This is a genomic window from Corynebacterium sp. HMSC078A10 (assembly GCF_001811565.1).
In the GTDB taxonomy this organism is placed as follows: Bacteria; Actinomycetota; Actinomycetes; order Mycobacteriales; family Mycobacteriaceae; genus Corynebacterium; species Corynebacterium hesseae.
Genome location: NZ_KV805178.1, coordinates 1 through 53109, shown reverse-complemented (window position 1 = coordinate 53109; position 53109 = coordinate 1). Strand labels below are relative to the sequence as shown.

General features: G+C 59.1%; 43 protein-coding genes, 2 tRNA genes and 1 pseudogene. 29 read left to right on the top strand and 17 right to left on the bottom strand.

Annotated elements, in window-relative coordinates:
* Together HMPREF2808_RS00220 and HMPREF2808_RS00215 are read right to left on the bottom strand one after the other, a co-directional pair.
* A pseudogene (locus HMPREF2808_RS00220) lies at positions 1–437 on the bottom strand (HNH endonuclease); the annotation flags it as partial.
* 228 nt (positions 438–665) lie between these two features.
* Positions 666–989: a hypothetical protein gene (locus tag HMPREF2808_RS00215; RefSeq protein ID WP_070524461.1), complete on the bottom strand. Its 324-nt coding sequence runs from the start codon at positions 987–989 to the stop codon at positions 666–668.
* 48 nt (positions 990–1037) lie between these two features.
* On the opposite strand from HMPREF2808_RS00215, the gene HMPREF2808_RS00210 reads away from it, so the two are divergent.
* The 6 genes from HMPREF2808_RS00210 (at position 1038) to HMPREF2808_RS00185 (ending at position 9376) form a co-directional block, all read left to right on the top strand.
* Positions 1038–2414, top strand: coding sequence for an MFS transporter (locus tag HMPREF2808_RS00210; protein WP_070622898.1), 1377 nt, complete (start codon positions 1038–1040; stop codon positions 2412–2414).
* A 22-nt stretch (positions 2415–2436) separates the two neighbouring features.
* A complete protein-coding gene (locus tag HMPREF2808_RS00205; protein WP_070524457.1) occupies positions 2437–3468 on the top strand; it encodes an ATP-dependent 6-phosphofructokinase in 1032 nt (343 codons plus the stop codon).
* 39 nt (positions 3469–3507) lie between these two features.
* The gene (locus tag HMPREF2808_RS00200) at positions 3508–5106 is read left to right on the top strand and encodes an aspartate:alanine exchanger family transporter (RefSeq protein ID WP_070564279.1); all 1599 of its coding nucleotides are present in this window, start codon (positions 3508–3510) and stop codon (positions 5104–5106) included.
* Between the two features lie 34 nt (positions 5107–5140).
* Positions 5141–6655, top strand: a complete 1515-nt coding sequence (gatB, locus tag HMPREF2808_RS00195) for an Asp-tRNA(Asn)/Glu-tRNA(Gln) amidotransferase subunit GatB (RefSeq protein ID WP_180952118.1) — start codon at positions 5141–5143, stop codon at positions 6653–6655.
* A 55-nt stretch (positions 6656–6710) separates the two neighbouring features.
* Positions 6711–7766 (top strand): NAD(P)-dependent alcohol dehydrogenase, encoded by a 1056-nt coding sequence (locus HMPREF2808_RS00190; protein WP_070524448.1) that lies wholly within the window; start codon positions 6711–6713, stop codon positions 7764–7766.
* 185 nt (positions 7767–7951) lie between these two features.
* Positions 7952–9376, top strand: a complete 1425-nt coding sequence (locus HMPREF2808_RS00185) for a YkvI family membrane protein (protein ID WP_070524447.1) — start codon at positions 7952–7954, stop codon at positions 9374–9376.
* Here HMPREF2808_RS00185 and HMPREF2808_RS00180 read toward each other — a convergent pair.
* Positions 9373–10062: a LysE/ArgO family amino acid transporter gene (locus tag HMPREF2808_RS00180; protein ID WP_070565397.1), complete on the bottom strand. Its 690-nt coding sequence runs from the start codon at positions 10060–10062 to the stop codon at positions 9373–9375. The genes HMPREF2808_RS00185 and HMPREF2808_RS00180 overlap by 4 nt on opposite strands.
* 70 nt (positions 10063–10132) lie before the next feature.
* Between HMPREF2808_RS00180 and HMPREF2808_RS00175 the strand changes: the two genes are divergently transcribed.
* The 4 genes from HMPREF2808_RS00175 to HMPREF2808_RS00160 all read left to right on the top strand — a co-directional run bounded on the left by HMPREF2808_RS00175 (position 10133) and on the right by HMPREF2808_RS00160 (position 12901).
* Positions 10133–11017, top strand: a complete 885-nt coding sequence (locus tag HMPREF2808_RS00175; RefSeq protein WP_070524444.1) for a LysR family transcriptional regulator ArgP — start codon at positions 10133–10135, stop codon at positions 11015–11017.
* A 28-nt stretch (positions 11018–11045) separates the two neighbouring features.
* Entirely contained in the window at positions 11046–12020 is a 975-nt protein-coding gene (locus HMPREF2808_RS00170; RefSeq protein ID WP_070565395.1) for a DoxX family protein, read from the top strand.
* A 132-nt stretch (positions 12021–12152) separates the two neighbouring features.
* Positions 12153–12590: a hypothetical protein gene (locus tag HMPREF2808_RS00165; protein WP_070564297.1), complete on the top strand. Its 438-nt coding sequence runs from the start codon at positions 12153–12155 to the stop codon at positions 12588–12590.
* On the top strand, positions 12587–12901 hold the full coding sequence (locus HMPREF2808_RS00160) for a transcriptional regulator (protein WP_070564300.1): 315 nt from the start codon (positions 12587–12589) through the stop codon (positions 12899–12901). Before HMPREF2808_RS00165 ends, HMPREF2808_RS00160 begins: the two co-directional genes overlap by 4 nt.
* Here the strand turns inward: HMPREF2808_RS00160 and HMPREF2808_RS13240 are convergent.
* The 3 genes from HMPREF2808_RS13240 to HMPREF2808_RS13925 all read right to left on the bottom strand — a co-directional run bounded on the left by HMPREF2808_RS13240 (position 12865) and on the right by HMPREF2808_RS13925 (position 14187).
* Positions 12865–13356, bottom strand: coding sequence for an IS30 family transposase (locus HMPREF2808_RS13240; RefSeq protein WP_118781216.1), 492 nt, complete (start codon positions 13354–13356; stop codon positions 12865–12867). The two genes, HMPREF2808_RS00160 and HMPREF2808_RS13240, sit on opposite strands and share 37 nt — an antisense overlap.
* A 4-nt stretch (positions 13357–13360) precedes the next feature.
* Positions 13361–13591, bottom strand: coding sequence for a hypothetical protein (locus tag HMPREF2808_RS13235; RefSeq protein ID WP_141748948.1), 231 nt, complete (start codon positions 13589–13591; stop codon positions 13361–13363).
* Between the two features lie 305 nt (positions 13592–13896).
* A complete protein-coding gene (locus HMPREF2808_RS13925) occupies positions 13897–14187 on the bottom strand; it encodes a transposase (RefSeq protein ID WP_371325869.1) in 291 nt (96 codons plus the stop codon).
* Here HMPREF2808_RS13925 and HMPREF2808_RS13640 point away from each other — a divergent pair.
* On the top strand, positions 14089–14721 hold the full coding sequence (locus HMPREF2808_RS13640) for a hypothetical protein (protein ID WP_070622895.1): 633 nt from the start codon (positions 14089–14091) through the stop codon (positions 14719–14721). The genes HMPREF2808_RS13925 and HMPREF2808_RS13640 overlap by 99 nt on opposite strands.
* A 117-nt stretch (positions 14722–14838) precedes the next feature.
* Here HMPREF2808_RS13640 and HMPREF2808_RS00150 read toward each other — a convergent pair whose 3' ends face one another.
* From HMPREF2808_RS00150 to HMPREF2808_RS00140, 3 genes are read right to left on the bottom strand one after another with little or no spacing between them, the layout of a single operon-like run.
* On the bottom strand, positions 14839–16107 hold the full coding sequence (locus HMPREF2808_RS00150) for a glycosyltransferase family 87 protein (RefSeq protein ID WP_070622892.1): 1269 nt from the start codon (positions 16105–16107) through the stop codon (positions 14839–14841).
* An 11-nt stretch (positions 16108–16118) separates the two neighbouring features.
* Positions 16119–17972 (bottom strand): dihydroxy-acid dehydratase, encoded by a 1854-nt coding sequence (ilvD, locus tag HMPREF2808_RS00145; protein WP_070622889.1) that lies wholly within the window; start codon positions 17970–17972, stop codon positions 16119–16121.
* A gap of 2 nt (positions 17973–17974) precedes the next feature.
* Positions 17975–18508 (bottom strand): PH domain-containing protein, encoded by a 534-nt coding sequence (locus HMPREF2808_RS00140; RefSeq protein ID WP_070622886.1) that lies wholly within the window; start codon positions 18506–18508, stop codon positions 17975–17977.
* 315 nt (positions 18509–18823) lie between these two features.
* On the opposite strand from HMPREF2808_RS00140, the gene HMPREF2808_RS00135 reads away from it, so the two are divergent.
* From HMPREF2808_RS00135 to HMPREF2808_RS00090, 10 genes are all read left to right on the top strand, one after another.
* Positions 18824–20656, top strand: coding sequence for an acetolactate synthase large subunit (locus HMPREF2808_RS00135; protein ID WP_070622883.1), 1833 nt, complete (start codon positions 18824–18826; stop codon positions 20654–20656).
* Positions 20649–21164 (top strand): acetolactate synthase small subunit, encoded by a 516-nt coding sequence (gene ilvN, locus HMPREF2808_RS00130; RefSeq protein ID WP_070528612.1) that lies wholly within the window; start codon positions 20649–20651, stop codon positions 21162–21164. Before HMPREF2808_RS00135 ends, ilvN begins: the two co-directional genes overlap by 8 nt.
* A gap of 109 nt (positions 21165–21273) precedes the next feature.
* Positions 21274–22287, top strand: a complete 1014-nt coding sequence (gene ilvC, locus HMPREF2808_RS00125; protein ID WP_070528610.1) for a ketol-acid reductoisomerase — start codon at positions 21274–21276, stop codon at positions 22285–22287.
* Positions 22288–22399: 112 nt separating this feature from the next.
* Positions 22400–24193 carry a GmrSD restriction endonuclease domain-containing protein gene (locus HMPREF2808_RS00120; RefSeq protein WP_070524423.1) on the top strand — a complete coding sequence of 598 codons (1794 nt, stop codon included), beginning with the start codon at positions 22400–22402 and terminating at the stop codon, positions 24191–24193.
* Positions 24183–25106, top strand: coding sequence for a hypothetical protein (locus tag HMPREF2808_RS00115; protein ID WP_246818484.1), 924 nt, complete (start codon positions 24183–24185; stop codon positions 25104–25106). Before HMPREF2808_RS00120 ends, HMPREF2808_RS00115 begins: the two co-directional genes overlap by 11 nt.
* Before the next feature lie 44 nt (positions 25107–25150).
* Positions 25151–26737 (top strand): phosphoglycerate dehydrogenase, encoded by a 1587-nt coding sequence (gene serA, locus HMPREF2808_RS00110; RefSeq protein WP_070565385.1) that lies wholly within the window; start codon positions 25151–25153, stop codon positions 26735–26737.
* A gap of 135 nt (positions 26738–26872) precedes the next feature.
* Positions 26873–27892, top strand: coding sequence for a 3-isopropylmalate dehydrogenase (locus HMPREF2808_RS00105; RefSeq protein WP_070622879.1), 1020 nt, complete (start codon positions 26873–26875; stop codon positions 27890–27892).
* A gap of 17 nt (positions 27893–27909) precedes the next feature.
* Positions 27910–29778: a DUF294 nucleotidyltransferase-like domain-containing protein gene (locus HMPREF2808_RS00100; RefSeq protein ID WP_070622875.1), complete on the top strand. Its 1869-nt coding sequence runs from the start codon at positions 27910–27912 to the stop codon at positions 29776–29778.
* A complete protein-coding gene (locus HMPREF2808_RS00095) occupies positions 29779–30396 on the top strand; it encodes an exonuclease domain-containing protein (RefSeq protein ID WP_070622872.1) in 618 nt (205 codons plus the stop codon).
* Positions 30397–30514: 118 nt separating this feature from the next.
* The gene (locus tag HMPREF2808_RS00090; RefSeq protein ID WP_185963178.1) at positions 30515–31324 is read left to right on the top strand and encodes a fumarylacetoacetate hydrolase family protein; all 810 of its coding nucleotides are present in this window, start codon (positions 30515–30517) and stop codon (positions 31322–31324) included.
* Between the two features lie 8 nt (positions 31325–31332).
* Here the strand turns inward: HMPREF2808_RS00090 and HMPREF2808_RS00085 are convergent, their stop codons facing one another.
* The 8 genes from HMPREF2808_RS00085 to HMPREF2808_RS00050 form a co-directional block, all read right to left on the bottom strand.
* Positions 31333–32436: an isochorismate synthase gene (locus HMPREF2808_RS00085; RefSeq protein WP_070565377.1), complete on the bottom strand. Its 1104-nt coding sequence runs from the start codon at positions 32434–32436 to the stop codon at positions 31333–31335.
* A gap of 79 nt (positions 32437–32515) precedes the next feature.
* A complete protein-coding gene (locus HMPREF2808_RS00080; protein WP_070622869.1) occupies positions 32516–33865 on the bottom strand; it encodes a choice-of-anchor M domain-containing protein in 1350 nt (449 codons plus the stop codon).
* Positions 33862–34758, bottom strand: coding sequence for an anchored repeat-type ABC transporter permease subunit (locus tag HMPREF2808_RS00075; protein ID WP_070622866.1), 897 nt, complete (start codon positions 34756–34758; stop codon positions 33862–33864). Before HMPREF2808_RS00075 ends, HMPREF2808_RS00080 begins: the two co-directional genes overlap by 4 nt.
* The gene (locus HMPREF2808_RS00070; protein WP_070622863.1) at positions 34755–35483 is read right to left on the bottom strand and encodes an anchored repeat-type ABC transporter ATP-binding subunit; all 729 of its coding nucleotides are present in this window, start codon (positions 35481–35483) and stop codon (positions 34755–34757) included. Before HMPREF2808_RS00070 ends, HMPREF2808_RS00075 begins: the two co-directional genes overlap by 4 nt.
* Positions 35476–36375 carry a choice-of-anchor M domain-containing protein gene (locus HMPREF2808_RS00065; protein ID WP_070622859.1) on the bottom strand — a complete coding sequence of 300 codons (900 nt, stop codon included), beginning with the start codon at positions 36373–36375 and terminating at the stop codon, positions 35476–35478. Before HMPREF2808_RS00065 ends, HMPREF2808_RS00070 begins: the two co-directional genes overlap by 8 nt.
* Positions 36368–37867, bottom strand: a complete 1500-nt coding sequence (locus HMPREF2808_RS00060) for an anchored repeat ABC transporter, substrate-binding protein (protein WP_070622857.1) — start codon at positions 37865–37867, stop codon at positions 36368–36370. Before HMPREF2808_RS00060 ends, HMPREF2808_RS00065 begins: the two co-directional genes overlap by 8 nt.
* Positions 37867–38964 carry a choice-of-anchor M domain-containing protein gene (locus HMPREF2808_RS00055; RefSeq protein WP_246818482.1) on the bottom strand — a complete coding sequence of 366 codons (1098 nt, stop codon included), beginning with the start codon at positions 38962–38964 and terminating at the stop codon, positions 37867–37869. Before HMPREF2808_RS00055 ends, HMPREF2808_RS00060 begins: the two co-directional genes overlap by 1 nt.
* 16 nt (positions 38965–38980) lie before the next feature.
* Positions 38981–41323 carry a choice-of-anchor M domain-containing protein gene (locus tag HMPREF2808_RS00050; protein WP_070622853.1) on the bottom strand — a complete coding sequence of 781 codons (2343 nt, stop codon included), beginning with the start codon at positions 41321–41323 and terminating at the stop codon, positions 38981–38983.
* A 162-nt stretch (positions 41324–41485) separates the two neighbouring features.
* Here HMPREF2808_RS00050 and gltX point away from each other — a divergent pair, with 162 nt between their 5' ends.
* From gltX to HMPREF2808_RS00005, 8 genes are all read left to right on the top strand, one after another.
* On the top strand, positions 41486–42985 hold the full coding sequence (gltX, locus tag HMPREF2808_RS00045) for a glutamate--tRNA ligase (protein ID WP_083299251.1): 1500 nt from the start codon (positions 41486–41488) through the stop codon (positions 42983–42985).
* 160 nt (positions 42986–43145) lie between these two features.
* A tRNA-Gln gene (locus HMPREF2808_RS00040) sits at positions 43146–43217 on the top strand.
* A 55-nt stretch (positions 43218–43272) separates the two neighbouring features.
* A tRNA-Glu gene (locus HMPREF2808_RS00035) sits at positions 43273–43348 on the top strand.
* A 782-nt stretch (positions 43349–44130) separates the two neighbouring features.
* Positions 44131–46098 (top strand): site-specific DNA-methyltransferase, encoded by a 1968-nt coding sequence (locus HMPREF2808_RS00025; RefSeq protein ID WP_198531021.1) that lies wholly within the window; start codon positions 44131–44133, stop codon positions 46096–46098.
* On the top strand, positions 46082–48907 hold the full coding sequence (locus HMPREF2808_RS00020) for a restriction endonuclease (protein WP_198531020.1): 2826 nt from the start codon (positions 46082–46084) through the stop codon (positions 48905–48907). The genes HMPREF2808_RS00025 and HMPREF2808_RS00020 overlap by 17 nt, the downstream gene beginning before the upstream one ends.
* Positions 48891–49874, top strand: a complete 984-nt coding sequence (locus HMPREF2808_RS00015; protein WP_141752568.1) for a HamA C-terminal domain-containing protein — start codon at positions 48891–48893, stop codon at positions 49872–49874. The genes HMPREF2808_RS00020 and HMPREF2808_RS00015 overlap by 17 nt, the downstream gene beginning before the upstream one ends.
* A 3-nt stretch (positions 49875–49877) precedes the next feature.
* The gene (locus HMPREF2808_RS00010; protein ID WP_070622844.1) at positions 49878–52526 is read left to right on the top strand and encodes a DEAD/DEAH box helicase; all 2649 of its coding nucleotides are present in this window, start codon (positions 49878–49880) and stop codon (positions 52524–52526) included.
* Between the two features lie 337 nt (positions 52527–52863).
* The coding region (locus HMPREF2808_RS00005) for a hypothetical protein (protein WP_141752567.1) at positions 52864–53109 on the top strand (246 nt) is incomplete at its 3' end.

Sequence of the window (53109 nt, the reverse complement as noted above, 5' to 3'; positions counted from 1 at the left end):
CGCCTGATTTGGCTACGTGTAGGAAAAGCCTGATTGGGTTTCGAAGGGGTGAAGAAGTCAGCCAGGATGGTGTCGATAAAATCCAGGGTTTCATCCGTCAGGGCCGTCAGGGCTGACATGGGTTGGTCAATAGCAATCAAGGACTCAATGTCCAGCAGGCACAAGGTGTCTTGTATGGCTTTGACTTTCGGCAGGCTATCAAGCCGGTGGATAGCACGCAGACCTGCTTTGATGTGGCCTTCCGGCAGTGACCAGGCAGCCACCAAGCTTAAAGCGGTGGTGTTGATATCAGCCTGCAGGCTGGGCATAGCACCAACCCAGGTGTTGTAGATAGCGCGGCGGGCTGCCGCGCGGGCTATAGCGTGTGGATTATTCGGATTCGTTGTTGAGAAGAAGAAAGAAGAGGAGGTTGAAGGGTGCGTGGCGGTGGTAGTCATGAATGTCTCCCCCGAGAAAAATGAGTTAGAAGAAATGTTCTAACAATGATTCTACCGACCCTCACCGCACATAGCCATAGCCAGTAGTGAATTCACGTCAAGTCGCTACTATAAACGGGGGTAGTGGCACCCTGTTAGCTAGGAGGTTCGATAGGGTGCAGTAGGGGTAAGGTGAGAAAACAATCAAAACCCCACGTGCGTTGTTGGCGGCACGTGGGGCGTGGGGATCTACTGGGCGTCGGAAAGCGCGTAGGCAGCACCAGCGCTTGCGGCGGTGACGGCCAGGACTGCCGGCCAGGAGCCAATCTTCTTAGCCAGCGGGTGCGAGAGGCCAAACGCGCCGGTGTATAGAGCAGCAAGGCCAGCCGTAGTGGCTGGGTTCGTCTTAGCCCACCAGCTGCGTCCGGCCCAGACGCCAGCGGCGGCGAGTACAACGCCGCCTAGCGGGCGGATTCCAGTTTCCCGAGCTGTGAGCCAACCGCCAATGAGACCCAGAGAGACGGTCGCGGCCGTCGATACGTCCTGTGGTTTCTTAATGTCAATCATTCCCATGCGCTTCAGTTTAGGCCGCCTGCATGGACGGTGGCTAGACTTCCCTCCATGAATCACGCAGCAACGTACACTTCAGAAAAGCAAGCTTGGCTCGCCATGGCGGCGCTGTCACTCGGCTTCTTTATGTCGTTGCTGGATCAATCAATGATTGCAGTTGCGCTTCCCGACGTCCGTCGTGAGTTCAACGCCGACGTCAATCAGGTGCTGTGGGTCTCGGCCATCTATTTGCTCGCCGTGGTTGTGCCTCTCCTGTTTACTGGAAGGCTAGGGGATATCTACGGGCAGAAGCGAATGTTTCAGCTCGGCAACGGACTCTTTGGCCTTGGTGCACTGCTTTGTGCGCTGGCGCCATCCGTAGAGTTTCTCATCGCCGCACGGTCGCTACAAGGCCTAGGTGCCTCCATTCAGATGCCGCAGACCATGGCGGTGCTCAACCGTGTTTTCCCTCGTGAGCGGCGCGGCCGTGCGTTGGGTGCCTGGGGCGTGGTGGGTTCGCTGGCCACTCTTGCTGGACCGCTAGTGGGAGGCTTCGTTGTAGCCGCGTTTGGGTGGCAGGCGGTCTTTTGGATCCACATTCCCATTGTCATTGCAGCGATTGTTCTTTCCGGCCTGTGGGTGCCTTCCTTGCCGACGGCGACCGGAAGGATTGATTTCGTGTCGGTAGGGGCGTCGTTTGTCTCGTTGACCTGCTTCGTCTTTGCGGTGCAACAAGGGCCAGAGACTGGCTGGCCGTGGTGGATTTGGGCCCTCCTCGTCGCCGGAATTGTCGGCATGGCTATCTTCGTGCGCCTGCAATCATCCCGTGGGGCGGCAGCGCTCGTTCCGCTTGGGTTGTTTAAGGACCGTAACTACTCCGTGGGCACGGTGGCCATCGTGTCCATGGGCTTTATGGCTGCGTCGATGATGATTCCGATCATGATGTGGTTGCAGGTCGAGCAGGGTTTATCGGCGGGAGATGCCGGAATGATCGTCACGCCGATGGCTCTGGTTTCTTTGTGCGTGTCACCACTAGCGGGGATTTTGGCAGATAGGCTGCATCCACGACTATTAGCGCTCACGGGCTTCGGCATGTTGATTGCCACTTTCGCCGTGCTGTGGTTCCTCATGCACGCGGGTGTTTCGGGGTGGTGGCTGAGCCTGCCATGTGCGGCCTTGGGGGCGGGACAGTCCTTTATTTGGGGATCCAATGCCGCGACGACGATGCGCGATATTGATGCACATTTCATGGGAGCTGCTTCCGGTGTCTATAACACATCGCGACAGGTGGGCTCGGTGATTGGTGTGGCCGGTGTATCAGCAGTCATGCAGGTCGCCGGCGCGGCGGACTCGCTGGTCGCTATCGCTGCGATCCTTTTCGTCGGGTGTATTGCTTCGCTCTTCTTCCGGGATACCCTGCACGCTGGTGTGGAGACTGCGAGCCAATAGGGAAGCGAGTAGATTGGATGTCATGCGTCTTGCTGTACTGACATCCGGTGGTGATTGCCCCGGTCTGAATGCTGTTATCCGCGCGGTCGTTCGCACCGCATCCAACGAGTTCGGCGATACGGTCGTCGGCTACGAGGACGGCTGGGTTGGTCTGATGGAAGACCGACGCCGTGACCTTTATGACGACGCTGAAATTGACCGCATCCTCCTTCGCGGCGGAACCATCCTTGGTACTGGCCGCCTCCACCCTGATAAGTTCAAGGCTGGGCTGGACACCATCAAGGCCAATATGGCCGATGCTGAGGTTGATGCGCTCGTCGCCATTGGCGGCGAGGGAACTCTCAAGGGTGCTAAGTGGCTTTCTGACAACGGTATCCCAGTTGTCGGCGTTCCAAAGACCATCGATAACGACGTCAATGCAACGGACTACACCTTCGGTTTCGACACGGCCGTGTCCGTGGCCACCGATGCGATTGACCGCCTTCACACCACTGCTGAGTCCCACAACCGCATCCTCATCGTGGAGGTCATGGGCCGCCACGTTGGGTGGATTGCGCTGCATGCAGGCATGGCCGGCGGCGCGCACTACACGGTGATCCCCGAGGTCCCATTCGATATCGCAGATATCACCAAGGCGATGGAACGCCGCTTCCAGATGGGTGAGAAGTATGGCATCATCTGCGTCGCCGAAGGCGCACTTCCCAAGGAAGGCACCATGGACTTCGAAGCGGGCGGTGTCGATCAGTTTGGTCACCAGACCTTCAACGGAATTGGCCAGGTCATCGGTGATGAGATCAAGAAGCGCACCGGTTACGACGTGCGCACGACGGTCCTCGGCCACATCCAGCGCGGCGGCACGCCGACGGCGTATGACCGCGTCCTGGCAACCCGTTACGGCACCCACGCCGCCCGTGCCGCGCACAATGGTCAGTCCGGAATGTGCGTCGCCCTCCACGGTGAAAACATCGACCTCGTCCCGCTCGAGGATGCCGTGGGCAAGCTGAAGGTGGTTCCGGCAAAGCGCTATGCCAACGCGCAAGCCCTCTTCGGTTAAACGCCGCGACAAGGCCGCCCATAGTTAATAAAGGTTTCGATGACAAGCGTATTAGCTTTCCTTGCTGAGCAGCCGGTCCTGTTGGTGTTTTTGCTGATTGGCATCGGCATGGCGCTCGGCGGCATCAAAACCCGGGGAATTAGCTTAGGGGCGGCCGCCGTTCTCTTCCTTGGTATTGCTTTTTCGGCCGCCGCCTCCGCCGTTGGTGTGGAGGCCTCCGTACCTCCCATTCTGGGAATGCTCGGGTTGGTGCTCTTTGCCTTTGGCATTGGCAATAATTCTGGGGTGTCCTTCTTTAAGTCGCTGAAAACCGCGACGGGCCCAGTGCTGTCGATGATTGGAGTCTTCATCGTCGCGGCGCTTGCCGCGTGGGGGTTGGGCACTTATGTTTTTGGGCTATCGAATGCCACCATCGCGGGTACTTTTGCCGGCGCTGTGACGAATACCCCCGCGTTGGCGGCGGCGTCGGAAGCTACGGGTGATCCCGGCGCAGCAACCGTGGGCTACGCGGTGTCTTACTTATTCGGCGTCATCGGCATGCTCGCGGCCACGGTGCTCGTGCTTCGCGACGCCGGGAATGACGACGACACCCTGTCACCCGTCACGCGCCAGCACATGCAGATTCTGAGAGAAATCGCGGTGGCAGAGATTGCAGACATCGGCAACGGGGAAGTGCAAGTGACCCGCCTGCGGCGCGTCGGCAGCAATGATATCGTCCTGCCGAAGTTTTTCGATGTGTTGCACCCAGGTGATGTGGTCACGCTCGTCGGTGCCCCGGAAGATCTGGACAATATCATTGAGCGCGCTGGCCGTGAATCCCCGCAGATCCTCAACGATGACCGCCACGAGCTAGACTTTCGTCGCATTACTATCTCCGAGCACAGCTTGGCTGGCCTGACTATTGCGGAGCTGAACAACCAGCTGTCTGACCGGTGGGGCGCGCGCATTTCGCGCGTTCGCCGTGCGGACAACGATCAGGTTGCTATCCCCGAACACATCGTGGAGCTGGGAGATCGCGTGCGCGTCGTGGGCTCAAAGAAGTCGCTGCGCGAGATCTCAAACTTTCTTGGGGATTCTTCGCAAGGCCTAACCGATATCAACCCCGTATCCCTCGGCCTCGGCTTGGCCCTTGGCATCTTTGTAGGGCATATCGATATCCCGCTTCCGGGCGGATCTTCCTTCAACCTCGGTGCTGCCGCCGGCGTTCTCATCGTCGCGTTGGTCATGGCGCGGATTGGGCGAATCGGCAATACAGTGACCGCATTGCCGCACTCAGCCAACACGATTCTTTCCGAGCTCGGACTGTTGCTCTTCTTGGCCCAAGCCGGAACGAATGCGGGCGGGGAGATCGCCGGTGCCTTTACAGGCGGCGCGTGGTGGAAGATTCTTCTCCTTGGCATCATCATCACAACGCTGGTCGCATTCGGGTTTGCCTTTGTGATGCGCCGATTCCTGCGCGTCGGCGCTACAAAGACGGCGGGTGCTATGGCCGGAGCTCAGACTCAACCGGCAGTTCTCGCTTTTGTGAATAATCGGACGAGCACTGATCAGCGTGTGTCCTTGGGCTATGCCATGGTGTATCCGGCAGCGATGATCGCCAAAATTCTTATTACGCACGGCATCACCTTGTTGGGTTAGGCGGTTGCGCACGGTGACGCGTTAACATACTAAGATGGCACGCATGACTGCTGCGATGTATGACCTGATGGACTACGACGAGGTCCTGGAAAAGTTCGAACCCGTAATGGGCATGGAAGTTCACGTGGAGCTCAATACGGAAACCAAGATGTTCTCCACCTCGCCCACGAACTTCAACGCAGCCCCCAACTCCAACGTGGACCCGGTTTCGCTGGGTCTGCCCGGAGCATTGCCGGTAGTGAATTCTAAGGGCGTGGAAGGCGCCATCAAGATCGGTCTGGCGCTGAACTGCAAGATTGCGGAATCGTCGCGCTTTGCCCGCAAGAACTACTTCTACCCGGACCAGCCGAAGAACTATCAGATCTCTCAGTATGATGAGCCGATTGCATACGACGGCTACCTTGACGTCGTCCTCGATGACGGCACCGAGTGGCGCGTAGAAATTGAGCGTGCCCACATGGAAGAAGACACCGGAAAGCTCACCCACTTGGGCGGTGCCGACGGCCGTATCCATGGCGCGACCTCCTCGCTGGTGGATTGCAACCGCGCGGGCATTCCGCTCATTGAGATCGTGACCAAGCCGATCATTGGTGCTGGCGAGCGCGCCCCCGAGGTTGCCCGCGCCTATGTCTCTGCCCTGCGTGAACTCGTCGCGGCACTGGGCGTGTCCGATGCCCGCATGGATCAGGGCTCGATGCGCGTGGATTCCAACGTGTCGCTGCGCCCGGTGGGCCAGGAAGAGTTCGGCACCCGCACCGAAACCAAGAACATCAACTCCCTGCGCTCCGTCGAGCAGGCGGTGCGCTTTGAGATGCAGCGCCAGGCGCAGGTGCTTGTCGACGGTGGCGAGATCGTCCAGGAAACTCGCCACTACCAGGAAACGGATGGTTCGACTTCCAAGGGCCGTCCGAAGGAGACCGCCGAGGACTACCGATACTTCAACGACCCGGACCTGCCGCCGGTGATTGTCTCCCGCGAGTGGGTTGAGGAAATCCGCCAGACCCTGCCAGAGATGCCGTGGATTCGCCGCGCCCGCATCCAAGAGGAGTGGGGCCTCAAGGACGAGGAGATGCGCGATCTGGTCAACGCCGGCGCCTTGGATCTCATCATCGAAACCGTGGAAGCCGGAACCAGCCCGGATGAGGCCCGCTCTTGGTGGGTTTCTTACCTGACCGGTAAGGCTAATGAGGGCGGCGTTGAGCTGAGCGCCCTCGACATCACCCCGGCTCAGGTCGCGCGCGTGGTCGAGCTGGTCAAGGAAGGCAAGCTGACCACCAAGCTTGCTCGCAAGGCGGTTGACGGCGTCCTCGAAGGCGAGGGGGATGTCGACGAGGTCGTCGCCAATCGCGGACTCGAGGTCGTGCGCGATGACGGCGCAATCGAGAAGGCCGTTGATGATGCCCTGGCAGCCAACCCGGACATCGTGGAGAAGTACAAGGCTGGCAACAAGAAGGTCACCGGCGCCATCGTTGGCGCGGTCATGAAGGCTACCCAGGGTAAGGCTGACCCGGGGCAGGTCAATAAGCTGATCGCGAAGAAGCTCTCTTAGTTGGTATAAATTTCCATTAGGCGAGGTCAGGCGGCTGCGGGGTACCGTGGTCGCCATGACTATTTCTGCTAAAGCACTCCAAAAGACAGGCCCAAACGAACCTTTTAAGGTTGTGACCATCCAGCGTCGTGACCCGCGCGCCGATGACGTCGTCATCGACATAAAGGCCGCGGGCATCTGCCACTCGGACATCCACACCATCCGCAATGAGTGGGGTGAGGCGCACTTCCCGCTGACCGTCGGCCATGAGATCGCCGGCGTTGTTTCCGCCGTGGGGGAGGACGTCACCAAGTTCCAGGTGGGGGACCGCGTCGGCGTGGGCTGCCTGGTGAATTCTTGCGGCGAGTGCGAGCAGTGCCAAGCTGGAATGGAGCAGAACTGCCTTAATGGTGGTGTGGGCACCTATAATTCCACCGACGTCGACGGAACGATTACCCAAGGTGGTTATGCGGAGAAGGTCGTGGTGAACCAGGATTTCGTCCTGCGTATTCCGGATGCCCTTGACTTCGATGTCGCCGCGCCCTTGCTGTGTGCCGGAATTACCACCTACTCTCCGCTGGCTCGCTGGGACGTCAAGGAAGGGCAGAAGGTGGCCGTCGTGGGCCTCGGCGGTTTGGGGCACATGGGCGTACAGATTGCCGCTGCCAAGGGGGCGGATGTCACTGTCATCTCACGCACCTCGCGCAAGGCTGAGGAGGCCGCGAAGCTGGGCGCGAACCGTACGCTCGCCACCACCGAAGAAGAGGACTTTTTCAAAAACCACCGCGGGGAGTTCGACTTCATCCTCTCCACGATTTCCGCCGAGTACAACCTCGAGGACTACCTGCGGATGCTCAAGCCGCGCGGCATCATGTCTGTCGTGGGGCTGCCGCCGGAGGCCCTGCCATTGCGCCTCAACCGCCTGGTAGGCGGCGGCAAGGTGCTCACCGGCAACAACATTGGCGGGATCGCCGAAACCCAGGAAATGCTGGACTTTTGTGCCGAGCACGGCCTGGGAGCGGTCATTGAGAAGGTCGGCGTCGATGACGTCGATGCCGCCTATGAGCGCGTCGTTGCGGGTGATGTGAAGTTCCGATTCGTCATTGATACCGCTACGTTTGCCGAGCATTAAGAGGTGAGCCGCCTCATGCTTTAGCGGCCATTGGAGCAAGCTCTCCATGGCCGCACACATGTTTTCCTGTCATGATGGAGTACCGTGGTAGTAGTGTGCCGCCGTACTTCATCAAAGGTATGGCGCGTTTTTATGCGCTAGTCATAAAGCATAAAGAGAAGAAACTAGAAAACAGATAGGAAAACGTGTCTTATAAAAACGTCGTAGGCATCGCTTTGTCCTTCATTGGCTTGCTCGTGGGTGCGGGCTTTGCCACGGGACAGGAAGTTGTCCAGTACTTTACGTCCTTCGGTATTCCCGGCATGTGGGGAATCCTGGTTGCCGGTTTGGTCATGACCCTTGCCGGTACAGTCTTCCTCCAACTGGGAAGCTACTTCCACGCCAGCGAGCACAACCAGGTGTTCAGGAACATCACCCACCCGATCATTTCGCGCATTCTGGATGTCGCGGTAATCCTCACGCTATTTGCGGTGGGCTTCGTCATGCTGGCGGGTGCCGGTTCCAACATGCAACAGCAGTTCGGCTGGCCGGCTTGGGTAGGCTCGCTGCTCATGCTCGTGCTTGTTCTCATCACAGGCATGTTTGATGTGGATAAGGTGTCACAGGTTATTGGTCTTCTCACGCCGACCATCATTATCGCCGTTCTCTTTGTAGGCACCTACACGCTGCTGCACATGCCAGAGAACGTTGATGCGGCCATTAGTGCCTCTGAAGCGATCGAGTCCCCGATTCCGTTCTGGCTCGTATCCGCGCTGAACTACAACGGCCTCGCCCTCATTCTGGCTGTATCGATGTCCTTGGTGATCGGTGGCGATAACATCAGCCCGCGTGAGGCTGGTGTCGGTGGCATTGTAGGCGGCGCGGTCTACGCGGTGCTCATGGCCATTGCTGGTTTCTCCTTGCTGATGAACGCGGAGAATGTGGGCGATTCAGATATTCCGATGCTGACCCTGGTGGACAACGTTCACCCAGTCCTTGGCGTCATCATGGCAGTCATCATCTACCTGATGATCTTTAATACGGCCATCGGCATGTTCTATGCGCTGGGTAAGCGTTTGTCCTCCGGCAACGAGTCCAAGTACCGCATCATCTTTATCGCCGGCTGCCTTGCAGGTTTCGCGGTTTCCTTCGCCGGCTTCAAGGCGCTCATGCAGTATGTGTACCCGGTTCTGGGCTACATGGGCATCGTCCTCGTCGTCATCCTGGTGGTTGGATGGCTGCGCTCCTTGGGCAAGATCAAGGATGAAGGCTTGCGCCGCGAGCGCATCCGCGCCCTGCTTCACCTGAAGCTGCATCCCGATTCGGAATATGACGCAGCGCGTTACGACGATGAGATTGGTCAGCAGATCGCTGATTCCAACATGGACGATGAAGCCCTTTTTGAGGATCTCGTCTCCGATGTGGTCGATGAGCTGGATTCGGACGAGGAGCTCGACTTCGACAAGGAAGAGTGGGAGGAAAACCGCAACGATCACTCCTACTACACCGAGCGCGACGCCGTGGAGCAGGACCGCAGCGACGAAGAGATCAAGGCCTGGGTGGAAGAAACCGGCGCGGTGGGAGATCCCGCCGAGGATGAAGAACTCCCCGAGGACTCACAGAAAAATTAGTGGAGCAACAGCTTCGCCGTTAGTGCAATCATGACGCAGCCGATGACGATGTTGACTACGCGCCACGTCGTCGGCTTGGCCAGCACGTGGGAGAGCTTGTAGGCGCCAAAGCCTAGGGAGGGGAACCACACTGCGCTGGCCATGATGGCGCCTGCCGCGAACACCCAGCGCTGGTCGCCATATTGGTTTGCAATGGAGCCCAGCATGACTAGCGCGTCGACGTAGGCCAGGGGGTTAAGCCACGTCAGCGCCAACGCACCGAGGACGGGCTTGACCCAGGATTTTGAGCGCACGCGGGGGCGGATCTTCGTAAGTACTGAGTTCCCCGGTGTCCCAGAGGAACCCGAATTCTCATCAACAACTTGGGCCACCGGTGCAGTTTCCTCAATTACCAGTGCTTCCTGTTCCTTCTTGAAGGCATCGCGGAAACACGTGAAGCCGAAGTAGATGAGGTAGGCCGCGCCGAGGTACTTCACCACGACGAGCGCGGTGGGGAAGCGCTCCACAAGGACGCCGACGCCGGCGGTGCCGCCGGTGATCAGGATGACGTCGGAAAGCAAGCATGCCAACAGGATGGGGCCGACATGGTCGCGTTTAATACCCATCTTGATGATGTAGGCATTCTGCGGTCCGATAGCGATGATGAGGGACAGGCCCAGCGCAAATCCTGCGAGCAATACTGACATGGCTTCTAGTGTGCGTATATCGACATATGAAGTCCAGTTAAATGTTCTACATCTGGTTTAATATTGCTTCATGAACCCGCTGCATACCGAAACACTGCTGGCCATCATCGATGAAGGTTCCTTCGAGGGTGCCGCGGCTGTGTTGGGAATCACTCCCTCGGCCGTGAGCCAGCGCATCAAGGCACTGGAGGTGTCGACGGGCCGCATACTCCTGCGCCGCGGGACCCCTGTCACCGTGACTGAGGCGGGGGAGATCGTCGCCCAAGCCGCACGACGCATGGCGCTGGTCCAGGCGGAAGCGGATGCGCGGCTTACCGAGCGGTTGTCCCGCGTGCCACTGACCGTTGCCATCAACTCGGATTCCCTGGCCACGTGGTTTCGTCCTGTAATCCAGCGCACTGCCGAGCGCGGTGCGGCGGCGCTGCGTATCCGCATCGAGGATGAGGCCCGCACGCTCGCAATGCTGCGCCGCGGCGACGTTCTGGGAGCTGTGACTCGCGAGCAAACGCCAGTCTCTGGCTGCGAATCCACATACCTCGGCACCATGCGCTATTTTGCCGTCGCCGCGCCGGAGCTGGCGGAGACCTTCGAGGACTGGGAGACGCTGCCCATCGTGGGTTTCGGGCCGAACGACGCCACGTTGGATGACGCCATGCGTGAGCGCTTCATCGACTCCCACGTCCTGCGCGCACGGGTATCTCAGATTCCCTCCTCGGAGAGTTATGTCGAAGCTGTGCGCTACGGCCTGGGCTGGGGCTTGGTGCCGCGCCTGCAGGCCCAGCCATTGCTGGAGTCCGGGGAGCTAGTGCTTCTCGACGACTTCCCGCTCGACATCGACCTCTACTGGCAGCGCTGGCGGCTGGAGTCGGAGTTGCTTGCTGATCTCACCGAAGACGTCTTAAACGCTGGCCATGCGGTTTTAGCTTCGCGCCGCGCCGGTAAAGATGCACCATAAGGGTGCTGTGCTGCCTTAAGTTGGAGGTATGAGCGATAAAACTCCTGATAAAGCCACCGACTTTGATGACGATATCCCGACCTACACGGGCAAAGACTCCGTGAAGGACAACGCGCCCGCGGAAGCTGCGGCCGAAAAGCCGAAGAAGAGCAGCCTCTTCCAGCGCCCGGGGCGCGCCGAGCCGCAGGTGATCAAGCCTAAGAAGGCCGAAGAGCCCGCCGTTGAGGCAGAGCCTGAGGCCAAGACCGAAACCTTTGAGAGCGCTTCCCGCGACTCCTTGTCTTTCGATAGCGCTGCCGCAGATGCTGAAACTGAAACTACTGCTTTCCCACGCGCGGAGGCGACGGCAGGAACCGATACGGAGACGACTGCCATGCCGGCGGCCGAGGCTGATGAAGAGCCCAGCGCCGTTGCCGTGGCTGACCCTGCGGATGAGCCAGTCACCTCAACCGAGACGGAGGCTGTAGAAGAAAAGCACTCGTCGGCTCGCCGAGGCACCATTGACTTTGGTCTACTTTTCGTGCGCCTGGCGCTCAGCGTTTACCTGCTCGTGGCTGGTGCTTCGACCTTCTTTAAGCTCGGCGGCAACGAGGGGCTGTCAGGCTTGGAGAATGAGTTCGGTGAGTACACCATGGCGGCGGCCTTGGCCATCGGCGTGCCCACCGTCCAGCTCATTGCCGGCGCCTTCCTGCTTCTGGGTCTAGTTACACCGCTGGCGGCCATGTTCGGCCTCATTGTTACTGGGTTTTCTGCTATCCACGGCCTCAATGCCTCCGGTGCTGGGTTGGATGTCTTTGCCTGGAATGAGAGCGTCTGGCTGGGTCTGGTGCTCTTTGTTATCGCTGTGGCCCTGCAGTTCACCGGTCCGGGATTCATCTCCCTTGACTTCAATCGCTCCTGGACCCGTCGCCCACTGGCAACCTCGTGGGTCTTTGTCGTCATTGGCGTTGCCGCGCTCGTGGCCATCTGGTGGTTTGGAGCTGGCGTCAACCCGTTGAGCTAAGAGTTTTAGCGCCTACTTAAGCTCCCAGCCTGCAGTTATACACCAACTGTTGTTGTTTGCCATTGCGTAAAGTAAGTTGGTTTCCGTAATGGAAAACAATGACTTTGGTGCCGCAGGAGGGGAGCTTTAGTTTTGTCCGATCAGGATGTTCGAGAAGCACTCGCATTTGAGGAGCAACAACAGCTAGCCGCGGCGAAGCGGCCGCCTATCTGGCTGAGTTTGCTCGCATCGGCTGCTTACGGCGCGTGGTTTGCCTACATGTGGATCAAGGATGACGTCCATCCTCTCGTTCTTGTTGGTGGACTGCTTCTTGTACTCGGGCTCTTGGTGAGTCTTGCCTTCTTTTACCGCACGGGGGTGCGGGATTCGATGCGTCAGAAGGTTGATCCGCACGCCTCCAGGAATGTGACCTGGCGCTTCTACGCAGGATTGGGGTTTATGATGCTGCCGGCACTGTTCAATCCCTTTGTTGAAGGGCACGTTATTGCCTCGTGCATCGCAGGTGTGCTGTGCAGTTTGTCGGTCTTTTGGACGTTGCACACCGGTGCGCTGAATAGGATGCCGCGATGAGTGAGCTCGATCCGATAATCCACCCGCTCAACCGCTTTAAAATTTGCGCCACGCTCAATGCCTTCGGGGCCACGCAGGGTGGGGAGGTAAACCGTGAGATGAAATTCGCCGTGTTGCGCGACCGCACGGAGCTTTCCGACGCCTCCCTGTCCAAGCAGCTCGGAGCGCTAGAACAAGCCGGCTACGTGACTCGCTTCCGCGAATACGGCACCAGCCGCGCTAAGGACTCGGTGTGGGTCGCCTTGACTGAGCAAGGCAAGATCGCCTTCGACGGTCACTTGGCAGCACTCAAGGATTTAGCTGAGGGCTGAGTTGGGCGCATAGTATGGCGTCGCTGAGGTGCCAATGTTGCCAAAGTTTTCCCGCCCGCCGCAGGCGGTTTCAAGTGGTGGATGCACCACTTGAATAGTTCTTGGATTTTCTCTTCTGGTGTGTACCAGTTGAGGACTTTTCTGGGGCGCCCGTTGAGTGGGTCTTGAATGTGTTGAGCGCCCTTATCGGTCAGGGTACTAAAGTCGCTTCCTTTGGGTAGGAAGTCTCGGACTAGCCCGTTGGTGTTTTCGTTGGTAGGACGCTGCCGGGGTGAGTGTGGATCGCAGAAGTAGACTGCGAGCCCACGTTCGATGCTCGGCCTGTCTACTTGGGCTAGTTCCACACCTTGGTCCCAGGTCAATGTTTTGGTGATGTTGCGTATTTTTCCGGTAAACATCTCGATTAACTTATCGACAGTCGTGGCGGAATCATGCACATCAAGCAGCGAGCCCATATGACTACTTGTTCAAGCCGGTTAGAATCCAAGCACTACCCGGATTATCCAGAGAAAAACTGAGAGCAACTGTCGTTGACTCCATGATTAAAGAAGGCGGACTTGATGGAGAACACAGATCGAGAGCCTTTCGAGAGAACTTCACCCATTGTTCGCTGTCGCCCTTTCCTCTAAGAAAGAGGAAGTTTTCTTGATCGGAGAAGCCGTGTTCTGGAACAGGGGGATCATCAGCCATAAGTGTTTCTTTGACTGTTTGATACGGAGTGTATGGGCACACGAGCGAAAACTCAGTCCATTCTGGTCCGTAGAGTTCCTCCAGTGTGATGGACTCAGTAACGGGGGTTGCATGTCCCGATCGTCCTAGGGACGCGAGATGAGAAGCCAATGGGTCATCAAAACTACAAGAGGAGAGTAATAGGGAGACAATACTAGTGAACCCTATCCGTGCCATCATGCGTCTCATTAACATAACCCCATTCTCGTGCCTATCCTAGGAAAGTGTAGATAGCAGTCCAATGCTAGCCCAGAGGGCGCACTGGTTCAGAGCAGAAGTGAAGTGCCCCGATTTTTGTTCCTAGGGGCAGGGCTCAGCAGCCAAGGGGAAGGTGACCACTTCGTGTTCAACCCCTCGATGACAAAGGCCCGCAACTGCGGGTTGGTATCGAGTTTACGGGGTTTAGGCCTGGCTAAACGGTCTACAGCCCGCTTTTGCGCCACGAGGGCATCGTAGCCATGCTCAGTCATCCCACGGGCGATTTCCCTGCTAATCGTCGACTGATTCCGGCCAAGGTGGGCTGCAATCTCACGGTGAGTAAGACCCTGATCAAGCAGATAGGCTATCGCTATTCGGTCATGGCGGATAAGACGCTTTCCGCGTCCTACCTTCGATTCGGATTCAGTGGGATGATCATTGAGTACCCAACGCCCATACATGCGATTATGGTGCCACGTTTTCACCGTGGCAGTGCAGCGATCAACAACCTGGCCGGCCTGTTTATAGCTTTTGCCAGCATCCACAAGTTTCAAAGCTTGGGCAATGCGATCCCGCTCGTGTTGTATGGCTCCACCGCGACTGGTATTGGCGAGTTCGATACCGTCTTGCGCAAGGTATCGGTAAGCGGTCTGTGGGAAACCTGTCTCTTTCAGTGCACTATGCGCAGACCGACCGCTTTCTACAATAGCAATGATCTTTTGGTATTGATCTTTGTACTTATCCTCATTCAGGCTCCGACGGCGCTTGCCACGGCTAAGGCCCTCAGCCTGGCGCCACACCTTCGCCGTAGCCTTCGAGCCCCCCAACTCCTTAAGGATCACCGACATCGGACGCGCATCATGCAGATACGCCTGCACATACCGCTCACGTAGCTTTCTATCGCCTAACATCTACACAACCTCCTAGCTGTATAGATGCATTCACCACCTGAGCCCGCCGCAGGCGCGGCGCATAACTTTGGCAGAACGGGCAGTTTTGCGTTTCGGGGCTTAGGTGGTTTGGGCCGCAGCGAGTGCAACATGGGGCTTGTCGGATTGAGTGCCCTTAACCTTGAGGCAGATGGCGTAGAGAATCCAGCTGAGGAGTGCTAGCCACACGAAGTCATCGACCAAGAACTTCTGATACAGCGGCATCGCGTGGACATCGATGCTGTCACCAAACCACCACTTCGGCGGAACGGTGAGCAGCATGCCCACCCAGGCGGCCAGCACAGCCAGCAAGCTACCGGCGACCCAGGTGGAATTCCGCCAAGACCATGCGCGGTAGACCAGAACGGGGACGATGAGCGACAGCCACACCCAGTGGTGGGACCACGACACGGGGGAGATGAGCAGCATGGTGGTGGCAGTGGTGAGGTGGGCGTCGACAAGCAAGCCGTGCCGCATCTGCGCCAGGATGAGTGCTGAGCCGAGCCCGATGACTGTGAGCGCCGCGAGAAGCCACAGCACGTTGATGAGCATGCCGTGGTTGTCCATCGCCTCCTGGGATGTGAAGAGACGCTGGATGACGCCCTTGAGCGAGGAGTTGGACTGATAGTTCGTAGCTACGCCGAAATCCGCGCCCGAGCCCATATCGAGAAGCTTCGAGGTGAAGAACTCGACGAAGGCTTCCCAGCGGTAGGCCGCGGCCAGCAAGGTGGCCACAACGGCGGAGGCGAAGGCCGTGAGGATCGGCTTCCACTCGCGGCGCAGCAGGAAGTAGAGCAGCATGGCCAAGGGGGTGATCTTGATGGCCGCCGCGAGACCGATCAGCCAGCCTTGCGGGAGCTTGCGCTTGCGGGGGACGAGATCGAAGATGACCAGCGCCATGATGACGATGTTGATTTGCGCAAAACCGTTGTTGAGGCGGATGGGTTCAAAGAACATGGCAGCAGCCCACGCGATAGTCACGGTGGGCCACAGGTGCGGCACCTTGAGCGCGCGGAAGATTGCGTAGAGGCACGCAAAGACCAAGGCGTCCGAGAGGACGATCATGATATCGCCCGCCAAGGCGTCACTCATCCAGTCGAAGGCGGTGAGCGGAACCATGACTAGCGCCCCGAAGGGCGGGTAGATAAAGGGGAGTGCCAAATCCCCAGCGTACATGGGCTCCGAGTAGACCGAGCGGCCCTCCATGAAGGCGCGGACGCCCTCACGGTAAATGATCATGTCCACAGGGTAGTCCGTGTGGAGAACATGGCGTATGACGCCCACCAGGCCAATGATGAGCCCGGCGGCGGTCAGGAGTGTGCGCCTTGCGGCGTTAGTGGCGAAATTCATCGCCCCATACTCTAATTGACGTAACCATCCACCACGCGCACCGCACCACGGTCAGCGGACGTGGCCATGTTGGCATAGGCACGCAGGGCCTTGGTGACCGGGCGGTTGCGGTCCTTCGGCGTCCAGGGCTTCTCGCGCTGCTCCTCGGTGGCGCGGCGGCGCTCCAAGACGTCGTCCTCCACGTCGAGGGTGAGCTGGCGCTCGCGGATGTTGATGGTGATGGGATCCCCGTTTTCCACTAGGCCGATGAGGCCGCCGTGGGCAGCCTCGGGGGAGATGTGGCCGATGGACAGGCCGGAGGTGCCGCCGGAGAAGCGGCCATCGGTAATCAAGGCGCAGGCCTTGCCCAAGCCGGAGCCCTTGAGGAAGGAAGTCGGGTGCAGCATCTCCTGCATGCCGGGACCGCCCGCGGGACCCTCGTAGCGGATGACGATGACATCGCCAGGCTGGACTTCCTTCTTGAGGATGATGGAGACAGCTTCTTCCTGGGATTCCACCACGCGAGCTGGGCCGGTAAAGGTCCACAGTTCCTCTTCAACACCGGCGGCCTTGACGATGGCTCCGTTGGGGGCAAGGTTGCCGCGCAGGACAACGAGGCCGCCGTCGGAGGAGAAGGCATGCTCGGCGTCGTGGATGCAGCCATTGGTAGCGTCCGTGTCGAGCTCATCCCAGCGATTGGATTGGCTGAAAGGCTCGGTGGTGCGCACGCCGCCAGGTGCGGCGAAGAAGAGCTCGCGGGCAGCGTCGGTAGCCTTGCCACCGCGGATATCCCACTCGTCGAGCCACTCCTCGGCGTTGTCGTAGAGCGCGGTATGGACCTTGAGGTTCAAGTGGCCGGCGCGACGCAGCTCGCCCAGAATGGCGGGGATGCCGCCGGCGCGGTGCACGTCCTCGATGTGGTAGGTGCCGTTGGGCGCCACCTTGGACAGGCAAGGCACGCGGTAGGAAATCTCGTTGATATCCTCCAGCGTGAAGTCCACCTCGCCCTCCTGCGCGGCGGCCAGCGTGTGGAGGATGGTGTTGGTCGAACCACCCATGGCCATATCCAAGGCCATAGCATTGGTGAAAGCGTCCTTAGTGGCTATCGAGCGGGGGAGGACAGCGTCGTCTTCTTCGCCGTAGTAGCGCTGGCACATCTCGACGATGGTGCGGCCGGCTTGTTCGAAGAGCTCGCGGCGAGCGCTGTGGGTGGCCAGCGTGGTGCCGTTGCCTGGCAGCGCGAGTCCGAGCGCCTCGGTGAGGCAGTTCATGGAGTTGGCGGTGAACATGCCGGAGCAGGAACCACAGGTGGGGCAGGCGGATTCCTCCACGCGGGTTAGGCCCTCGTCGGAGACGGCGTCGCTTGCCGACGCCGTGATCGCCGTAATCAGATCCGTCGGCGCGTGCGCCACGCCATCGACAACAACGGCCTTGCCGGCCTCCATCGGGCCGCCGGAGACGAAGATGGTGGGGATATTGAGGCGCAGGGCCGCGTTCAACATACCCGGGGTGATCTTGTCGCAGTTGGAGATGCACACCAGGGCGTCGGCAGTGTGGGCGTTGACCATGTACTCGATGGAATCGGAGATGATTTCACGCGAAGGCAGGGAGTACAGCATGCCGCCGTGGCCCATGGCGATGCCATCGTCGACGGCAATGGTGTTGAATTCCTTGGGCACACCGCCGGCTTCGCGCACGGCATCGGCCACGATGTCACCGACGTTCTTGAGGTGGACGTGGCCGGGGACGAACTGGGTAAAGGAGTTGGCAATAGCGACGATTGGCTTGCCAAAGTCACTCTCCTTGGAGCCGGTAGCGCGCCATAGTGCGCGCGCACCGGATGCCTGGCGGCCAACAGTCGTGACTTTGGAGCGGAGCGGGTACATGGTTAATCCTTTAATTCGGGGTGTTTCTTGAGGTACTCGGCGTATTCCTCCTTGGTGAGGAGGACTTGCTGGCCATCGCGGTGGACGATGATGACCTTGTCGTCGGCAGCATCACGGCCTGCAGTCAATGCGTCGGGGATGCGCCCATTGGAAGCGGCGGCAAGGCGGGGGAGGGAGTTGAAGGTCACTCCCGGCAGGTTGAAGTTGTTGCCGCTTGTGGTGCGGGCGTAGGCCCGCGAGCGCTGGAAGCCGATTCCCTTGAAGTCGCCCCACGCGATGTTCTTGGGGCCGCGGAAGCCATAGGAAATGTGGATGCCCTTGCCGTCAACGGTGGTGCGTGCGCGTAGAACCCACCAGATGGCCAGCACCGGGAAGATGAGGACCCAGAAGAGGTACTTCGGGGCCCAGCCAATGCTGAGAAAAGCAATGGCAGCGAGGATGCCAATGCCGAGGAGGTGTTCGCGGGTGGGCTTGAACGTTTCGGCCGTGGGGTGTTCGGCACGAGTTGATGCGTTCTGCGGGTGTGAGGACGTCATAGTGGGTCATCGTAATTGACTGAGCGGCGCGGTGGCGAACCGCCCCACCTGTGCAATCTCGCAAAATGAGAAAAAGATCCCAAAAATGGGGGTGAATGCCAGCGGTAGTGTTTCTATCAGTGTACAGTTTGTCCCATGATCATTATTCGACTTCACCTCGTAGTAGTACCCGGGCGGCGCGAGCCGTAGCGAGTCCACAAGTGACGTCGACCAGCAAGCGCCCCCGTTACCTTCACACCCAGGAAGGAAAGACGGGGGCGTTACTCGTTGGATGATCTCTTCACCACCCACCCCCAATGAAGGAGCACATCAACCGTGACAGCTTCCACACCGCCTCAGCGGGCGCCCGAGCGCATCACGGGCGCACACGCCATTGTTCGCACCCTCGAAGATCTCGGCACCGAGCTTGTCTTCGGCATTCCGGGTGGCGCCGTGCTTCCGCTGTACGACGCCCTCTTTGAATCCACGAAGCTGCGCCACGTGCTCACCCGCCACGAGCAGGGGGCCGGCCATGCAGCCGAAGGCTACGCCCAAGCATCCGGAAAGGTCGGCGTCATGATTGCTACCTCCGGCCCGGGTGCGACCAACCTGGTGACCCCGCTGGCTGACGCTAACCTGGACTCGATTCCTGTCGTGGCAATCACGGGCCAGGTGGGCAGCTCCCTGCTGGGCACCGATGCCTTCCAAGAGGCTGATATCCGTGGCGTGACGATGCCAATTACGAAGCACAACTTCATCGTCACCAAGGCAGAAGATATCCCCGGGGCGATCGCGGCAGCCTTCCATTTGGCCGCCACTGGGCGCCCAGGGCCTGTGCTCGTGGATATTCCGAAGGACGTGCAGAACGCTTATATGGAATATTCGGGCCCAAGGATGCCGGAACTACCGGGGTACAAGCCCACGACTACTCCGCACCCGCGCCAGATTACCCAGGCTGTTCAGCGCATTGCGCGCGCCGAGCGTCCGGTGCTCTACGTTGGCGGCGGCGTCATCAAGGCCGAAGCCTCCCGCGAGCTGCGCGAGTTTGCGGAGCTGACCGGAATCCCTGTGGTGACCACGCTCATGGCTCTCGGTGCCTTCCCGGATAATCACCCGCAGCACATGGGCATGCCCGGCATGCACGGTACCGTTCCCGCGGTGGCGGCCCTGCAGCGCGCGGACCTTATCATCGCCGTGGGCGCACGCTTCGACGACCGCGTGACCGGTGATACGGACACCTTTGCTCCCCACGCCGAGGTGATCCATGCCGACATTGACCCGGCGGAGATCGGCAAAATCTGCGAGGTGGCTGTTCCCATCGTGGGCGATGCCCGCGAGGTGCTTTTGCGACTGACCAAGGCTTATGCCAATGATGCGGAGTTGGATGCCCCGCGAATTGGTCCGTGGATGGAGTACTTGGGGAACATGCAGCGCCGCTTCCCGCGCGGCTTTGAGCCGACGTCAGATGGCCTGCTCAACCCGCAAGAGGTTATCCAAAAACTCAGCTCCATCGTTGGCCCGGAGGCTATCTACTGTGCGGGCGTGGGCCAGCACCAGATGTGGTCGGCGCAGTTCCTCGACTTCGAGCACCCCCGCAGCTGGATCAACTCCGGTGGCGCCGGCACGATGGGCTACGCCGTGCCCGCGGCGCTGGGGGCTAAGGCTGCCTGCCCGGAGCGAGAGGTCTGGGCTATCGATGGCGATGGCTGCTTCCAGATGACGAACCAGGAGCTGACCACCGCGGCCGTGGAAGGCTTTCCCATCAAGGTTGCCGTGATCAATAACGGCAACCTGGGCATGGTGCGCCAGTGGCAGACGCTCTTCTATGACAACAAGTACTCCCATACCAAGCTGCGCGAGCACGACGAGTATGTGCCGGACTTTGTCAAGCTCAGCGAAGCCTTGGGCTGCGAGTCAATTCGCGTCACCACGGCGGAAGAGATTGGCCCGGCGATTGAACGTGCGCGCTCAATTAATGACCGTCCAGTGGTCATTGACTTCATCGTGGGCCAGGATGCCCAGGTGTGGCCGATGATTGGCGGCGGGGCTTCTAACGAAGAAATCCAGTACGCCCTGGGCCTGCGCCCGCTGTTTGATGACAATGAGTCCGCGGCCGAGGAACCGGCCGACATCCACGAATCCCTCGAGGAGGCCGAAAACAATGGCTAAAGACGACATCACCCGACACATCCTATCCGTGCGGGTCCAAGATATTGAGGGCATCATCTCCCGTGTGACCGGCATGTTCACCCGCCGTGGCTACAACCTCATCTCATTGGTGTCTGCCCGGACCGAGACGGAAGGCATTAACCGCCTGACCATCGTCGTGGATGCCTCCGAGGTCATCATCGAGCAGGTGACGAAGCAGCTCAACAAAATCGTCCCGGTGCTCAAGGTGGTGGAGCTGGAGGAAGAAAACACCATTGCCCGCTCGATCATGCTGGTAAAGGTTGCCGCGGATAACTCGAACCGCCCCCAGGTGGTCGATGCAGTGAACATTTTCCGCGCGCGCATCGTGGACGTCTCGCCGGAGTCCGTGGTGGTTGAGGCCACCGGTACGCCGGGCAAGCTGCAGGCGCTTCTCGACGTCCTCGAGCCTTTCGGCATTCGCGAGCTGGTGCAATCCGGCAACGTCGCGCTGGGGCGCGGGCCGAAGGCAATGGCACCGACAAAATAAAATCTCACAATGTGGGTGCAGTGTCCCAAATTATGATACAAATTCAATAGACCGAGTTACTACTTGATGAGTAGTACTAACGAACCCAAAGAGAAAAGGAACATCAAACATGGCTATTGAGACTCTGTACGAATCTGATGCAGACCTGACCATCATCCAGGGCCGCAAGGTCGCCATCATCGGCTATGGCTCCCAGGGCCACGCCCACGCTATGAACCTGCGTGACTCCGGCGTTGAGGTTGCTATCGGTCTGCGCGAGGGTTCGAAGTCCCGCGAGAAGGCCGAGGAGGCTGGTTTCAAGGTTTTCAGCAACGCTGAGGCCGCCAAGTGGGCTGATGTCATCATGCTGCTGGCACCGGATACCTCCCAGGCGGCGATCTTTACAGAGGATATCGAACCGAACCTGGAGGACGGCAACGCGCTGTTCTTCGGCCACGGCCTCAACATCCATTTCGGCCTGATCAAGCCGGCGGAGAATATCACCATCGGCATGGTTGCTCCGAAGGGCCCGGGCCACCTGGTTCGCCGCCAGTTCGTCGACGGCAAGGGCGTTCCCTGCCTGATCGCCACCGAGCAGGATCCGAAGGGCGAGGGGCGCGAGCTGACCCTGTCCTACGCTGCGGCCATCGGTGGTGCCCGCGCCGGCGTTATCCCAACCACCTTCAAGGATGAAACCGAGACCGATCTCTTTGGTGAGCAGGCGGTTCTGTGCGGTGGCGTGGAGTACCTGATCATGAACGGCTTCGAGGTCCTGACTGAAGCTGGCTATGAGCCTGAGATGGCTTATTTTGAGGTCTGCCACGAGCTGAAGCTCATCGTTGACCTCATCGTTGAGGGCGGCATCAAGAACATGAACTACTCCTGTTCCGACACCGCTGAGTTCGGTGGCTACCTCTCTGGCCCGCGCGTCATTGACGCTTCCGTGAAGGAACGCATGAAGGATGTCCTCACTGATATTCAGGACGGCACCTTCGTCAAGCGCCTTGTCGCCAACGTTGAAGGCGGCAATAAGGAGCTGGAGGAGCTGCGCGCCAAGGTGAACTCCCACCCGATTGAGCAGACCGGCTCCCAGCTGCGTGACCTCATGAGCTGGGTCAAGAACCCGCTGGATGCAACTGCCTAAACTACGCTTCGACTACAGAATCCCGTTGGCCACTGGTCAGCGGGATTTCCTTTTGATGTGATGTTCGCACATAAACGGGCATATTCCCACATTTAGTTGTAGGCTCGGGGCCATGGGTTTCTCTACGCCAAGCTATGACCTTAATGACCTTTTCGCTCGCATCGATCGTGGTGATATTCAGCTGCCCGATTTCCAGCGCTCCTATGCCTGGGATGAAGACCGAATTCGATCGCTGATCGTCACCGTCCTGCGCGGATACCCGCTCGGTGCATTCATGGCCTTGGATACCCGCAATGAAGCCATGCGCTTTCGGCCACGGCCTCTCGCGGGCGCGCCTAACACTGGGGTGAACCCCGGCCTGCTCCTGCTCGATGGGCAGCAGAGGCTAACCACCCTGTATCACTGCTTCCGCGGTGAGGGCTTTGTGGATACCACCGATTTCCGCTCCAAGAAAGTCTCCCGCAAGTACTTCGTGGACCTGCGCAAAGCTACCTCCGAGGACATCATGCCGGATGAAGCTGTCTTCGCCATCAACCAGCACGGCGAACTGCGCTCCCACTTCGCGCCGGACATCGAGGGCACCTTGGATAGTCGCGAGGCCGCAGTACAGGCATGCTGCATCCCGGTCTCGGCGTTGCTGAGTGAGGAAGGCACCAGCATGCTCTTCGAGCTTGCGGCTGCTAACGATGGCGCCACCCGTGACGTCGTCGCTGCCTTCAATAACCGGATTCTACGGCCCCTGTCCGGCTACACGGTGCCGATGATTCGCCTCTCCCGCGAGACGGCGAGCTCGGGAATTGGCTCCATTTTCGCTCAGGCTAACTCGGCCGGTTTGCAGATGGACGTCTTCGATCTCCTGACGGCTGTCTTTGCTTCTGAAGATCCGGACTTTCACCTTGCGGAGGACTGGGCAGGCGTCGAGAAGCAGCTGCGTGCCTTCCCCGCGCTCGACGGCATCGGCCGCAACGAGTTCCTTTCGGCAGTATCGCTGCTGGTGTCCGGGGAGAAGGGGAACGCTGGCGGGCAGCGCGAAGATATCTTGCAGCTGTCACTGAATGAGTACCGCAAGGCCTCGCAAACCCTGGTGATTACTTTCCGTGAGGTTGCTGAGTTCTTGGCCGAGCGCTGCATTCTCTCCCTTGAGCAGGTGCCTTATTCCGAGCAGATCATTCCGCTGGCTGTCATCCTTGCGCGCCTGGCAGAAAAGAAGGGCGTGCTGTCCAGCCAGGACGCATGGGACCGCCTCAACCAGTGGTTCTGGAGCGGTGTCTTTGGTGAGCTTTATGGCTCTTCTGCAGTGAGGCTGCGCGCCGCGCGTGATGTCGATGAGGTCACCGCGTGGGTCGCGGGTGAGACCGAGGATGTCCCGAAGACTGTGCGCGATGCCTCCTTCCGCGAGTCCCGCTTGTTGTCTGTGGGGGAGCACGACGGGGTATGGCACGGCCTCTATGCTCTGCTCATGGCACGCGGCGCGAAGGACTGGCGTACCGGCCGCCCGTTCAACCGCCACAGCTTCGAGGAGCTGCAACCAGGCTTCTTCCCGGTCTTCCCGCTTCGTTGGTGTGAGCGCCACGGCGTCAGCGGTGTGCTGGCTAATTCCGTGCTCAACCGCACGCCGATGGGCAAGCGCACCGAGGTTGTCCTCGACGGGCACTCGCCGGAGCGCTACCTGCCGCGCGTGCAGTCGAAGTCAATCATGGAAGACGCCGAGTTCGACAGCGTGCTGGCCTCCCATGACTTAGAGCCGGAGCTGTTGACCGCGAAGACTGCGCATCAGTTCTTTGCCGATCGCCGCGAGCGTTTCGTGGGCATCGTTGAATACGCGCTCAACAAGAAGGTTGTGCGCGACGTGGATGAGGCGAACCTTTCCGGCGGCGAAGAGGGCCCGCAGGCCTTTGCACGTTAAGGTGTCGTTGCTGGGCGCGCTGCGGGCCGTGCCTGTAGCGCTGCTGCTGGGCATGAGCGCGCTTGCGGCCGTGGGCTGCTCCTCGCTTGGGCGCGGTGAGCCAATTCTGACGCAGGACATCACCGCCCGCCCTGAAGCGGAGATTGACCTAGCCCGCGCGAGCGAAGAAAACCGTCTGCGGCTCATCGACCCGCAATTCGCCAACGAGGTTACGGTGGTTGAGGACCGCTGGGGAATTGACTCCGCGCGCTTGTTCTTCAAGGAAAGCAATACGCTGATCTTGGCCGAAGACTCAGATGCCGCTGCCCTGCGGGCCGCGACGCTGAGCGTATCGCAGCGCGTGCCAATGGTGACCTACGATTCATCGATTCGCCCGCAGATCTCGCAGCTGCTTACCGACCTTGACGTTGACCAGATCCTCGTCATCGGGGATGTCCCATGGGCTAGCCACAATGGCGAACGCGAAGTGGTGCACGATCCGGGAAACACCAAGGCGCTGGGGGAGTACACCGCATTCCGCTTTGAATCCAAGGTGGTGGTGAATCGCGAACGCATGGTGGACAGCATCACGCGCCTAGATTCTTCGACCAAGACGGAGTTGAAGGCCGCGTGGGAACCCCTGCCGCAGCACCTTACTAAGGAAAAGATGCCAGCGATTCCTGCCCAGGCGCGCCGTGATGCGCAGATGGCACCGGTGATCGTCGCGACGAAGGACAGCCCTTTAGCAAACGTGGTGAACGCCACCGCGTATGGCGGTACGGTGTTCGTGATGACGCAACCGGATCCGACGGCAACGAAAGCCGGCGCGGCGATTACTGCGGGGTTGGCGGATGGCCCGATCGTGGCCCTCGGGCCGGAATTCGGTTCAGTGACAGAATTCACGCATAAAATCGCTCAGGGCTGGAAAGAATAAACTACACTTCTCGGCATCCACATTTCAGACTAGTGAAGGAAGTTATGTCGAAGCCGGTCGTACTTATCGCCGATAAGCTTGCAGAATCCACCGTCGATGCTCTCGGGGACACAGTTGAGGTCCGCTGGGTCGATGGCCCCAACCGCGCGGAGCTGCTTGCCGCGGTGCCGGAGGCAGACGCCCTCCTCGTCCGCTCCGCTACGACCGTGGACGCGGAGGTGTTGACCGCTGCGAAGAACCTGAAGATTGTGGGGCGTGCCGGCGTCGGCTTGGACAACGTTGATATCCCCGCTGCCACCGAGCGTGGCGTCATGGTTGTCAACGCGCCGACCTCCAACATCCACTCCGCCTGCGAGCAGGCGATCGCGCTGCTTCTCGCCACCGCACGCCAGGTTCCGGCGGCGGATCAGTCCCTGCGCCAAGGTGAGTGGAAGCGCTCCTCCTTCAAGGGCGTTGAGGTATACGGCAAGACCATCGGCATCGTGGGTTTCGGTCACATCGGCCAGCTCTTTGCCCAGCGCCTGCTGGCATTTGAGACCACTGTCATCGCACACGACCCTTATGCCAACCCGGCCCGTGCGGCAGCGCTGGGCGTGGAATTGGTGCCCCTTGAGGAGCTCATGTCTCGCGCTGACTTCGTGACCATTCACCTGCCCAAGACTCCGGAGACCGCCGGCATGTTTGACGCCGAGCTCCTGGCGAAGGCCAAGAAGGGGCAGATCATTATCAACGCTGCCCGCGGCGGCTTGGTCGATGAGGCAGCCTTGGCTGCTTCGATCAAGTCTGGTCACCACCGCGGCGCCGGCTTCGATGTTTATGCCTCCGAGCCATGCACGGATTCCCCGCTCTTCGAGCTTCCGCAAGTTACCGTATCCCCGCACCTTGGCGCGTCTACGGTCGAGGCTCAGGATCGCGCGGGTACCGATGTGGCTGCCTCCGTACTCAAGGCATTGGCCGGCGAGTTCGTTGCGGATGCCGTCAACGTCGAAGGCGGCCGGGTCGGCGAAGAGGTTGCCGGCTGGTTGGATCTGACGCGCAAGCTGGGCCTCGTCGCAGGCAACCTGTTGGATGCTGCGCCGGTTGCCGTCGAAGTGGAGGCTTGCGGCGAGCTGGCCAACGAGGATGTTTCGGCTCTTGGTTTGTCCGCGGTTCGCGGGCTGTTTTCTGGCGTGGTCTCGGAGACCGTTACTTTTGTGAACGCGATGCAGATCGCCGAAAGCCGCGGCGTGAGCGTGGACGTCAAGACCAACGTGGAATCGAAGGGGCACCGCTCCTCCGTGAGGGTCAAGGTTATCGGCCCCGACGGCTTGGTATCGCAGCTCACTGGTGCCCTGACTGGCATCGACGGCGTCGAAAAGATCGTCCGTATCAACGGCCGTGGCGTCGACATGCGCGCAACGGGCCGCAACCTCTTCTTCTCCTACAAGGATGCCCCGGGTGCCTTGGGCACTGTGGGTACGAAGCTTGGCGCTGCCGGCATCAATATCGTGGCGGCCGCATTGACCCAGGGCAAGGATGTCTCCGATGCAGTCCTTATCTTGCGAGTTGAGCGCGAGGTACCGGAGGAGCTTGTCGAGGAAATCAACGCGGCGCTGGGTGCTACCTGCCGCCAGCTTGATTTGGATGCCTAGACTGGACAGCTGAACCTTTCATCCCAGCCCCCGTGAAGGACCGAGAACGGTTCTTTGCGGGGGTTTCGCCGCCCTCAAGGCAGAGGGGGTGGTACTCTCACATATATCCAATATGTGAGAAAGGAATCCCACAAAATGAAACTGGCAGTGATTGGCGGCGATGGAATCGGCCCCGAGGTAACCGCGGAAGCACTCAAGGTCCTGCGCGCGGTACGCCAGGATGTCGAGGTAACGGACTATGACCTCGGTGCCCGACGCTACCTGCGCAACGGGGAGCTGCTTACCGACGCCGACCTGGCCTCCCTGCGCGAACACGACGCCATCCTGCTCGGCGCCATTGGTGCGCCCGATGAGGTCCCGCCCGGTGTGCTTGAGCGCGGCTTGCTGCTGAAGATGCGTTTCGCCCTGGACCATCACGTCAACCTGCGCCCCTCCAAGCTGTACCCGACGTCCACCTCTCCGCTGGCAAACCCGGGCGATATCGACTTTGTCGTCGTCCGTGAGGGCACCGAAGGTCTGTACTGCGGAAACGGCGGCACGCTGCGCGAAGGTACTGAACACGAGGTGGCCTCGGAGGTCTCCCAGAACACGCGCTTCGGCGTTGAACGCGTGGTGCGTGATGCCTTTCAGCGTGCGATGGGCCGCCGCAAGCACGTGACTTTGGTGCACAAGACCAATGTCCTTGTTAACGCCGGTGGCCTCTGGCAGCGCACGGTGGACGAGGTTGCGAAGGAATTCCCCGAGGTCACCGTAGATTACAACCACATCGATGCCGCAACGATCTACATGGTCACCGACCCAGCTCGCTATGACGTCATCGTGACCGACAACCTGTTTGGTGACATCCTGACCGACTTGGCGGGTGCGGTGACCGGCGGTATTGGTCTGGCTGCCTCGGGCAACATCGATGTCTCCGGCGCTAATCCCTCCATGTTTGAACCGGTACACGGCTCCGCCCCGGATATCGCGGGCAAGGGCATCGCGGATCCCACTGCGGCGATCCTGTCGGCAGCCATGTTGTTGCGCCACCTCGGGGATGAGGAGAACGCCGTGCGCATCGAGGAGGCCGTGGCTGCCGACGTCTCCTCTCGCGGCGACGCACAGGCGGGCACCACCGAAATTGGTGATCGAATCGCCTCCGCGCTCAGCGCCTAGCCCTGTATGGTTGGCGCATGAGCGTCGAAATAGACGAGGTCACCAGCTTCCTGGCCAAGAATGAGCCTTTCTCCCACCTGCCGGAGGAAGAGCTCGTCGCGCTGTCCTCACAATTGAGCATGATCTACCTGCGCCGAGGGGATATCCCCATCAAGCTGGGGCAAGAAAATGCCAACCTCCACATCATCCGCACCGGGGCGATCGATGTGCTGGGGGAGGACGGCATGCTGCTAGACCGCCGCGAATCCGGGCTCACCTTCGGTTATTCCACGCTGCAGGGGGAGCCGCACTCCGCTTATGAGATGGTCGCGGTAGAGGACAGCCTCGTCTTCACCCTGGCGCAGGAGGACTTCACCGAGTTGTCCCGCCGCAACCCCGACATTGCGCGTTTCTTTTCAGCGCAGTCTCGCCGGATCCGCGCCGCAGCACGCGAACTTTCTGAATCCACTTCGACCGACGTTTTACGCACGCCGCTGCGAGAGCTCACTCGCACCGACATATTGACTGCGCCGGCTGCCACCACCATCCGTGAAGCCGCGATGCTGATGACGGACCGCGGCGTGTCCTCACTGCTCGTTGTTACACCGGGTTCAGATTCAGCCAAGCGTCTTGCCGGCATTGTGACCGACCGTGATCTGCGCACCCGCGTGCTCGCCGCGGAGCGTGACCCTGCTGAATCGGTGGGGGAGATCATGACGCCTCAGCCCCTCACGGTATCGGCAGATGCCCCCGCTATGGAGGCTCTGCTGCACATGGCGGAGCGCGGAATCCACCACCTGCCGGTGGTTAAAGAAGGCACCCTGCAGGGAATAGTCACGCAATCGGACATCACGCGGCTGCTCTACAATGATCCGGTCTACCTCGCCGCAGATCTCTCGCGGCGCGCCAATGCCGCTGAGCTTAATGAAGCCTTCCACGAAGCCACGCTTCTTGCCGGACGTTTCGTGGAACGCGGCTCTACGCCGGCGGAAGCGTCCAGCCTGGTCACGTTGGCCGCCGATGCGGTAGCGCGCCGCCTATGTACCCTTGCCGAGGAAGAACTGGGTCCTCCGCCAGTGGAGTATGCCTTCGTGGCCGTGGGTTCGCAGGGGCGGCGCGAAATGGCGCTGGCCTCAGATCAAGATAATGCGCTTGTCCTCGCGGATGATTATGATGCCAACGCGCACGGCGAGTACTTCGCACGGTTTAGTACCTTCGTGTGCCAGGGCCTTGCCGCCGCCGGTCAGGCTCTGTGCCCTGGTGACATGATGGCCATGAACGCCGAGTGGCGGATGACGCGCTCCCAATGGATCGGCACCTTCCGCAGATGGATCCGGGACCCCCAACCGGAGGCGCTGCTCAACGCCCAGATTTTCTTCGACTTCCGCGTGCTCTACGGAAGCGAGGAGCTGGCCCTCGAGGTCCACACTGCCGCCGTGGAGATGGGCAAGGGTGCGACGCGCCTGCACGCCCACCTGGCTAGCCTGGCCGCGCGCCGCGAGCCGCCGCTGACGCTTTTTCGCGGACTCGTGGTGGAGCGCGATGGCGACTATGCACATACCCTCGACATCAAAAAGGGAGGTACCGCGGGTATTGTCCAGATGGCGCGGCTCTTCGCCTTAGCATCCGGCTCCACGGTGGTGGACACCCGCCAGCGCCTAAGCGAAGCCGCCGGGAACGCGGTGAGCCGCCGCGGTGCACAGGAGCTTCTCGACGCCTTCGACTACCTCCGATCCCTTTCCTTCGAGCACCAAGCCCGACAGTTGCGGGAAGGGCACAAGCCGGACTACCACATTGACCCCAAGAGCTTGGGGCGGATGGACCGCGAGCACCTGCGCGATGCTTTCCGTGCGATCAAGTCCATGCAGAACGCGCTTGCCACCAAGTACCCGGTGAGGAGTATCTAGATGTGGAGCCGGTGGAGCCGCCGCGCGGATTGGGGCGCGCCTGCACGAAGCACCCCGCTCGATGAGCTGGGATTGCTCGCCGTAGATATGGAGACCACGAGTCTTGATCCGCGCACAGGAAAGATTGTTTCTATCGGGTGGGTCCCGGTGAACGGCGGTGTTATCGACCTATCTGGCGCCGGCTATACCGTGGTGCGCGGCGCGAAGGTGGCAGAAGATGCACATGTTCACCTGCTGACGCAGGAGGTCATCGATGCCGGCGAGGAACGCAAAGTGGCAATGAAGCAGTTGCGAAAGGCCCTGAACGGCCGAGCGCTACTCGCTCACTTCGCACCTGTGGAGGTGGGTTTCATAGAAGCGGCTTCCAAAGAGATATTTGGTCAGGTCCCTCGGCTGAGCGTGGTGGATACCTTCGCTATCGAGCGGCGCCACATGGAACGTATGGGCACTTATCCGCGCGGCGAGGACCTGCGCCTTCCCCGAGTTCGCGCGAGATACGGCTTGCCGCGCTATGGCAATCACAACGCGCTGAGTGATGCTTTGGCCTGCGCTGAGCTATATCTGGCACAGCGGGGGAGCACGCGGGCGGTGACCTTGGGGGACGTCGCCAAGCGCTAGGCGGCCGAGCGGGCGTTGTACCACAAGTTGGACGCCTGCAGTATCATCGCGTTCTTTGCAAGCTTTACACCTAGCCCCTGAACGCGAGTGAAAAACCCTTGCGAGTAGTATGGCCGTCATGCGTTTAGGACGAATTGCTCACACCGAAGGTATTTGTTTCGCCATCATTGATGGTCCCGCCGACGCCCCACTTGACCAGTTGGTGGCCAAGGAAATCTCCGGCACCCCGTTTACCCCGCCGGAGCCAACTGGCCGCGAGTGGCCGTTGAGTGAGGTGCGCTTGCTGGCGCCGACCCTGCCCACCAAGGTCGTGGCGCTTGGCCGCAACTACGCCGACCACGTGGCTGAGGTCTTCAAGGAATCCGCGGAGCACCTCCCGCCGACGATCTTTATTAAGCCCTCCACCGCAGTCATTGGCCCCGGTGCCCCCATCAAGATCCCGGAGTTCGCCACCAACGTGGAGTTCGAGGGAGAGCTCGCGGTGGTGATCTCAAAGGTCTCGAAGAACATTGATCCGGAGAAGTGGCGTGATCACGTCGTTGGCTACACCATTTGCAACGATGTCTCTTCGCGCGACCTGCAGTTCCAGGATGGCCAGTGGGCACGTGCGAAGGGTATTGACACCTTCTGCCCGCTAGGCCCGTGGATTGAGACGGACCTGGACTGCATCGACCTCGATGACCAGAAGATCAACGCTTACCTGACCCACGATGGCAAGCGCGAGCAAAAGCAGGATTCCAACACCGACCAGATGATCGTGAAGATGGGCGGCATCATCGCGGAGATCTCGCAGTCGTACACGCTTCTGCCCGGCGATGTCATCACCACAGGCTCCCCGGCTGGTACGGCGCCGATGGTGCCGGGCGATACCATCGAAATTGAGATCCCCGGCGTGGGCAGCCTGACCAACCCGATTGAGCGGGCCTAAAGGCCGCTCTAGAGGCCGAGTGCTTTGAGAATGGTGCGCAACTTCGCCGTGGTTTCCTGAAGCTCGGCCGTCGGGTCGGAATCCACGACGATTCCGCCGCCTGCCCACGCGCGGGCGGAGAGCCCATCGCCGGCTACTTCCGCGCAGCGGATGGCCACCATGTATTCGCCGTCGCCGGAGTCATCGCACCAGCCCACTGCACCGGCGTAGAAGCCGCGGTCGGCTTCGGCGGTTTCGATGAGCGCTTGCGCGGCTTCCGTGGGGGTGCCGCAGATGGCGGGGGTGGGGTAGATCAGCTCGGCCAGTTCGAGTGCCGTGAAATTCGAATCCTTCAGTGTTCCCGCGATCGGGGTTCCCAGATGCCACATCTCGTTCGTGGAGGTCAGCTGCGGGGTGGTGGGGGCGTCGAGAGTCCTGCACAGCGGCTGCAAGATCCGGCGGATGTGGTCCACGACGAAGGCATGCTCGCGCAGATCCTTGCCTGAGTTTTGGAGGTCTTGACCGGCCTTGATATCGCGTGCCTTATCGGCCTGGCGGGGCGCCGAGCCAGCTAGGGGGAAGGCCGTAACCGTTGAGCCTTGCTTCTTAATCAACACTTCCGGGGAGGAGCCCACGAGCATAGATCCTGGGCGTCCCGCCGGTGACAGGTCGGCGATGAAGCCATCGCGGTGCGAGGATAGATCGATCAACCGCGCGGCCACGAGGAGCGGATCCACCGGAGCATTGAACTCAATGTCAACGGCGCGAGCAAGAACCACCTTGTCCAGTTTGGAGGCTTCGATCGTAGCGATGGCGGCCTCAATGCGGCGCAGGTGCTCTTCCGGCTCCGGATCAAAACCGGTCACGCGCGCATTGAGCTTGCCGCTGCGGTAGTAGGCATGGGGCTCAAGAGGCCCGTCCTCACGAATGATGCTGCGCGGCACGGTGAGCGCAGCTGGATCACCCTTGTGAAAGGGAAGTGCGCCGACGATCATGGGCGCGCTGCCGGCACGTAGTGCGGACACTGCATCATCGACAGCGCTAAAGGTGGTGGTTGAACCTTGGGTACGCACAGACCCCGTCGCGCGGGACAGGAGGAAGTCGGGGGCGGTAGAGGGTCTGTTTTCACACATAAGGAATTACTCTAGTTCCTTCCGCTGCTAGCGCCGAAACCAGATCCCTTGCTTTTGTGATATGACCGGTATCGAGGTGCTAGTCGCGATTGCGCGGGCGGAAGAACTGCACGGCAACAAACAGCCCGATACCAAGTAGCAGGGCCAGGGAGCCCATGCCTGCGAGAAAGCCTGCCCAGAAGCCGACCATCGGGGCTCCATAGCTCATGGCCTGGATGTTTTCGGCGTCAGCATAGTCTTCGTTGGAGTCGGACGCAGAGTGCTGTTGCTGTGCTTCCTGCTTTGCGCCGCGTTCCCGGTTGGCAGCGGTGTTGCGCGTGGAGCCTTTTTCTCCTGAGGAAGCAGTGCTTTGCGACGCCCCACGGTGTGCCGAATCTCTCTGTCCTTGCGCTGTGTGGGCTACACCGTTCTGTGCCGAGTTCTGGGACTGCGACACTGAGCGCTGGCCATCAGCTGGGCGTTCAGTACTGGGCTCTTTAGACGTTGGTGATGTTCCCGGTTGTGCTTTACTGCGTGCACTCGGACGCGTGGAGTGCCGCGAATCCTGAGCCCGACTTGTTTCGGAGGGCTTTCCACCGTTGAGGAGGGTATCTGCCTCCTTGAGTGTTTTGTCCATAGTCTTATCCAACTGTGCGATGGACTTGGAGGTGTCATTGATGTCCTTGGCCAGTTGCTGCGGCCGGTTCTTCGGGCTGCCCGAGCCAGCATTGTCGCCTTCGCTGGAGTCCCACTCCAATTCGCAGAGGTCGGAGGCATCGGCGTCGCCGACCAGGAACGGTACGTCGATGGAGTGCTCAGAGCCATCGTTGAGCGTAAACGTAAAGGTAGCGGCGTAAGCCCCCGGTTCGGTGAAGATTATCCCGGTGTGGCTGTGGGAGTGATCGGGGTAGTCCCAAGTGATATCCGGGTTATCTGAATCAAAGAGCACGGTGGGCTCAGCGCCCACAGAGTTCTTGAAACCCACCATGCGCCCGCCGTCCGGCGCGGCGTGCAGCGTTAAGGATAGGGTGGCGTCGGCTGCCGCAGCCTCGTCGAGGTAGCTGGTGTTGAATCCAACCCAGGGGATATCCGGGTTCTGGGTTTGGGGAATCTGCCAGCTTTTCGATGGGATGTCGTTGCCTGCGGATTCTTCGAAGGCGGCGTTGCTGCCCACCTCCACGTAAAACTCGCCGGAGGTGTAGTCCTTGCCTGACTCGTCATCGCGGGCCAAGAAGGAGGGGTTTCCGGAATCTCCGACCAATGCTAGGTCTTGGTGTCCACGGGTAAAGGCGTGCAGGGAGTCGGCATCGCAGGAGGCCTCGCTCGCGTGCTCTTCGGCGAGGGCTGGCGGTGCAGCGGCCACCAACGGCGGTGTGCTGAGAGCTAGTGCAGCGACAGCGGTCAGGGTAAGCGGGCGGAAGTTCATACGTGTCATATGGAAAGAGTTCATGCGGACAAGGTCTCCTTCGAGGTGTGTGATTGCGAGGTGGATGCCGCGTCGCGGCGGGAATGCAGTAGAGGGGAGAGTGCCCACGCCACAAGGAAGCAGGCGGTAAGCAGCAGCACGATGGTTGCGCCGGCGGGAAGATCGATGGCCCATGCAAGGTAGATTCCGAAGAAGCTGCCCAGCGAACCGATCACCGCGGAGGCGATCATCATTGACCCCAGCGAGTCACAGAGCAGCCTGGCGGTCGCGGCTGGGGTGATGAGGAGGGCCAGGACGAGGACGTTGCCGATGGTTCCCACGGAGATAACCACCGCGCCCGTGACGCAGAGGTAAAGCACGATGTCTAGAACAAAGACGGGAAGCCCCATGGCGCGGGCGGTTTCTTTGTCTAGGCAGGTGGCTGTGAGCTGGGGGCCGAGGAGCAATACTGTGGCCACGATAAGCACCGAGACGGTGAACGCGGTGTAGAGATCTGCGTGGGAGACGCCCGTCAGCGAGCCGAAAAGAAAGCTGGTGAGCGAGGCCGTGTAACCCTCGACGCGTGAGATGATCACCATGCCGAGCGCAAAGGAAGCGGCAAAGAAGATGCCGATGACGGAATCTTCGCGCACAGTTCGCCGCTGGGAGAAGCACGCGATGAGCACGGCCACCGCGCAACCCGCCACGGCGCCGCCCAGCAGTACTGACCCGTGAAGTGCGAAGGCGATGGCCAGTCCCGGAAACACTGCGTGGGACACTGCATCGCCGATGAAGGCCATTCCACGCAGCACGACGTAGCACCCCACCACGCCGCACACGATTGCGGCGAGAAGGGAGATCCCTACTGCGCGGGCGAGGAAGTCCAAGTGCGGGTTGGTGAGGTCTTGGAAGAACTCAACTAGCGAGATGTCGATCATGCCGCCACCCCAATCGCGGAGAGCAGGGGTGAGGAGGCTGAGACCCCGAAGGTGGTGCTCCACGGCTGCGGGGTTGCGCGCAGGGTTTCCGCCGGGCCGTCAGCGATGATGCCCCGGTTGAAGAGCACAAGCCGTGAGCAGGAATGCGCGGCCTCTGAGAGGTTGTGCGTGGACATGACAACGCTGGTGCCATCCGTAGTGAGCTTGTCAAAAAGAAGCAAGAGCTCCTCGGTATTGGGGGCGTCGAGTCCGGTGAAAGGTTCGTCGAGAAGCAGCACCTCTGGTTCGCAGGCTAAGGCGCGGGCGATGAGGACGCGCTGGCGTTGCCCGCCGGAAAGTTGGGCTATAGGACGCCGTGCGAATTCTTCCAGGTTGGTCAGCTCGATGGCGCGCCGTGCGGCCTCCTTATCGAGGCGCCCTGGGCGCCGGAACCACCCCACTAGTCCAGTGCGCCCACTCAGCACCGCCTTGGCCACGCTGATGGGGAAGTCCCACTCCACGTCGTGGCGCTGCGGGACATAGCCAAGCGAGGTGGTCACGTCGATGGTCCCGGTAAAGGGCACGAGGCCTAAGACAGCGCGCATGAGCGTGGTTTTGCCAGCGCCGTTCGGGCCGAGGAGCCCGATAAACTCGCCAGGGTTAACAGAAAAGCTTGCCCCGTCGATGACGCGGCGGCCGGACAGCGATACGGACAGATCGTTCACCGTAATGAAGGGATTAGCCACGCCGCCCACCCTTCGCGCGCACGACCGCGATGATGGCACCGATGAGCACTAGGACGCCTACGCCCGCGAGCACCCAGATCCACGTCGGCACCGATGCCGACATAGAGCCGGATGTGGCGGAGGACTCGGCATTGGGGTCCCATTCCACGGCCTGTGCTTGCGCAACGTCGGCGTCATCGCCCACGGCGAAGGTCAAGGTGGCTTCGGCAGCAACCTCTTTTCCGGCGCTTTCTCCTGCGCCCTCGCCGCTCATGCGGACCCGGATCTGGTGAATGCCGGGCTCGGTGAACACCCAATTGGCGTGGGTATGAGTGCCCAAGTCCACCCAGAAGCCTTCTGAGTCCCCGGTTGCTGTAGACCACAGCAGCTGAGGTTCTTCGAAGCCGCCGTTTTGCAGGAAGAGGGAGAAGTCACCCGGGCCTTGGTGCCCGAGGAACTCCATGGTCACTCCTCGCTCAACATTGTCTGCCAATGAGGGAGCTTGGGTATTCCAGCCCAACCACGGAACGTCAGCCTGCTCCGTTTGCGGTACGACCCACACCTGCGAGCCAGGTTCTGCGCCAACGAAGGAGAATGCCTTGTCCTCCGGCAGAGTCAACAGGGCGTTGTCACCCACCTGGAAGACCACATCCTCGGGCTGGCGCCACACGGGTGTTTCAGCCGAATCATCGCGAGCGAGGAACTCTGCTTTTCCTTCGGAGAGCAGGAGCCCTAGGTCGACGTGCCCGTGATCGATGGTGGCAGCCGTTCCAGGCGCGGCTACCTCTTCGTTAGAGCTGACCACCTGGGCGAGATCGCCGGCGAAGGCAGCTGCCGGTGCGAAAGCCAAGGCCGCGGCGGTAAGTGCTGTCGCAAGCGGCATAGTGACGGTTCGGATGGTGAGTTTAGACATGAGATTCCTTTGTTGTGTTGCTGAGACAGCGGTTGAGTGAGTGCGCGTTGAAGCGCACGAGGTCGAGATACGTCGGAACGGCGTCATCAAGCGTGTCGCCGTAAATCGGGCATACAGCCACCCCGAGGGAATCGGCGGCTTCCCGGATGACATCCGCGCTGGCTTGTTGCGTTGGTTCTACGAATACGGCGGGAAGCTGGAGGTTCTCCAAGGTGCGGCGCAGAGCAATGACATCGCGCGGCGAGGGCTCGATGGCCGGGTTCGGAGTAACGAAGCCCGCGATATCAATGCCGTAGCCTTGCTCCAGGTAGGCGTATCCGTGGTGGGGTGTGACGAGGTGGCGGTTGCGCTCAGGAATGGCAGAGATGAGCTGCCGGACTTCGTCGTCAACGTCCCGCACCTGTGTGATGTAGTCCTGTGCGCGGGCACGGTAGTCCGCACCGTGTGAGGGGTCCGCCTGTGCAAGCTGCTCAGCGATGACCTCGGTGAAACTGACAACGTTGGCGGCGTTATGCCACAGGTGTGGGTCTACTTCGCCGTGAATGTGCTTGCCCAAGACAGCTTGGGGCAGGAGATAGGTCTCATCCCCGGGCCGGCCCAAGAAACGGTAAGAGGGATCCGGCGGGATCTCCTGCAACGCGGAGTTCGGGACGCGCAACACCGTGGTCTTCGGATCAAAATGCTCGCCTTGGTCCTCCAAGTCGAGTTTTCCCGTAGCCATGTCCGCGGTGATATCCACGTGACCTGCATCGAGTGTGCGCATTCCCGCAGGGGCGCTAACGCCCACCGCCACCGTGAACTCCTGCGGGGTGCTGTTGGTAGCGCCAAAGCTCAACCTGTAGATACCGGGCTTGCTAAAAGCCCAGGAAACGTGCGTGTGGGCGTTGGCTGGCAGCGTCGTGGAATCCTCGCGCGGATCTATCCCATCGGCGCTGTTAAAGAGTGGTTCAGGTGTCCCGAACGTAGAGACCACGTAGGCCGCGACATCGCCGGGTCCTTCCACACCGAGCAGACGCATGTCGACGCTCGTGGTACCTGGGGCTGCGTTGCGCACACGCAATCCCAGCCACACGGCATCGAGCGCGATGTTCTCCACCAGCGGGACCAGCTTCGCGCCGCGGGTGGATGCTTGGTCCGCCACTTCAGCGACGGGCGCATCCGACGACTCCTTCATGGATTTCAGCAGATTCTGTGGCTCGAGAAGAAACCCGTTGGACAGTAGTACGTCGGCGTTTGCGATGTCCCGCACCGAGCGCAGGCTCGGTTCGAAGGTGTGGGGATCCTTTCCCGCGGGGATCAAGGTCGTCACCGTGGCGTCATTTCCTGCCACATGCTTGGCGACGTCCCCCAGTATCGGCGTCGTGGCCACCACCTTCACCTTTCCATCGTCTCCGCTGGCGGAGCTCGCGCAGCCACTCAGCGCCGAGGCGCCGAGAAAGATGGCAGAAAGAACCACGGTGCACTGCATGCGAGTGCGTCCTTTCCGAGGCATCAGTCGCGTCCCTTCAGCAGTGCGAGGCGCGCTAGCGCCAGGCCCAGCACAAGCATGCCCAGGCCGAGGATGCCGATGCCCCACGGCAACAGGTTTTGCCCACTGTCGTAGTAGCCGGCTGCAGCGACCGTGTCCACATTCTCCCCGTCCGCGGTTTCGGCGGATCGGTGAGAAGGCTTGTGCTCCTTCCTTTCCCCGCGAGTTGTGCGGTCTTTACGCTCCTTGTTGTGGGCCTGTTGTTTGGTGTCTTTGGCACCGGCAGCGGGGGCCGATCCGCGGGCAGCGCCTCCAGAGCTTCCGGCTCCGGTGTTTCCAGCGTGAGAGCGTGAGCCGGAGTTGGAGGAAGCAGGTTGCTCAGGGGAGGCGGCGCCTTGCGCTGCCTCGTGGTCATCGTCGGCACCGTCAGTGCCATCATCGACGCTGGATTCCTCGTCCCCGGAATCCTGGGGAGCGGCTTCGCCGTCGCCGACGTCCCAGGTATAGGTGACCTGATTACTCGTGTCGCCGTTGGATTCAGCCTGAACAGTCATGGTGTACGTACCAGGTTCGCTAAACGCCCAATTGACGTGGCGGTGCGCCGGGTAAGCCTGATTGATGACGTCACCGGATATCAAGTCGAGCTCGCCGGCGTTCGTGACCGGTTGAATATCGCCAAAGCCTGCGGTTTCGAAGATGAAGATGTCACCGGGCCCGGTGACCTCAACAAATTCGAAGTTCACGTCCTTGTATCCAGCAGATTGGGCCGCTTGCGTATCCCAGCCCGGCCACAGGAGTGAGCTGTCCTGGGTCTGGGGGAGGTAGTACGTCGGTGTGCCGATGCCATCGATGCGCTCGGTCGCCTCGCTCCATGCCTCCTCAGCCACCTTGAGGGTGACGTCGTTACCGGGCCTGACGACGCCACTGCCGGTGACGTCTTCCTTCATCGACAACGTCAGCTGACCACCCGGCGCGGAGACATAGAAGGCATCCACGTGCCCAGAATCTATAAGCTCGCCTTCGGCGCGGGCAGTCGCTGGAAGGCCAAGGACGGACACGAGAAGTGCCACGGCGATGGCGCACACGGCGGCATTGAATGTTTTCAGCGGTGCGGAATGCAATCGAAGTGTGTCCTTTCTAGCGGTGAAGCAGACCGTTGAAGCGGGCCTCAATCTGGGCTCTGTGGTCGTTGTAGAAATTGAAGAGGCGTTGGAAAATGAGGGCCACGACGGCCGGAAGCACTAATCCCCACAGGCTGTCGAGCTTGGGCTTAGAGGACGTCATCCCCTTATCTCCACTGGGTTTCGTGTTTCCTGGCTTCTTACCGCCGGGTGTGTTGGTGCCTTCGCCTTCGCTTCCTTCCTTGGAGCTTGCGCAGTCCTTGATTGCGGCGTCGCCAGCCGCGACGGTGAGCACCTGGGGTTCGGAAGAAATTTCTTTGCCATCGGCGGTGGTGGCCGTATAGCTGACTTCGAGCTTGTAGATTCCCGGCTTGGTAAACACCCAATTGCTGTGGGTATGCGAGGCAAAAGTGGTCTCGATGGACAAGTCTCCTGCGGCTGAGTTGATCAGCGGGGTAAAACCTTTGCCTAATCCTTCAGTGGTGAAGAGCCCAATTTCTGCGCCTTCAGGCTTCTCGACGGGCTTAATATTGAGCATGACCTTGCCGTCTTTATAGTCCTTGTACTTGAGAGCTTGGGTGTTATATCCCGGCCAGATGATGCTCTGCTCTTGGGTTTGGGGGAGGAGGAAGAATTTCTCCTTGCCCAGGTAGTCGAATTCCTTGCCGTTGAGCGCGGCGGGGCGGGAGCGCAGGGCGTTGTCGTGTACTGCGAGGACGACGTCGTCAAGCGGGCGCTCGACGGTCTTCTTATCCACGATGGCCGTTTCATCCTTGAGGCGGGTGAGAAACTTATCGCCGTCACGGGATACCGCAATATCGACGTGTCCGTGGTCGAGCACTGCCTTGTCGGCGCAGACACCGGTGTTGTCGCCGGGTTCGGGCTGAGGAGTGTTATCTGGGGCTGGCGCAGGAGCCTGAGCCCCAGCGCCGAGTTTGCCCACGCGCTCGTACGTTTTTCCGAAAGCGAAATTGTCGGTCAGCGTGATGCTGCCGGAGTCTTGCGTGATGCTTGGGTGCGGAAGAATATCGAGGCGCACGGTATTGCCGTTGAAGTTTGCATCGGCACCGACGACAAATTCCGCGCGGCCGCGGGTGATAGTGCCGTCGAAATCGATGTCCGGAAGCGAGCTTCCCTTACTAAAGAAGCCACCGTGCACGTAGCCTTCCAGGTTTTTATCGGCTGCCTCCAGGATGATGCGGGTGGCGTCTTCGCCCTCCGGAACGGCGCGCGCGGACAGTCCCGTGTCAGATAGCGAAACCTCTTCTCCGGAGAAGAGTTGACGGGGGTTTGTGGTCTCGGTCCAGGACTCCGCGGACGTCTTCGAGGAGGTAGAAAGCTCAGCGTTTTCAGAATAGGCGAGCTCCTCGCTCACCCAGCGCGGGCTGCCGTCCTTCGGGGTGTACACAGCTTGGATTGTTGAGGCCTCGGGCCCTAAGAATTCATCGAAGTGTGCCTTGCCATCTTTCACGGCTAGATCGGTGAGGAAGTAGCCGTCGATAAGCAGCGTGAGCGTGCCGTTACTGCCCCCAGTGAAGTCGATGGAGGAAAGCCGCTCGTCTCCATCTTTGTCACGGGACTTAGCAGGCGCGATGCGCAGGCGATAGTCCTTCTGGCTAGCATCCCCCGCGGATGCCTGTTCGAAGCGTTCCTTGAGGGAGGGAGTGCTGTGGTCTGACGGGCGCTGCCCTCCGACCTGAATGGACGTGGTTGTCGGCTTGGAGGAAATGAACTCGCCGTCTTTGTTCCGCGCGGTGGTTTGGTATGTGAGCTGGTAGCGCCCGGGTTTGGAAAAGACAGTGAAGTTGTGGGTATGCGTGCCACTAGTCAGCCACGCGGAGTGAGGTGCGCCCTCCGACGTGCCAAAGAATCGTTGAAGCCCTCCAGGTCCGGGGTAGTAGCCAAACATCTCTACTTCGCCCGGTCCATCGACGCTTAACAGGTCGAGGGAGGCGATGTTATCGCGGAAGCTATCGACAGGCAGCTCAGTGTCCGCGCCAAAGCCCATCCATACCGGGTCCAGGCTGCCCTGCACGCTGGCAGGGGCCATGTAATAGGTTTCGCCCGGCTCCCCCAGGAAGGAGAGCGCAGGGTCTTCAGGCACGGTGAACTGGTATTGGTTCGTGCCGTTTTGGTCCCAGCCTTTGCCTACCCACGTGACGGTGTCGGCGAGGTCGTGGTCAGACTCGGCTGAATGGCTCTTGAGGTTAAGAGAATCGTCTTCCCAGAATGCTTTGGGGGAATCGATGTGCGTTTGGGTGGCGACGTGTTTGCCGTCGTCAGGGCCGGCTACGGCGGTAGCGGGGGAGAAGAGAAGTGTGGCGCAGGTAAGCAGCGCCACGGAGCGAGTTCGAGCCACAGTGTGGAACCTTTCTTCAGTTCTGTCGAGAGAATTTCACTATAGGGAATGGAAATCAATTCCGTTTGGGTCGGATTGAAATCCCAGTTCGCACTTAGTGGAAACCGGGTTCAATTACCCCCAAGTGGGGCGGGCGGTGCAGTAACTCGGCGCTGAACTACGATGGTTGACATGACTGAAACAACTTCCGACGTCCGCGTACGTTTTTGCCCGTCGCCCACAGGAACGCCCCACGTGGGCATGGTCCGCACGGCGCTGTTCAACTGGGCCTATGCCCGCCACACCGGCGGCAAGCTCATCTTCCGCATCGAGGACACCGATGCCGCTCGTGACTCCGAGGAGTCCTTCCAGGCCATCATTGATTCGCTGAACTGGCTCGGCTTGGGCTGGGATGAAGGCGTCAATGTGGGTGGTCCGGACGAGCCGTACCGTCAGTCGCAGCGCATGGATATTTATGCCGATGTCCTGCAAAAGCTCAAGGATGGCGGCTATGTCTACCCGGCTTATTCCACCAATGAAGAAGTGCAGGCGCGCCACAAGGCAGCCGGACGCGACCCGCAGCTTGGCTACGACAACTTTGACCGCGACCTCACTCAGGAGCAGATCGATGCCTTTGAGGCGGAAGGCCGCAAGCCGGTGTGGCGCCTTCGCATGCCGGACAAGGACTGGACGTGGAATGACCTGGTGCGTGGAGAGCTGACTTTTAAGTCGGAGACCCAGCCGGATTATGTGGTGGCCCGCTCCAATGGCGCACCGCTCTACACGTTGGTTAACCCCGTCGATGACGCGCTCATGGGGGTTACGCACGTGTTGCGCGGCGAAGATCTGCTGTCTTCCACTCCGCGTCAGCTCGCCCTCTACGAGGCGCTCATTGAGTTGGGCATTGCCAAGCAGACCCCGGAGTTCGGCCACCTGCCGTTCGTGATGGGTGAGGGCAACAAGAAGCTGTCCAAGCGCGATCCGCAGTCCAACCTGTTCAACCACCGCGATGCGGGCATCATCCCGGAGGGCATGCTCAACTACCTGTCCCTGCTGGGCTGGTCCCTCTCCGCGGACAAGGACATCTTCTCTGTCGATGAGCTCATTGCCAACTTCGATGTGCACGACGTGCTGGGCAACCCCGCCCGTTTCGACCAGAAGAAGCTGGAGGCCATCAACGCCGACCACATTCGTTTGCTTGAGCCGGCTGACTTTGCTCAGCGTCTGCGGGATTACCTCACCGAGTACACCGACTTCCCTGCGGATTACCCGGAAGACAAGTTCGCCTTCGCCGCCGACCTGGTGCAGACCCGCATTAAGACGCTGTCTGACGCTTACGGGCTGATGTCCTTCCTGACCACGCCGGACGCTGAGCTGGAGCTCGATGCCAAGGCGGCGAAGAAGAACCTCAAGGAGGAGGCTGTTCAGCCTCTCGAGGTCGCCATTGCCAAGTTGGAGGAGCTTGGGGAGTGGAAGACCGAAGAGATTGAAAAGGTTCTCTCTGGCGCACTTATCGACGACCTCGGTCTCAAGCCCCGCAAGGCCTACGGCGCCCTGCGCGTCGCGGTCTCGGGACAGCAGGTTTCCCCGCCGCTGTTCGAGTCCATGGAGCTGCTGGGCAAGGAGTCCACGCTGGCTCGCCTTAAGGCAGCTTTGGCCGTGACGCCGTGGAGTGCTGAGTAGTCTCACAGGCCTGTAATTTCGGGGCATTAAGAATCGTTCTTAATGCCCCGAAAATGCTATCTGGCCTGGCGATTTGTGTGTATCGGTGGTGCTGGATATAGTAATAAACCGTTGCAGCGAGCAGCGAGGGGTTAAGCCCCAAGCAAGCTCAACGCGATAGTGGCCTATGGTGTAATTGGCAACACAACGGTTTCTGGTACCGTCATTCTAGGTTCGAGTCCTGGTAGGCCAGCAGTGATAACTGCGTAAAGTGCTGCGGCACTTTGCGTCAGCGGTCACAGTTCTATGCCCCGTTCGTCTAGCGGCCTAGGACGCCGGCCTCTCACGCCGGTAACACGGGTTCAAATCCCGTACGGGGTACCATCCGTGCTTACACATACTAGTACGTAAGTTATTGGAGAAAGCCAGGTCTTCGAACCTGGCTTTTCCTGTTTCTCGGGATATTTCCACCCCTAGAGACAGGTTCTCGTCCGGTTCTTGGCAAAAGTCCTGACAAATCCGGGCAAGCACCACTACGCGCAGTGGGTTGAATTTCGCAAGCGGATTGAGCCTTTGCGGTCGTCGCTTCCTGAAGGGGTCGGGGACAAGCTCACATTCGACGCGGTCGCAGACCTCATCGCGGTTACACGGAATGAGGCGGGACACCCTTCGGGACAGCAGATTGATGAAGACACTGCACGCGTCCACCTCACGATCGCTCCGGTCCTCTTGAAGAAGATGGATCTGCTGTCCGAGCACTTCCAGTCGAAGCGGTCGACCCCATCTGGCTGAGTCGGCTCGAACGGGTGTGCGCTGCTAGAGAGCATCAAAGTCTTGGCGTGTCTTCATCAAAACCCCAGCTCATGGGATAATCTGGAGCAGATAGCTCGTCAGTGAAGGCCCATCACCCCTCTGCTGCAATCCCTTGCATGTTCGTTGAACAAGCTACGGTGCGAAGTTCGAGGTAGGAGGATCTGGGCTTCGTCCGTGAGCTCGATAAAAATAAGGTACCTTAACGGGTACAGGTGATAGTAGAAAGTGATTCCCAAAGTGAGAAGAGTCCAGCTAGGCGGTAGCTATTCAAGTTATGTGTCTGGAGTTATGGAACGAAGTCGGGTGATGCTGCCGCCCACTGCAGGGCAGGCGGTAGTACGATGACATCCTCCGTGTCCGATGAGTCACGTGATCCGCATCTGGAGTTACTTGCACAGCTGCGCGACTTAGTACCGAGCGCCTTCCTTGACGGTGAGCTTGATCGTGAGGCGTTACTCGACGCACTTGGCCTCGGAGACGAGTCAAAGCCTGCGTTCTCTTTCTCTTGGCCGGGTATTGATCAGGCGCGCCAGGATGCACGCACCCCTACAACAGCAACCCTTATGCCTGATGAGGAGGCATCACTTCACTGGCCGGAGGCCCGTGATGTCCTTATCGAGGGTGACAACTTGCAGGTGCTCAAGCTTCTGAAGAACGGCTACTCCCGCGCCGTGAAGCTGATCTATATCGACCCGCCCTACAACACTGGGGACACGTTCACCTACAAGGACGATTTTTCCGTGTCCGAGCGTCAGTATCACGAGGATACTGGTCAGGTGGACGAGCAGGGCAATGCTATGACCAGCCGATTAGAAAGCGGAGGCCGAAAACACGCTCCGTGGCTGACCATGATGTTCCCGCGTCTTGCTCTGGCGCGTCATCTGCTTCGTCGTGATGGCGTAATCCTCGTTTCTATCGACAACAACGAGGTGCACCATCTGCGGCTTCTGCTCGACGCAGTTTTTGGTGCTGAGAACTTTGTTGACATGATGACTTGGCGGGGTGCGCGTAAGGGCGACGCGAAGCTAACTGGTGGTGGCCAGGACTACGTACTTGTGTATGCACGCGACCGTTCTTTCCTCAGGTCTACCGACGTCCGCTGGCGCGAACGTAAGGAAGGGCTCGATCCGATCTACGCGAAGGTCGAAGAGCTTCGGAAGAAGTATGGGGCCGACTTTGAAGCCTCAAGCAAGGAGCTGCGCGCCTGGTACAAGTCACTCGCGGATGAAGACCCCTCTAAAGCACATGCTCATTACAACCGTATTGACGACAAGGGCGTCTGGTTCTCGGATAATATATCCAGCCCGAACTACCGAGAGAATCTGATCTACGACTGGAAGGGATACAGCCCTCCCGCTAACGGTTGGCGCTATGAGCGAGCCACAATGGAAAGGCTAGATTCAGATGGCCGACTAATCTATCCAGAAGATAAGTCGCGGCGTGTACAGATCAAGTCGTACCTTCATACGCACGAGGAGTGGGCTCCGGCATCGGTATTTTATCGTGATCGTCGAGGCGCTTCGTCGAGTCTCAACTCGTTAATGGGCGGCAAAGTTTTCGATGACCCAAAGAGCACTGACGTTCTGGCTCGTCTCTTCCATTCCATTACCGACGACGGCGACCTCATCCTGGACTTCTTCGCTGGCTCTGGTTCGACTGGACAGGCTGTGTGGGAGCAGAACCCAGAGGACAACAAGACCCGAAACTGGATCCTGGTTCAAGCCCCGGAAGAACCGGACACTTCTGAGGAGTCAGGTAAGAACGCCGTCGCGGCAGGTTTCAAGACGATTTTTGAGGTAGCCGCGGAGCGACTTCGCCGTGCGGCAGCAGTGCTGCAGGAAAATGCTCCGGATGGCACGGAACTTGGCTTCCGCATATTCCGCACTCGACCGACAAACCTTGTTATCGACAAGCCTCTGTTGGCGCTGCCGGATATGACTGGAGCGACCTATTTGGAGCAAGTGCTTGAGCGCACTGCGGGCTCTCCTGTCGTCAAGGGGGCGAAGCCGATCGATGTCGCTTGGGAGGTCGCACTCAAGGCCACAGACACACGGCTTGATGCTCGCGTGACGACGCACGAAATCGATGGCGTGGCGGTATACGAGTTCACTCCTGGAGATGAACAGTCCTCAACGGGTCGTCTGCTGATCTCACTTGATGCGTTCACGTTGGCAGTAGCCGATGCGCTGGAGCTGAGCGACGATGATACCCTCATCCTTCGTGGTGACCAGGTGGAAGATTCGGTGACTCTCACGCTTGCGCCACGCCTGCAGTCAAAACTCATTCTCTTGGAGCGGGTGCCTCGTGAAGTTTCGCTTTGATGATCAACCGCACCAGTCGGCTGCCGTTTCTGCGGTGGTTGACCTCTTCGAAGGGGCTATCGTGCCGCCGCGTGATGCGCTTGCCGGGCAAGCACCTGGCGCGGAAGGCCACGCTGGCTTCACTCTGGAAAGAGACTTTCTTGCGGACAACCTGAAGATCATTACCACCCGTGAGTCAGTCGATCCCCAGTCTGAACTTGAACTTCTCGCAGAGACAGACCTGCAGGAAATCGATCGAGAGTTTCCGAACTTTTCTGTTGAGATGGAAACGGGCACGGGCAAGACGTACGTCTACATCTCGACAGCCCTGCGTTTGGCGGAGCTTTATGGGCTGCGCAAGTTCGTCATTCTTGTGCACTCGATCGCGATCCGCGCTGGCGTGGTCAAGACGTTTGAGCAGACCGAGGAACATTTCCGGCTGAAGTATCCTGGCGTGCCTTACAAATGGGGTGTGCTGGGAGAGAGCTCGGCGCTCAACGACTTCACCGAGCCGTCTGGAACTGTCCAGTTCCTGGTAGCTAGTGTGCAGGCCCTCGACAAGCCTGAGAAGAACACTCTCTACGCCAGCGCTGAGCAGCCACAGCTATGGGGTGACTCACTGAGTGGCGTCGAGCAGATCGCTAAGGCACGGCCCGTCGTCCTGATCGACGAGCCGCAGAATATGTCGACACCGCGGCGCCGACAGGCAATAGCGACTCTGAACCCATTCGTTGCGTTGCGCTACAGTGCTACCCACAAGGAGCCCTTCAACCTGGTGCATCGTCTGGGCCCGAAGCAAGCGGCTGAGGCTGGCCTCGTTAAGAGGGTTTCGGTCAAGGGAATTGTTGCCGGCGCGGATGGCAAGCCGTACGTCCGGCTGGACAAGGTCCGTAGCGTGCGCAAGCGACTAATGGCTGAAGTCGTCATTGATAAATCTGGCGGTAAACGTGGGCCGGTGGTACTGCAGAGCGGCTCTGATCTGTTCGAGGACTCTGGCGAGCTTCCGCAGTACCGAGGCCTGGTTGTCGACAGCATCGAGCGCAAGCCTGATCGGATCAACTTCGAAAATGGAATCGTACTCCAGGTTGGCACCGAGACCGGCGTGGACGCTGAAGCCGTTTGGCGTGACCAGATTCGCCATACGATCCGCGCGCATCTAGCTCGTCAGGAGCAGATTGACTCGGTCAAGCGCGGCGTCAAGGTACTTTCACTCTTCTTCGTTGAGCGGGTGGTAGACTATGCCGGCGACGAGGCGGTCCTGCCTGCGATGTTTGACGAGCTGTACCGAGAGGAGTGGCTGCGAGCAGGCCACTCCGAGAGCGACATGCCTGATCCTGCTGAGCTACGGGTGGCGTACTTTCCGTCGACCAAGACAGGCATCCTGAAGGACACCTCTGGACGTGCTCAGGATGCCGACGCAGAGACACGGGCGTACCAGGAGATTATTGCCAACAAGGAACTCATCCTCGATCGGGCTAACCCGCATGCGTTCATCTTCTCGCATTCCGCGCTAAAGGAGGGCTGGGATAACCCCAACGTCTTCCAGGTTGGATTCCTGCGCCATACGCGTTCAGACCTTGAGCGACGCCAGCAGATTGGCCGTGGCCTGCGTATCCCCGTCGACCAAATCGGCACGCGCGTCATGGATCCGGCTATCAACCGACTGACACTCATCGTCGACGAATCTTTCTCTGAGTTTCGAGACGGGCTGAACGCCGAATACGTAGCGTCCGGCAGCGGATCTGATGGCGGTCCTGAGCCTGATAATGCAGATAACGAAGTAAAGATCCGGCGTCGACCAGCGCTGTTCGAAAGCCCTGAGTTCGCGCAGATGTGGAAGAGGATTCGATACAAGGCTCGGTATCGCGTGACCGTTGACCCCAAGGCCCTGCAGGTCGTGGTAGCTAACTCTGCGCACCTAGCAGACCTTGAGTTCATCGAGCGCCGAGCCAATATAGTGCAATCCGCCGACCTCGTCTACAACGACGATGGCCAGGTCATCACGTCAGACTCCCGTATTTCTGAATCTCGTGGTGAACGCATTGTGGTCGTTGGCCAGCGCATGCCTGACGTTGTGCAGCTCATTGAAGACCAGTTGCAGTACGGCAAGTTTCCGCTCCAGCTAACTCGTCCCACGATTGTGGGTATTGTGCGGGAGATCCTGAATCATCCTGATCGCGATTACGCGCGGCATGTTCTCGACGATCCAGACCGTTGGGCTCGAATTGTCGCGAATGCCATCCGCGTTGAGGCGATTGAGCAGATGGTCAGCGGAATCAACTACGAGCCGATTGAGGAGTCGGAGTGGTGGGACGCTGAAGTAGTTTTCCTTGAGGTTGAATCTAAGAACCCGCCTCAGTCGATGCCGGGCAACCCAGACCCATCGAATGGAGTCGACCCGGCTCCTGAAGGCGGAGTAAACCTGTTCGACCACGTCGATTACGACAGCCACGTCGAGCGAGCGTTCGCGGCACAGCTGGAGAACAACAACGAACACGTCAAGCTCTTCACGAAGCTACCGCGACGTTTCCGGGTGCGCACACCCGTAGGTGAGTACTCACCGGACTGGGCGATTGTCTATGACGAGAACGGCACGCAGCGGCTCTACCTCGTTCGGGAGACCAAGGCCACTCGAAACCTTGACGACCTCGAGTGGGATGAGGCGATGAAGATCAGGTTCGCGGAGCGTCACTTTGAGGCCTCCCCGGCTGGCCCTGTTGATTATGGGCATACGACCGACAGAGATGGCCTGCTGATCGGTGCGGCAAGGGACGACGATGCTTTAACGCGTGCATCGAGAAACGGAGGTTACATTGGGCGATCAGAATGAAACCATAAGCGACCAAAGGATACTTCCGCTGTCAGTAGAGCCTCAAAACGCTAGACGTTTTAGGAACCTCTTCTATGATCCGATTTCCCTGCAGGTGCAGAAAAAGACGCGACTTAGTCTCCATATCCTGCGCGTTGAAAGTGGCGACTTTGCAATCGAGCCACTTCTAAAGGAGCTTGTCAACATGCGAAACTTTTATGTTTTGTCTCGCCGAGAGATCGAAGAATTTCGAAACGACATGAGTAGGTGGGGAGAATTCAACGAAAAGGCTGAGAAGAAGTTTAGGAAGCCGGACTCTAATGCAGGAGAGGGTGGAGAGCTGCTACTGTACTCCATCTTGGAATCTCACCTGGGGGCTCCAAAGCTGCTTTCTAAAATGGAACTAAAAACAGATGCTCAGCACTATATTCATGGAAGTGATGGAGTCCACCTCCTAAGGAACGATGACGAATCGTATGAAGTCATCTTTGGTGAGTCGAAAATGTACGCCGATACCAAAGATAAGCCTGGGACGAGTATACGGAATGGTTTTCAGGCTGCGCTTAATTCAATTTCAGAGGCGCAGGAAGAAGGATTTCAATTTGAGTTTTGGCTGGTCCAAAGCAACCTGCTGAAAGAGGCCCTAGAAGAGGGGGCTATCGATGCCCTCGAGGAGATACTGCTGCCGCCCGCGAGTGGTGGGCCAAGAGTTAGGAAGAGTAACGCCTTTGGCATTTTTGTCGGATTTGAAATTGATGTCTCTGATGTGAAATTTAGCGATCTCGATCCAGAGGAGATAGAGAAACTACTTTTAGAGAGGGCAGAGCACGCTGTAGTCGGCCAACAGCAGTGGCTTGCAGAGCGGATAGACTACCTAGACTTGGGCGGATTTCCGTTCCATATCTACGCGATTCCGTTCCTGCGCCGAGTTAGGAAAGGTGATGTCTTGGGGATTGAGGATATCAGGAAAAAATCGCAGGAAGGGTAGGCGGTGGAGACCTCTGACAAGTCGAAAACGGTCGCGACTGTACTCGGTGACCGAATCGTAGGTCGCGATGACTTCCGTAGAATATTTTCCGAAGCGGAGCAAACCGTTGCCGAGCGCTTTCTTGATCAAAAAAGTTGGAAATACATCTCAGAGGCTCACGTTAAAGACTTACTGCGATATGCTGATGTCCTTTCCTACTCTGAAGACCTTCGTCACAGGGAGCTATCGTACGTAATCGTATCCCTCCTGCTAGAAGCGGGCTCCGAGTCACTAAAAGAGGAGATCATCCCCGTAGCAGAAGCGGTATTCATTAACCTCGGCAACTTTCCGGGGATAAGCGGCTTGGCGAAGGCAGGAGACTCCAAGTATGTGCTGCCGGCTTCGAATCAGGCTCGGCGTCTGGCGAAGGAGATAATTCAGCTTTCAAGCAGTAAAAGAGCTGTCTTAACCGACCCGCAGTATCAGATTCGTAAATCCCTTGCTACCGTAAACTTCTTCAGCTTCTCAGGCCCGACTTCACTCGGAAAATCCTTTATCATCAAGGATTTTCTATACGATCTAGTTCAGCAGCCAGGACTAGATGATCAGTGCATAATAGTGCTTGTACCCACCAAGGCACTCATCTCCCAAACCGCTGCCGATCTTAGGGCTCTGCTGTTAGAGTTTCCCGATGTCCATGTTGCTACGTTCCCGGTAATTCCTGCGGTGCTTCGCGCAAGATTCAAGCGCTCAATTTTGGTACTCACTCCGGAGAGACTCCTACGTTACCTCTCGAATCCCGAACGAGGAATTTCCTATCTCATCGTGGATGAAGCGCAGAAGATTATTTCCGCGAAAGATGCAAGAAGCTCCCTCTACTATCATGCAATCAATGAGCTCCTGAGAAGATACGCGGCAAGATTGCTATTTTCATCGCCAAGCATCGACAACCCTGAGATCTTCTTGAAGCTATTCGGTAAGAGCGCAGACGGTGCCCTGGCTATCGATGAGCGTTCCGTAGCCCAAACGAGGTACTTTGTCGACCTCGTGCGCAATCGTCAGTTTCTATATCCCTACCTCGATGATGGCGAGACTGAGCTTGCAACCAAGCCAAATGAGTCTGACGCCTACTCTTATATCATTAGATTGAGTGCGGGTGATAAGTCCATCATTTACGTAAATAGCTCCCTTCGTGCCGCTGATTTCGCGATGGAACTTGCAGAGAGATTACCGTATACGGGTGATGAAAAGCTCGCCTCCTCCTCACGACGAGTTGGTGAGGTTGTTCATTCGGATTACTATTTAGCGGAAACTCTCAAAAAGGGTGTCGCATTCCACCACGGTAAAATGCCTCAGGAAGTCCGTCAGCAAGTTGAGCATGACTTCGCCGACCCTACATCTGGACTTCAGTTCGTAGTCTGTACGTCCACGCTTCTGGAAGGCGTCAATCTCCCTGCTAAGAATATATTTGTTCTCGATGACGCCCAGGGTTTGAGTGATTTTCAGAAGCTGGATTTCGAGAACCTGATTGGCCGAGCGGGAAGGCTCTCTTATGATTTTTCTGGTAATATAATCGTTCTGCGCGCTCAGCCCAATAAATGGAAGAAGGGGGAACCCGCCATTCTAAGGCGAGCCAAGCCGGAAAAGGCAAAGAGCTTCCTCGTGGACCCTCCGAAAAGACAGCGAAAAGATTACAATCATATTGCTGCGGTGCTACGAGGGGAGAAGGTGCCAAACACACCTTCGGCCGAAAGGCTTCGAAACTTGCGTCAGTACGCCTCCGTTCTGATGATCAATCATGTAGACAAATCCCCCACAATGCTGTCAACCAATTTTTTAGAAAAGGTTAAGGACAGTAAGGAGCTTCTAGACCGCTCCACCAAATCCCTACAAGTACCGATCGGGGTTCTTCGTCGGGCTCCGAGCATCAACCCCGAGTATCAAAACGAAGTCTGGCTGGGTCTTCTACTTGGGGAGCTTCAGCCTCTGATGGGAGGTGCAACCTCCTCGCTTGAGTGGTCGGACTGTCTAGATATCTTAAAGACCTTAAGTCGAGTGTATAACTGGCCGGAAGAGGAGTCGATCGGTCACGATCCACTTCTACCCAAGGGCAAGAATCCCACTCGGATCGAAGGTCGGCTGAGCTACTGGGCCATTCTGATGTCGAACTGGTTGAGCGGTAAGTCAACGTCTGAGATGATCGCCAACGCCCTTTGGTATCGTCAACGTACCGGAATTATCAGATACCTGACGTATGAACCTAGTCGTCGGTGGGTTCAGGAGGATTTTGATCTTAAGTCGGCGAGACATGTCAATATCGTAATCGAAGAGACTCTCAAGGACCTGGAGGGAGGCTTGCGCTTTCGCATTATGGAGTATCTGCAGAACTATTACGATATCTGTATTGCCCTTTTGGGTGAGAATAGAGATATTCTAAATCTACCTCAGATGATGGAATATGGCTCTTCTGATAAGCGTTTAATTGGCATCCAGGAGTTGGGTCTGAGTCGAGAATCCAGTCTCGAGATTCTTGATAAGGCTGTTTCCTACTTTTCGTTCGATGAATCTGGAAGGCTGACCGATGTCGATGACGTGGGTCTTGTGTCTTCGTCTGATCTTTCTGAGGAAGTAAGGGTTGAGGTTGGTCTACTTTTTCATCGTGAGTCAGCCTAGCGACTTTCGTTGGCTTGAGTTGGATTTACCATGGATCCGTTAATGGAAAACGCCACGTTGCTGATGTTAAGGATACGCTTTTAGCAGCGCGTCCCTAACATGCCGGCCACTAAGTGGACTTGTTGGCATAATTGGGTCGCACTTAGACTACCCGGTGAAAATTACCTCGCACACTGATCTGGGCTACTTGATGATGCTGGACAAGCGGGGCTGTGCGATGAATCGGTGACCTTCTCTATCGCTAAACTGTGCGATAGCTACGTCTGATTTCGCCCCTGATGTCCACCTCGCTTAGTAGGCTCAAGACTTATTGAACCGACCACGGAGACTTAGGTGTTTGGAATTGGAACAGGATCTTGCTGTGGACGTTAGGACTAACGAGATTGACGACAAGGCCCAAGACGAGGCAACGGGATTGGACGAAGGCATAAGCCTCGTCGACGAACTCGGCGAAGGTGAACAACAAGGCAATAACAGTCAGCTCGAAGAGTCGGACGAGGCCGGCCAGACCGCAGACACCTCCCAGGATGATGGGACCGGCAACGATCTCGGTGTTGCGACCGGCTATTTGGTAGCAGTGTCG

What these genes read in the sequence shown, in the direction of transcription:
- HMPREF2808_RS00090 (WP_185963178.1), top strand. Translation starts at nt 30,515, where the DNA reads ATGCGTTTAGGACGAATTGCTCACACCGAAGGTATTTGTTTCGCCATC.
- HMPREF2808_RS00140 (WP_070622886.1), bottom strand. Translation starts at nt 18,508, where the DNA reads ATGACGTCCTCACACCCGCAGAACGCATCAACTCGTGCCGAACACCCC.
- HMPREF2808_RS00085 (WP_070565377.1), bottom strand. Translation starts at nt 32,436, where the DNA reads ATGTGTGAAAACAGACCCTCTACCGCCCCCGACTTCCTCCTGTCCCGC.
- HMPREF2808_RS00080 (WP_070622869.1), bottom strand. Translation starts at nt 33,865, where the DNA reads ATGAACTCTTTCCATATGACACGTATGAACTTCCGCCCGCTTACCCTG.
- HMPREF2808_RS00200 (WP_070564279.1), top strand. Translation starts at nt 3,508, where the DNA reads ATGACAAGCGTATTAGCTTTCCTTGCTGAGCAGCCGGTCCTGTTGGTG.
- ilvD (WP_070622889.1), bottom strand. Translation starts at nt 17,972, where the DNA reads ATGTACCCGCTCCGCTCCAAAGTCACGACTGTTGGCCGCCAGGCATCC.
- HMPREF2808_RS00170 (WP_070565395.1), top strand. Translation starts at nt 11,046, where the DNA reads ATGAGCGATAAAACTCCTGATAAAGCCACCGACTTTGATGACGATATC.
- gatB (WP_180952118.1), top strand. Translation starts at nt 5,141, where the DNA reads ATGGCACGCATGACTGCTGCGATGTATGACCTGATGGACTACGACGAG.
- HMPREF2808_RS00100 (WP_070622875.1), top strand. Translation starts at nt 27,910, where the DNA reads ATGAGCGTCGAAATAGACGAGGTCACCAGCTTCCTGGCCAAGAATGAG.
- gltX (WP_083299251.1), top strand. Translation starts at nt 41,486, where the DNA reads ATGGTTGACATGACTGAAACAACTTCCGACGTCCGCGTACGTTTTTGC.
- HMPREF2808_RS00175 (WP_070524444.1), top strand. Translation starts at nt 10,133, where the DNA reads ATGAACCCGCTGCATACCGAAACACTGCTGGCCATCATCGATGAAGGT.
- HMPREF2808_RS13235 (WP_141748948.1), bottom strand. Translation starts at nt 13,591, where the DNA reads ATGGCTGATGATCCCCCTGTTCCAGAACACGGCTTCTCCGATCAAGAA.
- HMPREF2808_RS00205 (WP_070524457.1), top strand. Translation starts at nt 2,437, where the DNA reads ATGCGTCTTGCTGTACTGACATCCGGTGGTGATTGCCCCGGTCTGAAT.
- HMPREF2808_RS13240 (WP_118781216.1), bottom strand. Translation starts at nt 13,356, where the DNA reads ATGGGCTCGCTGCTTGATGTGCATGATTCCGCCACGACTGTCGATAAG.
- HMPREF2808_RS00160 (WP_070564300.1), top strand. Translation starts at nt 12,587, where the DNA reads ATGAGTGAGCTCGATCCGATAATCCACCCGCTCAACCGCTTTAAAATT.
- HMPREF2808_RS00190 (WP_070524448.1), top strand. Translation starts at nt 6,711, where the DNA reads ATGACTATTTCTGCTAAAGCACTCCAAAAGACAGGCCCAAACGAACCT.
- HMPREF2808_RS00150 (WP_070622892.1), bottom strand. Translation starts at nt 16,107, where the DNA reads ATGAATTTCGCCACTAACGCCGCAAGGCGCACACTCCTGACCGCCGCC.
- serA (WP_070565385.1), top strand. Translation starts at nt 25,151, where the DNA reads ATGTCGAAGCCGGTCGTACTTATCGCCGATAAGCTTGCAGAATCCACC.
- HMPREF2808_RS00095 (WP_070622872.1), top strand. Translation starts at nt 29,779, where the DNA reads ATGTGGAGCCGGTGGAGCCGCCGCGCGGATTGGGGCGCGCCTGCACGA.
- HMPREF2808_RS00120 (WP_070524423.1), top strand. Translation starts at nt 22,400, where the DNA reads ATGGGTTTCTCTACGCCAAGCTATGACCTTAATGACCTTTTCGCTCGC.
- HMPREF2808_RS00075 (WP_070622866.1), bottom strand. Translation starts at nt 34,758, where the DNA reads ATGATCGACATCTCGCTAGTTGAGTTCTTCCAAGACCTCACCAACCCG.
- HMPREF2808_RS00180 (WP_070565397.1), bottom strand. Translation starts at nt 10,062, where the DNA reads ATGTCAGTATTGCTCGCAGGATTTGCGCTGGGCCTGTCCCTCATCATC.
- HMPREF2808_RS13640 (WP_070622895.1), top strand. Translation starts at nt 14,089, where the DNA reads ATGCTCAGTCATCCCACGGGCGATTTCCCTGCTAATCGTCGACTGATT.
- HMPREF2808_RS00105 (WP_070622879.1), top strand. Translation starts at nt 26,873, where the DNA reads ATGAAACTGGCAGTGATTGGCGGCGATGGAATCGGCCCCGAGGTAACC.
- HMPREF2808_RS00065 (WP_070622859.1), bottom strand. Translation starts at nt 36,375, where the DNA reads ATGTCTAAACTCACCATCCGAACCGTCACTATGCCGCTTGCGACAGCA.
- ilvN (WP_070528612.1), top strand. Translation starts at nt 20,649, where the DNA reads ATGGCTAAAGACGACATCACCCGACACATCCTATCCGTGCGGGTCCAA.
- HMPREF2808_RS00060 (WP_070622857.1), bottom strand. Translation starts at nt 37,867, where the DNA reads ATGCCTCGGAAAGGACGCACTCGCATGCAGTGCACCGTGGTTCTTTCT.
- HMPREF2808_RS00215 (WP_070524461.1), bottom strand. Translation starts at nt 989, where the DNA reads ATGGGAATGATTGACATTAAGAAACCACAGGACGTATCGACGGCCGCG.
- HMPREF2808_RS00210 (WP_070622898.1), top strand. Translation starts at nt 1,038, where the DNA reads ATGAATCACGCAGCAACGTACACTTCAGAAAAGCAAGCTTGGCTCGCC.
- ilvC (WP_070528610.1), top strand. Translation starts at nt 21,274, where the DNA reads ATGGCTATTGAGACTCTGTACGAATCTGATGCAGACCTGACCATCATC.